Origin of the sequence: Cryobacterium sp. M15 (assembly GCF_002929675.1) — a bacterium.
GTDB classification, from domain to species: domain Bacteria; phylum Actinomycetota; class Actinomycetes; order Actinomycetales; family Microbacteriaceae; genus Cryobacterium; species Cryobacterium lyxosi.
This window is the reverse complement of sequence record NZ_PJJW01000028.1, coordinates 1-57671: the sequence shown is the minus strand read 5'-3', so window position 1 is coordinate 57671 and position 57671 is coordinate 1. Positions and strand designations below refer to the sequence as shown.

General features: G+C 64.1%; 46 protein-coding genes (1 of these 46 running past the window's edge). 28 read left to right on the top strand and 18 right to left on the bottom strand.

The features are described from left to right. Positions 1-11, bottom strand: partial view of an alpha/beta hydrolase gene (locus tag CXY83_RS02660; protein ID WP_104195861.1) — the 5' end (the start) only. It extends 652 nt beyond the left edge of the window; only the first 11 of its 663 coding nucleotides appear in the window; the start codon lies at positions 9-11; its stop codon lies off the left edge, out of view. A gap of 127 nt (positions 12-138) precedes the next feature. Between CXY83_RS02660 and CXY83_RS02655 the strand changes: the two genes are divergently transcribed. Then, complete coding sequence (locus CXY83_RS02655) at positions 139-723, top strand: NUDIX hydrolase family protein (RefSeq protein WP_104193455.1); 585 nt, start codon at positions 139-141, stop codon at positions 721-723. Between the two features lie 27 nt (positions 724-750). On the opposite strand, the gene CXY83_RS02650 is transcribed toward CXY83_RS02655, so the two are convergent. The 5 genes from CXY83_RS02650 to CXY83_RS02630 form a co-directional block, all read right to left on the bottom strand. Then, a complete protein-coding gene (locus CXY83_RS02650) occupies positions 751-1746 on the bottom strand; it encodes a nucleoside hydrolase (protein WP_104195860.1) in 996 nt (331 codons plus the stop codon). Between the two features lie 101 nt (positions 1747-1847). Continuing rightward, the gene (locus CXY83_RS02645) at positions 1848-2339 is read right to left on the bottom strand and encodes a GNAT family N-acetyltransferase (RefSeq protein WP_104195859.1); all 492 of its coding nucleotides are present in this window, start codon (positions 2337-2339) and stop codon (positions 1848-1850) included. Positions 2340-2468: 129 nt separating this feature from the next. After that, positions 2469-4082, bottom strand: a complete 1614-nt coding sequence (locus CXY83_RS02640; RefSeq protein WP_104195896.1) for a DEAD/DEAH box helicase — start codon at positions 4080-4082, stop codon at positions 2469-2471. A 251-nt stretch (positions 4083-4333) separates the two neighbouring features. Further along, positions 4334-4972: a DUF1684 domain-containing protein gene (locus CXY83_RS02635; RefSeq protein WP_104195858.1), complete on the bottom strand. Its 639-nt coding sequence runs from the start codon at positions 4970-4972 to the stop codon at positions 4334-4336. Between the two features lie 45 nt (positions 4973-5017). Then, the gene (locus CXY83_RS02630; RefSeq protein WP_104195857.1) at positions 5018-5623 is read right to left on the bottom strand and encodes a hypothetical protein; all 606 of its coding nucleotides are present in this window, start codon (positions 5621-5623) and stop codon (positions 5018-5020) included. A gap of 58 nt (positions 5624-5681) precedes the next feature. Between CXY83_RS02630 and CXY83_RS02625 the strand changes: the two genes are divergently transcribed. Next, positions 5682-6122 (top strand): EVE domain-containing protein, encoded by a 441-nt coding sequence (locus CXY83_RS02625; RefSeq protein ID WP_233193347.1) that lies wholly within the window; start codon positions 5682-5684, stop codon positions 6120-6122. 37 nt (positions 6123-6159) lie between these two features. Next, on the top strand, positions 6160-7425 hold the full coding sequence (locus tag CXY83_RS02620) for a hypothetical protein (protein WP_104195856.1): 1266 nt from the start codon (positions 6160-6162) through the stop codon (positions 7423-7425). A gap of 101 nt (positions 7426-7526) precedes the next feature. Here the strand turns inward: CXY83_RS02620 and CXY83_RS02615 are convergent, their stop codons facing one another. The 3 genes from CXY83_RS02615 to CXY83_RS18010 all read right to left on the bottom strand — a co-directional run bounded on the left by CXY83_RS02615 (position 7527) and on the right by CXY83_RS18010 (position 9640). After that, a complete protein-coding gene (locus tag CXY83_RS02615; RefSeq protein ID WP_104195855.1) occupies positions 7527-8039 on the bottom strand; it encodes a SprT-like domain-containing protein in 513 nt (170 codons plus the stop codon). A gap of 61 nt (positions 8040-8100) precedes the next feature. Beyond that, complete coding sequence (locus CXY83_RS02610; protein ID WP_174722243.1) at positions 8101-9258, bottom strand: sorbosone dehydrogenase family protein; 1158 nt, start codon at positions 9256-9258, stop codon at positions 8101-8103. 160 nt (positions 9259-9418) lie between these two features. Further along, entirely contained in the window at positions 9419-9640 is a 222-nt protein-coding gene (locus CXY83_RS18010) for a hypothetical protein (RefSeq protein WP_233193346.1), read from the bottom strand. Between the two features lie 18 nt (positions 9641-9658). Between CXY83_RS18010 and CXY83_RS18005 the strand changes: the two genes are divergently transcribed. Beyond that, positions 9659-9970, top strand: coding sequence for a hypothetical protein (locus CXY83_RS18005; RefSeq protein ID WP_233200535.1), 312 nt, complete (start codon positions 9659-9661; stop codon positions 9968-9970). Positions 9971-10047: 77 nt separating this feature from the next. Here CXY83_RS18005 and CXY83_RS02600 read toward each other — a convergent pair whose 3' ends face one another. Next, entirely contained in the window at positions 10048-10932 is an 885-nt protein-coding gene (locus CXY83_RS02600) for a spermidine synthase (RefSeq protein WP_104195854.1), read from the bottom strand. A gap of 353 nt (positions 10933-11285) precedes the next feature. Between CXY83_RS02600 and rpoB the strand changes: the two genes are divergently transcribed. The 23 genes from rpoB (at position 11286) to CXY83_RS02480 (ending at position 49375) form a co-directional block, all read left to right on the top strand. Then, positions 11286-14777 carry a DNA-directed RNA polymerase subunit beta gene (rpoB, locus tag CXY83_RS02595; RefSeq protein WP_104126823.1) on the top strand — a complete coding sequence of 1164 codons (3492 nt, stop codon included), beginning with the start codon at positions 11286-11288 and terminating at the stop codon, positions 14775-14777. Between the two features lie 42 nt (positions 14778-14819). Next, positions 14820-18743 carry a DNA-directed RNA polymerase subunit beta' gene (locus CXY83_RS02590; RefSeq protein WP_104195853.1) on the top strand — a complete coding sequence of 1308 codons (3924 nt, stop codon included), beginning with the start codon at positions 14820-14822 and terminating at the stop codon, positions 18741-18743. A gap of 273 nt (positions 18744-19016) precedes the next feature. Next, positions 19017-20687 carry a GspE/PulE family protein gene (locus CXY83_RS02585; protein WP_104195894.1) on the top strand — a complete coding sequence of 557 codons (1671 nt, stop codon included), beginning with the start codon at positions 19017-19019 and terminating at the stop codon, positions 20685-20687. 18 nt (positions 20688-20705) lie between these two features. Beyond that, the gene (locus CXY83_RS02580) at positions 20706-21938 is read left to right on the top strand and encodes a type IV pilus twitching motility protein PilT (RefSeq protein ID WP_104195852.1); all 1233 of its coding nucleotides are present in this window, start codon (positions 20706-20708) and stop codon (positions 21936-21938) included. Next, the gene (locus tag CXY83_RS02575; RefSeq protein WP_104195851.1) at positions 21935-23164 is read left to right on the top strand and encodes a type II secretion system F family protein; all 1230 of its coding nucleotides are present in this window, start codon (positions 21935-21937) and stop codon (positions 23162-23164) included. Before CXY83_RS02580 ends, CXY83_RS02575 begins: the two co-directional genes overlap by 4 nt. Before the next feature lie 149 nt (positions 23165-23313). Further along, positions 23314-23742 carry a type IV pilin protein gene (locus CXY83_RS18410; RefSeq protein WP_304466214.1) on the top strand — a complete coding sequence of 143 codons (429 nt, stop codon included), beginning with the start codon at positions 23314-23316 and terminating at the stop codon, positions 23740-23742. Between the two features lie 110 nt (positions 23743-23852). After that, positions 23853-24284 (top strand): type II secretion system protein, encoded by a 432-nt coding sequence (locus CXY83_RS02565; RefSeq protein ID WP_104195850.1) that lies wholly within the window; start codon positions 23853-23855, stop codon positions 24282-24284. A gap of 47 nt (positions 24285-24331) precedes the next feature. Continuing rightward, a complete protein-coding gene (locus CXY83_RS02560; protein ID WP_146069831.1) occupies positions 24332-24859 on the top strand; it encodes a hypothetical protein in 528 nt (175 codons plus the stop codon). Further along, positions 24850-26256, top strand: a complete 1407-nt coding sequence (locus tag CXY83_RS02555) for a polymer-forming cytoskeletal protein (RefSeq protein ID WP_146069830.1) — start codon at positions 24850-24852, stop codon at positions 26254-26256. The genes CXY83_RS02560 and CXY83_RS02555 overlap by 10 nt, the downstream gene beginning before the upstream one ends. A gap of 6 nt (positions 26257-26262) precedes the next feature. Continuing rightward, positions 26263-27351 (top strand): type IV pilus assembly protein PilM, encoded by a 1089-nt coding sequence (gene pilM, locus CXY83_RS02550; protein ID WP_104195847.1) that lies wholly within the window; start codon positions 26263-26265, stop codon positions 27349-27351. Continuing rightward, positions 27348-28016, top strand: coding sequence for a hypothetical protein (locus tag CXY83_RS02545; protein WP_104195846.1), 669 nt, complete (start codon positions 27348-27350; stop codon positions 28014-28016). The genes pilM and CXY83_RS02545 overlap by 4 nt, the downstream gene beginning before the upstream one ends. Continuing rightward, the gene (locus CXY83_RS17790; protein ID WP_199184861.1) at positions 28013-28714 is read left to right on the top strand and encodes a hypothetical protein; all 702 of its coding nucleotides are present in this window, start codon (positions 28013-28015) and stop codon (positions 28712-28714) included. The genes CXY83_RS02545 and CXY83_RS17790 overlap by 4 nt, the downstream gene beginning before the upstream one ends. 328 nt (positions 28715-29042) lie before the next feature. Then, entirely contained in the window at positions 29043-30206 is a 1164-nt protein-coding gene (locus CXY83_RS02535; RefSeq protein WP_233200534.1) for a serine/threonine-protein kinase, read from the top strand. A gap of 33 nt (positions 30207-30239) precedes the next feature. Further along, positions 30240-36245, top strand: a complete 6006-nt coding sequence (locus CXY83_RS02530) for an Ig-like domain-containing protein (protein WP_104195845.1) — start codon at positions 30240-30242, stop codon at positions 36243-36245. A gap of 28 nt (positions 36246-36273) precedes the next feature. Beyond that, positions 36274-37239, top strand: coding sequence for a MoxR family ATPase (locus CXY83_RS02525; RefSeq protein WP_104126809.1), 966 nt, complete (start codon positions 36274-36276; stop codon positions 37237-37239). Then, positions 37236-38624 (top strand): DUF58 domain-containing protein, encoded by a 1389-nt coding sequence (locus tag CXY83_RS02520; RefSeq protein ID WP_233200533.1) that lies wholly within the window; start codon positions 37236-37238, stop codon positions 38622-38624. Before CXY83_RS02525 ends, CXY83_RS02520 begins: the two co-directional genes overlap by 4 nt. After that, complete coding sequence (locus CXY83_RS02515; protein ID WP_104195843.1) at positions 38621-41170, top strand: transglutaminase domain-containing protein; 2550 nt, start codon at positions 38621-38623, stop codon at positions 41168-41170. Before CXY83_RS02520 ends, CXY83_RS02515 begins: the two co-directional genes overlap by 4 nt. 21 nt (positions 41171-41191) lie before the next feature. Beyond that, positions 41192-42541: a DUF5684 domain-containing protein gene (locus CXY83_RS02510; RefSeq protein WP_104195842.1), complete on the top strand. Its 1350-nt coding sequence runs from the start codon at positions 41192-41194 to the stop codon at positions 42539-42541. Between the two features lie 3 nt (positions 42542-42544). Beyond that, the gene (locus CXY83_RS02505) at positions 42545-43399 is read left to right on the top strand and encodes a PP2C family serine/threonine-protein phosphatase (RefSeq protein WP_104195841.1); all 855 of its coding nucleotides are present in this window, start codon (positions 42545-42547) and stop codon (positions 43397-43399) included. 76 nt (positions 43400-43475) lie between these two features. Beyond that, the gene (locus tag CXY83_RS02500; RefSeq protein ID WP_233200532.1) at positions 43476-43976 is read left to right on the top strand and encodes a hypothetical protein; all 501 of its coding nucleotides are present in this window, start codon (positions 43476-43478) and stop codon (positions 43974-43976) included. A 72-nt stretch (positions 43977-44048) separates the two neighbouring features. Further along, entirely contained in the window at positions 44049-45635 is a 1587-nt protein-coding gene (locus CXY83_RS02495; RefSeq protein WP_104195839.1) for a hypothetical protein, read from the top strand. Positions 45636-45685: 50 nt separating this feature from the next. Further along, positions 45686-47569 (top strand): hypothetical protein, encoded by a 1884-nt coding sequence (locus CXY83_RS02490; protein ID WP_104195838.1) that lies wholly within the window; start codon positions 45686-45688, stop codon positions 47567-47569. A gap of 402 nt (positions 47570-47971) precedes the next feature. Further along, the gene (locus CXY83_RS02480; RefSeq protein ID WP_104195837.1) at positions 47972-49375 is read left to right on the top strand and encodes a recombinase family protein; all 1404 of its coding nucleotides are present in this window, start codon (positions 47972-47974) and stop codon (positions 49373-49375) included. Between the two features lie 167 nt (positions 49376-49542). On the opposite strand, the gene CXY83_RS02470 is transcribed toward CXY83_RS02480, so the two are convergent. The 3 genes from CXY83_RS02470 to CXY83_RS02460 all read right to left on the bottom strand — a co-directional run bounded on the left by CXY83_RS02470 (position 49543) and on the right by CXY83_RS02460 (position 51791). Then, complete coding sequence (locus CXY83_RS02470; RefSeq protein ID WP_104195835.1) at positions 49543-50310, bottom strand: hypothetical protein; 768 nt, start codon at positions 50308-50310, stop codon at positions 49543-49545. A gap of 129 nt (positions 50311-50439) precedes the next feature. Then, a complete protein-coding gene (locus CXY83_RS02465) occupies positions 50440-51339 on the bottom strand; it encodes an FtsK/SpoIIIE domain-containing protein (protein ID WP_146069827.1) in 900 nt (299 codons plus the stop codon). A gap of 56 nt (positions 51340-51395) precedes the next feature. Then, positions 51396-51791: a hypothetical protein gene (locus CXY83_RS02460; RefSeq protein ID WP_104195833.1), complete on the bottom strand. Its 396-nt coding sequence runs from the start codon at positions 51789-51791 to the stop codon at positions 51396-51398. Positions 51792-51928: 137 nt separating this feature from the next. Here CXY83_RS02460 and CXY83_RS02455 point away from each other — a divergent pair, with 137 nt between their 5' ends. Next, the gene (locus CXY83_RS02455) at positions 51929-52438 is read left to right on the top strand and encodes a hypothetical protein (protein WP_104195832.1); all 510 of its coding nucleotides are present in this window, start codon (positions 51929-51931) and stop codon (positions 52436-52438) included. 144 nt (positions 52439-52582) lie between these two features. Here the strand turns inward: CXY83_RS02455 and CXY83_RS02450 are convergent, their stop codons facing one another. The 5 genes from CXY83_RS02450 to CXY83_RS02430 form a co-directional block, all read right to left on the bottom strand. After that, on the bottom strand, positions 52583-53611 hold the full coding sequence (locus tag CXY83_RS02450) for a hypothetical protein (protein ID WP_104195831.1): 1029 nt from the start codon (positions 53609-53611) through the stop codon (positions 52583-52585). Between the two features lie 205 nt (positions 53612-53816). Further along, positions 53817-54809, bottom strand: a complete 993-nt coding sequence (locus CXY83_RS02445) for an HNH endonuclease signature motif containing protein (protein WP_104195830.1) — start codon at positions 54807-54809, stop codon at positions 53817-53819. Beyond that, entirely contained in the window at positions 54806-55585 is a 780-nt protein-coding gene (locus tag CXY83_RS02440) for a hypothetical protein (protein ID WP_104195829.1), read from the bottom strand. The genes CXY83_RS02445 and CXY83_RS02440 overlap by 4 nt, the downstream gene beginning before the upstream one ends. Next, positions 55582-56391, bottom strand: a complete 810-nt coding sequence (locus tag CXY83_RS02435; RefSeq protein ID WP_104195828.1) for a hypothetical protein — start codon at positions 56389-56391, stop codon at positions 55582-55584. The genes CXY83_RS02440 and CXY83_RS02435 overlap by 4 nt, the downstream gene beginning before the upstream one ends. Before the next feature lie 229 nt (positions 56392-56620). After that, positions 56621-57671 (bottom strand): HNH endonuclease signature motif containing protein (locus CXY83_RS02430; protein WP_146069826.1); only part of this gene is annotated, 1051 nt, incomplete at its 5' end.

The window sequence follows — 57671 nt, the reverse complement described above, 5'->3', positions numbered from 1 at the left end:
CTGGTGGTCATGGGGTCCTCCCCGGTACGCGCGACGCGGGGGCGCCGCGCACCCCATACTTCCATTGCTTGGCGCGCTTCTCGCACCGAGCAGCGCCGCGCGTGCGCGCGCGGTGGCCACGTAAGACAGAATGGCACTATGAGCGTGCGAACCCCTGACCCAGACCCGGACTGGACGCCAAAGCCCCCCGCGGGAGCCCCGAACACGAATCCGGGCTGGCTGAAAGACGTCGAGCTCGCCGAGATTCGCCGGCGGCTGCCGATTCTCTACATCGAGGCCGTGCCCGTTCGGGTGGATGGCCTCGGCCAGGTTGTGGAGGTGGGCGTGCTGTTGCGCGCCCGACCGACCGGCGAAATGACCCGGACCCTGGTCTCCGGCCGCGTGCTGTACGGCGAAACTCTCAGGGACGCACTGTTTCGTCACCTCGAAAAAGACCTCGGTCCGATGGCTTTTCCGCAGCTGCCGACCAGCCCCGTGCCGTTCACCGTCGCCGAATACTTTCCCATGCCTGGCATCACCGCCTACACGGATGACCGCCAGCACGCCGTCTCGCTGGCCTATGTCGTTCCCGTCAGCGGTACCTGCGACCCCCGGCAGGACGCGCTCGAGATCACCTGGATGACGCCGGCCGAGGCCGCATCCCCGGGCGTATCAGCCGAAATGGAGGGCGGCCGCGGCACCCTGCTGCGCGCAGCCCTCGCCTCGGTCGGCCAGCTGTACTGACGCGCTCGGCGTGTCACGGCCCGGCCGCTACCTGGACAGCGCCAGCGCCGAACCGAGGCCGAGCGTGTCGAGGAACAGATGTACGTAGCGGTCGACGTCGACGTCGAGGGCAACTTCAGCGGCTTCCCACTCGCCGACCAGGCCGTGCACGATGTCCTCGCCCGGATGCGTACGCTTGTCCACGATCGTCTGGCCGCGGCCGTAACCGGACAGCTGCACCCGTAAGGGCAGCATCGCCGTCTCCAACGCGCCCGGGTCGACCAGGGCACAGAGGGCGCCGGCATCGCCGATCAGGCCGGAATAGTCGGCGTTGCGGCCCGAACCGAGCGCGATCCGGTTGTCGAGGAGCTGACCGACAACGTGGGCGAGGTCGGAGTCGCTGTGCATGAGTGCAGTGGTGACGTGCTCCGGAATCGCAACCTGGTTGAACACGTCGAGTCCGTACATAAAGGTGGGCACGCCGGAATCAAGCACGATGGCCGCGGCTTCCGGGTCATGCCACACGTTGAATTCAGCGACGGCGGTGGCGTTGCCGACCGTGGTAGATCCGCCCATGAAGACGATGCGCTCGATCTTGCTGACCACATCGGGGTATTGGCGCAGCAACAGCGCCAGGTTGGTTTGCGGGGCCAGTCCAACCAGGGTGACCGGGTGCGGGCTGGCCACAATCAGCTTGCGCATGAGCTCGACCGAACTGATCGGCTCTGCGCGTCGGTCGGTCGGCGGAAGCTGCAGGGTACCGAGGCCACCTTCGCCGTGCACGTGCGCGGCTGATCGGGCTGGCTCGAGCAAAGGACGCCGGGCGCCGGCAGCGACAGGAATATACGGGGCATCCGCGACATCGAGAATACGCAGGGTGTTCTCGACCACGCGCTCGAGCGAGGCATTGCCGGCCACGCAACTAATGCCGAGCACGTTGATGCCCGGGTGAGCGAGCGCGAACAGAATGGCCAGGGCGTCGTCGACCCCGGTGTCAACGTCGAGGATGACGGGGATCGCCCTGGGGGCCGCGGAATTAGTCATCCGCTCACCCTATTACTTTGAATATGCCCCCAAATCACATCAGTGGTTTTTGGGCCGTGATCGAGCGCTGGCGAACGAAGTTCGCACGGGTGAGCGGGCCCCTATCGAACCAGGCGCACCTCGTGCAGTCTCTCGCCGAGCACCTCTTCGTTGCGCTCGAGACCATCCGCGAGGTAGCCATTTCGGGCGTAGAAAGCGTGGGCCCGGGGGTTGTCTGCGGCTACCCACAACGACGACGGACCCGGGTCGACGACGGAATCGAAGAGCTGCTGGCCAACGCCTAAACCGTGATTGGCCTCGAGCAGGTACATGAAGAACAACTCGTTCGGGGTGGGATGGTCACCGTCGCGCGTCGGCCCGCTGCCGGCGAAGCCCACAATCTCGCCATCGACGAGCACGACATGCTGGCGGTACTGCGCACCCTGGGCCGTGAAGCGGCCCCAGAGGGCGGCCAGACGCTGTGGCCGCAGCTGCGACAGGGCGGCCTGGCTGAGCAGGTGATCGTAGGTTTCATGCCAGCAGGCGGCGTGAACGCGGCCCAGGCTTTCGGCATCTGTTTCACTGACGGGTCGAACGACAACTGTGGTGTTCATGCTTCGACACTAACCGTGTTTGGGAGTGTGTCGTGACGCTCGGATACCGCAAACGGGCCGATCTCGAAAAGAGACCGACCCGTTTTCACTGTTGTTTCAAGCGGATGCTGCGGGATGAGCCCGTGAAGACTAGCCCTGCGAGCGACGCGGAGCCGAACGACCGGCCCCACCCGAGCCCGGTCCGCGAACGAGTCCGCCGACCTGGAGGCTGCCGACGCGCGCTCCGCCGGAACGACCAGCGGCCGAACCGGAACGAGGTGCGCTGGCCGCGCCAGCCGGACGGCCGGATCGCTCGCGACGAGCGCCGCCGGCCGAGGCCGTGTCGCCGCCACGGCCACGGCCGCCGTCGGTGCGCTCGGTGCGCTCGGTGCGGGCACCGTCGCGATTTGCCCCGGAGCGGCTGGCACCGGCATCGCGGCCGCCACGGCTGGAATCACCTTCACGGCTGGGGCGAGCACTGCGCTCGCCCTGGGCACGGCCGCCTTGCGAGCGGCCGCCCTGCGAGCGCCCACCCTGCGACTGGCGCTGCTGCTGCGGTGCCTCGACACGGGGAAGCGGCTTGACGTAGGCGGCGACGTCGCCGACGAGGGCGTCAACGGCGGGAGAGGAGGAGTCCACGCGCTGCGGGGTCACCTTGATGGCGGCCTTGCGCAGCAGGGCGTCGGTGTCGCGCTTCTGCTCGGGCAGCACCACGGTAACGACGTCACCGGCGCTGCCGGCACGGGCGGTACGGCCCGAACGGTGCAGGTAGGCCTTGTGCTCGGCCGGCGGGTCAACGTGGATCACGAGTTCGATGTCGTCGACGTGCACGCCGCGAGCGGCGACATCGGTTGCGACGAGAACCTTGACCGTGCCGGCGCTGAACGCGGCGAGGTTGCGGTCACGGGCCACCTGCGAGAGGTTTCCGTGCAGGTCGACGGAGGGAATGCCCGCGTCGGTGAGGCTTTTGGCGAGCTTCTTGGCCTGGTGCTTGGTGCGCATGAAGAGGATGCGACGGCCCGAGCCGCTCGCCAGCTTCTGCACGAGCTCTTTCTTGGCGTCGACGCCGGACACCTCGAACACGTGGTGGGTCATGGCCGAGACGTGGCTCGTCACCTCGTCGACCGAGTGCATCACCGGGTCGTGCAGAAAACGCTTGACGATCTTGTCTACGCCGTTGTCGAGGGTGGCGGAGAACAGCATGCGCTGGCCGGTACCGGGGGTCTTATCGAGGATGCGGGTGACGACGGGCAGAAAGCCGAGGTCGGCCATGTGGTCGGCCTCGTCGAGCACGGTGATCTCGATGGTGTCGAGGTTGACGAAGCCCTGCTTCATGAGGTCTTCGAGCCGGCCGGGGCAGGCTACGACGATATCGACACCGGCCTTGAGAGCGGCGACCTGACGGCCCTGCGAGACGCCACCGAAGATGGTGGTGGTGTTGAGGCCATAGGCCTCAGCAAGGGGGGTGATCGCGTTGGTGATCTGAGTGGCGAGCTCGCGGGTCGGCGCGAGGATCAGGCCGAGCGGGCGGCCCGGGCGACGCTTGCCGCCGGCGAGGTTGCCGCCGAGGCGCGAGACCATCGGGATGGAGAAGGCCAGGGTCTTGCCCGAGCCGGTCTTGCCCCGGCCGAGCACGTCGCGGCCGTTCAAGGTGTCAGGAAGAGTATCGACCTGAATCGGGAAGGCGGTGTCGATTCCCTGGGAAGAGAGAACCTTGACCAGGGGAGCAGGCACGCCGAGCGTGCCAAAGGTTGTAGACAAAATGGTGCCTTTCAGGGCATCAGTCTCCTCGCCCGTTCGCTTTATCGCGCAGCGATAAGCAAACCAGGAGGATTCACATGGCGAAGGTGCCGAAGGGCACATCCGTTCGCCGTAAGAATGTTTCATTCGAAAAATCAGGTCAGCCTTGGTGGGCCGCCGGATAAAGAAGAGGGCGTTCTACGACGCAGCAAGCGCAACTACGCACTCGCAAGTACTCCTACTCTAGCGGATGCTGTCAAATCGGCGGCAGAGCCCTAGAAATGGTCGCCGTGGTAGAGCTCGCCGACAGGCACCTCGACGTCGATAATGTTGCCGCCCTGCGGCAGTGGGCAGGCCCACATCGGGTCGTACGCGCAGGAAGGGTTATAGGCGAAGTTGAAGTCGAGGATGAGGCTGTCGTCGCCCGTGCCCGGACCGAGGTCGGCGCCCTTGATGGTGTCGAGAAGGTAGCGTCCACCGCCATAGGTCCCGTCGCTTTTGCCAGCGAGGGCGTCTTTGAGCGGCAGGAACAAGCCGCCGCCGTAACTCGCCAGTCGCCACACGTCGAGCGAACCGAGGTAGGGCAGTCGCACGGTGCCGACCAGATCGAATGGCACCGTGCCGTCAGTTCCCGTTTCCACGTTCATGCGATGCGGCTGTTCGGCCCGGTGTACCTCTACCTCGAAGCGCCAGTCGGGGTCATAGGCGGCAATCGGCAGTCCGGTGAATGCCGCGCGGGCGTCGCGCAACAACGGTGACGACGGATGCCCGGCGAACAGTTCGTCTCGCCCGGAACGCCACAGTTCGTGCCCGCTCGCCGGGCTGGTCGCGCTCAGCTGACGCACCCCCGCGTACAGTCCGGTCACGAGGCGACGCCAGTCGGCGATCTGTAGGGCAGCGAGGGAAGAGCTCATGTGGCTACGCTACCGCCGAGGGCATGATTCACACGAAGCGATCTGCTACGACTCGGTGTTCTCAGCCTTCTCGGTGTTCTCAGCCTTCTCGGCGTTCTCGGCGTTCTCGGCATCCTCAGTTGGGGTCACCCGTTGCGCCGAAGGCACGAAGTCCGGGTCGTCGATGCCGATGTCGTACTGCCAGTTGGGCGCGAGATGCTTCAGGCGCAGCATCCGCCACTGCCAGAACGCCCAGAAGGTCGGCCAGAGCGCGATCGTCGCCGGGCGTCCGTGAAAAATGAGCTGGTCGCGGTACAGCGTTTTGCCGGTGCCGGCCGGGTCAGGGGCGATCGCCATGCGGTGGTCCCAGAGCGTGACCGCACTCAGTGCGCCCGACACACCACGACCGGTATCGCGCAGAATTCGCACCCCATCGGCACGGTGCGTCGAATTGGCCAGCCGAATGACCTGGGTGCCCATCGGCACCAGACCGAGCATGGAGAATTCGGCGGGGTGTTCGCCCGGCTCCCAGCGGGTGGGAAAACCGTCGGCTTCGAGCGACTCCACCGCCATGAACGGGCTACTCACCTCACGGAAGACGGCCGGGCTGTGGATGGCGTGCCAGGCGGCATCCGGTGGGCAGTCGAGGATCTCTTTGAGCAGTACGCGCATTGACCCAGTTTGGTCTGAGCGTGGCGTGCGGCACAACTAAATGCAGTACAAATGACAGGTGGCAATTCGGTTCTGGCTCGGCGTTGTACACCGCGAGCACGTGCTGCGCGGGGTCGATTTGGGCATCGCCCGCGCCAACCGCGGTGCCGGAGACCTCCTCAAGCAAATGGGGGAAGCCGATGGCATCGTCTACTACTCGCCGAAGACCGCGATCGAGGGCGACCCGCTCAGGGAGTTCACCGCGATCGGCCGCATAGCGGATGCCCACGCCTATCAGGTGGGCGACCCGGGTAACTCGTGGCGACCCTGGCGACGCCGGGCCGACTACGACCTGGATGCCTGGCCCGCGAGCATCCGCCCGCTGCTGTCGGTGCTGCAACTGACCCAGGGCAATCCCAACTGGGGGTTCCAACTGCGGCGCGGCGTGCTTGAAATCTCGCGGCACGACTTCGAGATGATCCGGCAGCAGATGCGGCGGCCCTCTGCCGACGACCGGTAGGGCGTTTGGTCAGTATTTTTTTATTAGACTCAAGCGCATGAATGGCGATCTCTGGTGGGTACCCTCGGTCATCGTTGTCGGCCTCGTGGTAGCCGGGGTCTGGGCGCTGGTGGCAGCCTCGCGCCGGCGCACGCGAACCCGGCTCGGGCAGGTGAACGCGGCCGCCACCGAGCTGGAGCGCAGCGCTTCGAGCAGCCTGGTCCGCGCCGACGACCTTGTGCAGGACGCCAGTGACGAACTCAGTTTCGCCATCGCCCAGTTCGGTGAATCCGCGACGCAGGAGTTTGCGGCGGCGCTCACGACGTCCAAGCGCCAGCTCAGCGACGCCTTCGCGCTGCAGCAGAAGCTCGACGACGCTGTGCCGGATACCGCTCTAGAACGCACCCGCTGGAACCAGCAGATTGTTCAATTCGCCGATGAGGCGACCGCCCGACTGAGTAACCAGGCCCGCAATTTCACCGCCAAACGCGGCGTTGAACGTAATGCCCCGCAGCAGATGGATGAACTGCGCCGACGCCTCGACCGAATGTCCGATCGGGTTGCCGGCGGCGCGAACACCCTGGCCCGACTGGGCTTGAGCTATTCCGCGGCGGCGCTCGCACCGATCAGCGGCAACGTCGGTCGGGCCGGTACCGCTCTCGACGGGGCGCGGGCGAGTGCCGATGCCGCGGTTACCCGCCTCGAAGCAGCGTCGTCCGAACCGGTGGGGGAGCAATTGCAGGCTGCAGAGCACGCCCTATTTCAGGCAACACAACTGCTCGATGCGATCGAAACCGGCGAAGACCAGCTTCATCGCGGCTTCGCCAACCTGCAACAGGCACTGGATGCTGCCAGCTTGGAACTCGCCGAAGCCCGCGCACTGCGCGACAATCACGAGGAATCCGACACGAGCGCGTCACTCAATCACGTCATCACCGACGCCGCAGCGGTCCAGGCATCGCTCCGCGATCCCGTTCGGCTAAGCGACCCGGCCGCAGATCTCTTGACCCTTGAGACGGCGATGAACGGGCTGGACAGCATCCGCTCGGAGGCGCGCAACCGCCAGCTGCGCCTCGACAACGCCCGAACGGCCCTGGCCGGCGCGCTGCTCACGGTGCGCAGCCAGATCACGCTCACCCGAGATTTCGTGGCTGCCAATCGGGGTCGGGTGCAAGCCGCCGGGCGCACCCGCCTCGCCGAAGCCGAGCGGCAGCTCGCGCTCGCCGTGGCCGAGAGCGACCCGGTGACGGCGCTCGATACCGCGCGTCGAGCGATGACGCACGCAACGGACGCCGACGCCCTGGCCCGCTACGACGTGCACTGACCCGCGGTCGCCGAACGTGGGTCAGCGCGAACGTCGGTCAGCGCGAACGTGGGTCAGCACGAACGTCGGTCAGTACGAACGTGGGTCAGCGCGAACGTCGGTTAGCGCGGCGGCGGCAGCCCTGGCCCGGCGGAGGCCGCAGCCCGACGCCGGATGGCCGGTGTGATTTCGCGCCGCAGCCAGCTGATGGCGTGGGCCTGGTCGAAACGGCGCGCGCACAGGCCACAAGCGAGGGGCCGGGTGGGCTGCCGATACCGAAAGTGAGTGTGGCCGGCCGGGCAGGTGCCCACCCACGGGGCGAGCTCATTGGCGATCTCGCCGTCGTGGGTGCGCTTGCCGTCGTAGCCGAGGTCGAGTGCCATTTTCTTCCAGCGGGGTCCGTGCCCGGCGCGCGGCCCGGCCAGGGCATGCGCGACCTCGTGCAACAGGATCTGGTGCACGTCGTCGTCGGCATACCGGGAGGCGAGGTAACGCGAGACAGTGATGTGCTTCGAACTGAAATTGCATAGGCCTGCCCGCTTCTTGGCATTGTCGAAGCCGAAGGTCCAACCGGGGTCGAGGTGCGCCGCGATGAGCGCGTCGGCCCACCGGCGCACCTGCGTGAGATCGGCCATCAGGGTGCCTGCGTTCTCGCGCCGCAAGAGGGCGTTTGGGCGAGATGTGTCGTGTGGATCATCAGGGACCGACCACTACCTGAAAGAGCCGGTCGTCGCCGGCCGCCGGGGAGCCGCGGCCATCCGTGTTATTACTCACAAACCACAGTGTGCCAGCAGGGCCCGACACCACGTCGCGCAACCGGCCATAGTCCTGCACAAACCACTCGGTGGGTTCGGTTGTGGAGGACGGGCCGGTGATGGGGATGCTCCAAAGTCGTTGACCGCGCAGGCTCGCCATGAAGATGGTGTCGTTCACGATGGTGATACCGCTCGGGCTGGCCTGGTCGGTCGACCACTGCTGTTGAGGATCGATATAGGCCTCGTCACCGGCTTGGCCTTCGACCAGCGGCCAGCCGAAGTTGCCGCCGGGAACGATGCGGTTGAGCTCGTCCCAGGTGTTCTGGCCAAACTCGCTCGCCCAGAGCTGCCCGCGTGAGTCCCAGGCGAGCCCCTGCGGATTCCGGTGCCCGAACGAGTACACCACGGTGCTGAAGGGGTTGTCCTCCGGTACGCCGCCGGTCGGTGTCAGGCGCAGAATCTTACCGCCGAGCGAACCCAGGTCCTGGGCGTTGGCCGGGTCTCCGGCGTCTCCGGCGGTCGCGTAGAGCAGGCCGTCCGGCCCGAACGCGATCCGACCACCATTGTGATTTCCGGCCCGCGGGATCGAATCGAGCACGAGGGTGGGCGCCCCGAGGGTGTGGCTGCCCGGCGAGCCGGCCAGCGGCATCCGCTCGATGCGGTTGTCGGTTGCGGTCGAAAAATAGGCGTAGACCCAGCCGGCGCCGCCGGGAGCCGCTTCGTCGGCCAGAAAAGCCAGGCCGAGCAGCCCGCCCTCACCATTGGGCTGTGCGGCTTCGATCGTGCCAGCTACGCGCAGGCTGCCACCGGGAAGTAACTCGCGCACCCGGGTCGTGTCGCGTTCGCTGATGAGGGTGGCGCCGCCGGGCAGTCGCAGAATCGACCACGGAGCCTGAAGCCCCGAGGCGATCACGACCGGTTCTGCGACCGGATGCACCGGCGTCAGGTCCGCGGTCCCGGTCGCGCCGGGCGCGGAGGGGGCTGGTGTCGACGTTCTCGGTGTGGCGCGCGGCGCCTCCGCGCTGCACGCGGCCAGCGCCAGAACCAGCAGGGCAGCCGACACTGTGGCAGCCGCTCGCTGAAACGTATGAAAAGTCACCGTTCACCTCGCCTTCGTGGTGAACACAGCATGCCGTAGAACGCGCCCGACGGCCAGTACCCCGCCACGACGCACCGTAACTCCTGCAATTTGCGGCGCCGCTCCCCGGGCGCCGCAAGATTGTGCGGGTGGTTGAGTTGCAGGCATCGAATTGCAGGAGTTATGCGGGAAGGGAATTGGACCCGCGGGCCGCGATGTGCGACTCCACTACTGCAACGGCGAGCAGTGAGCTGTCGAGTTCGTCGGCGTCTGCGCCGTCTTTCTCGCGCAGAAAAACGGCCGCGGTGAAGTCCGCAAGCGCGCCGTCGAGGTTGCCCTGGTCGAAGTACACCTTGCCGCGGTGCTGCCGGGCGTAGGCGGCCAGCCTGGTCCACTCGTGCACCTCAGAGTCGAGGATGCAATGGGTCAGTTCGCTCGCGGCCTCGTCGAGCTTGCCCTGAAACTGCAAAACCTGGGCACGACGGATGCGACTGGCCACCGCCTGCTCCCGGTTGCCGGTGAAGCGGGACTGGCGCAGCGCCTCGTTCGCAATTTCCCAGGCTTCGTCGAGCCGACCGACCAGACGCAGCAGGGCGACCTTCTCGTTGAGGGCGGCCAGACTCCGCAGGTTGCCGAGCTCGACGAGCCGCTCGCCGGCGGCCAGCAGGTCAACTTTTTCGCGCAGAGTGATGGGGTCGTAACCGATGATGAAACTCAGGGTGTGTTCCTGTAATGACGAGGGCGGCCGGGGCCGCGCGGGATAAACGGGTGCCCCCAGAATACCGCCGCCAATGTGAATCCGGTCGCAGGTCAGTGCCCAATCTGAAACACCGTGCGGCCCGGTAACGGCGACTGCGTCGACGTCTCGTCGGTCGCCACGAGCGACCCGGCCATGAACTGCTTCAGCTCGGTGCCCTCGATCACCTTGGCCGGGTGCGGTCCGTTCGCAAGCAGCCGGGGAATCCAGTTGAGGTCGATCGGGGTGTGCGCGGCGATGAATACGATGTTGCCGAAGCGGCGGCCCTTGAGCACCTGCGTCTCGGCGAATCCGATCACGTGCGGAAACACCGCCGAGAGGGTTGCGGCCTGGCCACGAGCGAACGCGAGGCCGGGGCCATCCGCTACGTTGACGGCGAGCACGCCGCGCGGCGACAACAGCGGAGCGGCGAGAGCGAAGAATTCGCGGCTCGTGACGTGTTTCGGGGTGCGCGCGCCCGAGAAGATATCCACCACGACAAGGTCGACGGCTCCCTGGAGTCCGGCCGGCAGCTTGCCGAGCACCTCGCGGGCATCGCCGTGGCGCACGCGCAGCTGGGCGCGCTTGTCCCACGGCAAAACCTCCCGCACGAGGTCGATCAGGTCGCTCTCGATCTCGACGACCTGCTGGCGGGAGCCCGGCCGGGTCGCCTCCACATAGCGCGGCAGGGTCAGCGCGCCCGCTCCGAGGTGCACGGCGGTGATTGGCTCGTGAGGTTCCCCGAGCAGGTCGATGACGTGCCCGATGCGCTGGATGTACTCGAAGAACAGCTCATCGGGGTGGTCGATGTTCACGTGCGACTGCGGCGTGCCGTCGACCACGAGCTGAAAGCTGCCGGGAGTGAACCGGTCGGGTTCGATCACCGCCGTGTGCCCGCTCAACTTCAAGACGACAGCCGGATGCTCGTCGGATGCCTCACCCTTACGCCCAGTACTCATGGTTCCAGTCTGCGCCCTGGCTGCTCGCGATCTGCGCGCACCATCCGTTCCGGGAGCATAAGACGTGCCGTTTTGCGGCGGCCAAGCGGGCAGTTCGTGCGCTTCCGCGGTGGGTAGAGCGGCGGGTTATACCTGAGAATTTACACATATGCAAGATTCGGGTGGACATGCCGCTAATTGGGGCATATGCTTACTCCTTACGCTCCCAGAAAAACCTTGCCTTCATATTGCGGTCGGCTTTGCGTGTTCAAGCCACCTTGAGGCACATTTCCTACGAGATTCTTTCCTAGGGTCTGCGGAGTCATCACCAATAACAATAACTAGACCTGACGGGGTCCACGGAGGTTATTTCCTTGGCTGCTGCGCGCAACGCAACCACCAACTCACCCAAGAACGGCCGCTCAGCTGAGCGCCTGTCGTTCGCAAAGATCAGCGACCACTTGAACGTTCCGGATCTGCTCGCTTTGCAGACCGAGAGCTTCGACTGGCTTGTCGGCAACGACATCTGGAAGGCTCGCATCGCCGAGGCCCAGAAAGCCGGCCGCCAGGACCTGCCGAATCGCACCGGGCTCGATGAGATCTTCGAGGAGATCTCTCCCATCGAAGACCTCGGCGAAACGATGCAGCTGTCCTTCACCAACCCGGAGCTCGAGCCGGAGAAGTACACCATTGATGAGTGCAAGGAAAAGGGTAAGACCTACTCCGCACCCCTCTACGTGAACGCTGAGTTCATGAACCACCTCACCGGTGAGATCAAAACCCAGACCGTGTTCATGGGTGACTTCCCGTTGATGACCCCCAAGGGCACCTTCGTGATCAACGGCACCGAGCGTGTCGTCGTGTCGCAGCTGGTGCGCTCCCCGGGCGTGTATTTCAACCGCGAGCAGGAGAAGACGTCTGACAAGGACATCTACTCAGCCCGTGTCATTCCGAGCCGTGGTGCCTGGCTCGAATTCGAGATCGACAAGCGCGACCAGGTCGGTGTGCGCATCGACCGCAAGCGCAAGCAGTCCGTCACCGTGTTCCTGAAGGCCCTCGGTCTCACCAGCGAGGAGATCCTCGAGGAGTTCAAGGGTTACGCGTCCATCGAGCTCACCCTCGAGAAGGACAACATCCTCACCAAGGAAGAAGCCCTCAAGGACATCTACCGCAAGCTCCGCCCCGGCGAGCAGGTTGCCGCCGAGGCTGCGCGTGCGCTCCTCGACAACTTCTTCTTCAACTCCAAGCGCTACGACCTGGCCAAGGTTGGTCGTTACAAGATCAACCGCAAGCTCGGCCTCGAAGCGCCGCTGAGTGACTCCGTACTGACGCTGGCGGACATCCTGGCCACCATCAAGTACCTGGTCGCCCTGCACGACAACCAGACCACCCTTCCGGGCCTGCGCGACGGCAAGATGACCGACATCAACATCGACATCGACGACATCGACCACTTCGGTAACCGTCGTATCCGTGCTGTTGGCGAGCTCATCCAGAACCAGGTGCGTACCGGCCTGTCCCGCATGGAACGCGTCGTTCGTGAGCGCATGACCACGCAGGATATCGAAGCGATCACCCCGCAGACCCTGATCAACGTGCGCCCCGTCGTGGCTGCGATCAAGGAGTTCTTCGGTACATCCCAGCTCTCGCAGTTCATGGACCAGAACAACCCGCTCGCCGGATTGACGCACAAGCGTCGCCTCAGCGCGCTGGGCCCGGGTGGTCTGTCCCGCGACCGCGCCGGCGTCGAGGTGCGAGACGTTCACCCCTCGCACTACGGCCGCATGTGCCCCATTGAGACCCCGGAAGGCCCGAACATCGGCCTGATCGGTTCGCTCGCCTCGTTCGCGCAGATCAATGCGTTCGGTTTCATCGAGACGCCGTACCGTCGTGTACTCAACAACAAGGTCACCGAGACGATCGATTACCTCACCGCGAGCGAAGAGGACGACTTCATCGTCGCCCAGGCCAACGCGCCGCTCACCAAGGACTCGCACTTTGCCGAGGCCCGCGTGCTCGCTCGTAAGAAGGGTGGCGAGGTCGACCTCGTTCCCGCTGAAGACATCGGCTACATGGATGTCTCGCCGCGTCAGATGGTGTCGGTCGCGACCAGCCTCATCCCGTTCCTCGAGCACGACGATGCAAACCGCGCACTCATGGGTGCCAACATGCAGCGTCAGGCGGTGCCGCTGCTGCTTTCCGACAGCCCACTCGTCGGAACCGGCATGGAGGTCTACACGGCCATCGACGCCGGTGACGTGCTCACCGCGTCGAAGCCCGGTGTGGTCTCCGAGGTGTCGGCTGACGTCGTCACCATCCAGCTCGATGAGGGCGGCACGCAGGACTACTACCTGCGCAAGTTCTCGCGCTCCAACCAGGGCACGAGCTTCAACCACCGCGTGATCGTCAACGCCGGTGAGCGCATCGAAGCCGGCGAGGTTATCGCCGACGGACCCGCCACCGACCAGGGCGAGCTCGCCCTCGGAAAGAACCTGCTCGTGGCATTCATGCCGTGGGAAGGCTACAACTTCGAGGACGCGATCATCCTGAGCCAGAACCTGGTCAAGGACGACACCCTCTCCTCGATTCACATCGAAGAGTACGAAGTGGATGCCCGCGACACCAAGCTGGGTAAGGAAGAGATTACTCGCGACCTTCCCAACGTGTCCCCGGACTTCCTCGCCGACCTCGACGAGCGTGGCATCATCCGGATCGGAGCCGAGGTTCGCCCCGGCGACATCCTCGTGGGCAAGGTCACGCCGAAGGGCGAGACCGAGCTGTCCGCGGAGGAGCGCCTGCTGCGCGCCATCTTCAACGAGAAGAGCCGCGAAGTTCGCGACACGAGCTTGAAGGTTCCCCACGGTGAGCGCGGCACCATCATCGGTGTCAAGGTGTTCGACTCGCAGGACGGCGACGACGAGCTCGGCTCGGGCGTCAACCAGCGCGTGGTCGTGTTCATCGCCCAGAAGCGCAAGATCACCGAGGGTGACAAGCTCGCCGGCCGTCACGGCAACAAGGGTGTCATCTCCCGCATTCTGCCGATCGAGGACATGCCGTTCCTCGCCGACGGAACCCCGGTCGACATCATCCTCAACCCGCTCGGTATCCCCGGTCGCATGAACTTCGGCCAGGTGCTCGAAACGCACCTCGGCTGGATTGCGAAGCAGGGCTGGAACGTCGAGGGTAAGCCGAAATGGGCTGCTCGTCTTCCGGAGCACGCTTTCAGTGCCGCCCCCGGCACGAAGGTCGCCACCCCGGTATTCGACGGCGCGCTCGAGATCGAGATCGAGGGTCTCCTGGACTCCACGACCCTGACCCGCGACGGCGAACGCCTCATCGGTTCCACCGGAAAGACCCAGCTCTTCGACGGCCGCTCCGGCGAGCCGTTCCCGATGCCGGTGTCCGTTGGATACATGTACATCCTGAAGCTCCACCACCTCGTCGACGACAAGATCCACGCTCGTTCGACCGGCCCGTACTCCATGATCACGCAGCAGCCGCTGGGTGGTAAGGCGCAGTTCGGTGGACAGCGTTTCGGTGAGATGGAGGTGTGGGCGCTCGAAGCATACGGAGCTGCTTATGCCCTGCAGGAACTCCTGACCATCAAGTCTGACGATATCCTCGGCCGCGTCAAGGTGTACGAAGCCATCGTCAAGGGTGAGAACATCCAGGAACCCGGCATTCCCGAGAGCTTCAAGGTTCTGATCAAGGAAATGCAGTCGCTGTGTTTGAACGTCGAGGTGCTCTCGGCCGATGGCACCGCAGTCAGCCTGCGCGACACGGATGACGAGGTGTTCCGTGCTGCGGAAGAGCTCGGCATCAATATTTCCACCCGGTTTGAGTCGTCGTCCATCGACGACATCTAAGCCTGGCCCGAAGAAACTTCGAAAACTTTCCAAGGAGAGAAATTGCTCGACGTAACAACATTTGACGAGCTTCGTATTGGCCTGGCTACCGCTGACGACATCCGTCGTTGGTCGCACGGTGAGGTCAAGAAGCCCGAAACCATCAACTACCGCACGCTCAAGCCGGAAAAAGACGGCCTGTTCGGCGAGCAGATCTTCGGCCCCTCGCGGGACTGGGAATGCTCGTGCGGCAAGTACAAGCGTGTTCGCTTCAAAGGAATCGTCTGCGAGCGTTGCGGTGTAGAGGTCACGAAGTCGTCGGTGCGCCGTGAGCGCATGGGCCACATCGAACTCGCTGCCCCGGTCACGCACATCTGGTACTTCAAGGGTGTGCCCTCGCGTCTCGGCTACCTGCTGGACATGGCTCCGAAGGACCTCGAAAAGGTCATCTACTTCGCCGCATACATGGTCATCACGGTTGACGAAGACGGTCGCCACCAGGACATGCCCGGCCTCGAGAACGAGCTGCGTCTCGAACTCAAGACCATCGAGTCCAGCCGCGACTCGCGCATCGCCGATCGCCTGCAGCGCCTCGAAACCGACCTCGCAGCACTGGAGGCCGAAGGCGCCAAGAGCGACCAGAAGAAGCGCACGAAAGACGCCGCCGAAAAGGAAATGGGCCAGGTTCGTAAGTCCCTGGACGAGCAGATCGCGCACCTCGAGCGCGTGTGGGAAGACTTCCGCACCCTCAAGGTCGGCGACCTGAAGCCGGAAGATTCCGTTTTCCACGAGCTCCAGGACCGTTTCGGTATGTACTTCGAGGCCTTCATGGGTGCCGAAGCCATCAAGAAGCGCCTCGAGGCCTTCGACCTGGTCACCGAGAGCGAAAACCTGCACCTGCAGATCGCCGAGGGCAAGGGTCAGAAGAAGATCCGCGCCATCAAGCGCCTGCGCGTGGTGAACGCGTTCATCATGACCGGCAACTCGCCGGCCGGAATGGTGCTCGACGTCGTTCCCGTGCTCCCGCCGGAACTGCGCCCGATGGTTCAGCTCGACGGTGGACGTTTCGCCACGAGCGACCTGAACGACCTCTACCGTCGTGTGATCAACCGCAACAACCGCCTGCGTCGTCTGCTCGACCTCGGTGCTCCCGAGATCATCGTGAACAACGAAAAGCGCATGCTGCAGGAGGCCGTCGACGCACTGTTCGACAACGGTCGTCGTGGTCGCCCCGTTACCGGTACCGGTAACCGTGCCCTGAAGTCCCTGAGCGACATGCTCAAGGGAAAGCAGGGTCGGTTCCGTCAGAACCTGCTCGGCAAGCGCGTGGACTACTCGGGCCGTTCGGTCATCGTGGTCGGCCCGCAGCTCAAGCTGCACCAGTGTGGTCTGCCCAAGCAGATGGCACTCGAGCTGTTCAAGCCGTTCGTGATCAAGCGCCTGATCGATTTGAGCCACGCTCAGAACATCAAGGCAGCCAAGCGCATGGTCGAACGCTCACGTCCGCAGGTCTGGGACGTGCTCGAGGAGATCATCCGCGAGCGCCCCGTCATGCTCAACCGTGCACCCACCCTGCACCGCCTGGGCATCCAGGCCTTCGAGCCTCAGCTCGTTGAAGGTAAGGCAATCCAGCTGCACCCGCTCGTCTGCGCGGCGTTCAACGCCGACTTCGACGGTGACCAGATGGCTGTCCACCTTCCGCTTTCCGTTGAGGCCCAGGCCGAGGCACGCATCCTGATGCTCGCCTCGAACAACATCCTCAAGCCGTCTGACGGCCGCCCGGTCACCTTGCCCACCCAGGACATGATCATCGGTCTGCACCACCTCACCACGATGAAGGAAGGTGTGGTCGGAGAAGGCCGTGCTTTCTCCAGCGTGTCTGAGGCCATTCTCGCGTTCGACCAGAAGTCGCTCGACCTGAATGCCAAGGTGCGCATCCGCTTGACCGACAAGTACTTCACCGAGGGCACGCAGCCCGACGGTGTCGAACTGGTCAACGGTCAGGCTGTCGGAACCGTTCTGGTCACCACGAGCCTCGGCCGCGCCATCTTCAACGAGGCGCTCCCGGCCGACTACCCGTACTTCGAAGACGTTGCCAACAAGGTCACCATGTCGACCATTGTCAACGACCTCGCGGAGCGGTACGTCAAGGTGGAGGTTGCTGCAACCCTCGACCGGATCAAGGATGCCGGTTTCTACTGGGCAACCCGTTCCGGTGTGACCGTTGCGCTGAGCGACATCCTCACCCCGCCGAACAAGCCGCAGATCGTTGCCGGCTATGAGAAGCAGGCCGCCAAGGTTCAGGCACAGTTCGAGAAGGGTCTCACGACCGACCTCGAGCGTCGCCAGGAGCTCATCCAGATCTGGACCCGTGCCACGGAGGACGTCGCCGCAGCCATGCAGGCGAACTTCCCGGCCGACAACACCATCAACCGCATGGTCACCTCTGGTGCTCGTGGTAACTGGCTGCAGGTGCGCAACATCGCCGGCATGCGAGGCCTCGTGAACAACCCGAAGGGTGAGATCATCCCTCGCCCGATCATCTCGAGCTACCGCGAAGGCCTGTCCGTCGCCGAGTACTTCATTGCTACTCACGGTGCTCGTAAGGGACTGGCTGACACGGCTCTGCGTACCGCTGACTCGGGTTACCTCACCCGTCGTCTGGTGGACGTCTCGCAGGATGTCATCATCCGCGAAGACGACTGCGGAACGACGAAGGGTCTCGAACTGCCCATCGCCGGAACCGATGCCACGACCGGTGCGCTCCTGCGTGACGAAGACGGCGGACTGCTGGTCGACTTCAACGTCGAGAACGCGGTCTACGCTCGCAGCCTGGCCGCAGCCGCGGTCAACGCTGCTGGTGAGGTCATCGCCGACGCCGGAGACGATGTCGGAGACGTGCTCATCGCCAAGCTCATCGCCGGTGGTGTCGAAACCATCAAGGTGCGCTCGGTACTCACCTGTGAGTCGGCTGTCGGTGTGTGTGCGGTCTGCTACGGCCGGTCGCTCGCAACGGGCCAGCTCGTCGACATCGGTGAGGCCGTCGGTATCATCGCCGCACAGTCCATCGGTGAGCCCGGCACCCAGCTGACCATGCGTACCTTCCACACGGGTGGGTCGGCATCCGCTGACGACATCACCCAGGGTCTGCCGCGTGTTCAGGAGCTGTTCGAGGCGCGCACCCCCAAGGGTGCGTCACCCATCGTCGACTCCGCCGGACGCATCACGATCGAGGACTCGGACAAGGGTCGTAAGGTCATCCTGACCCCCGACAACGGCGACGAAGCAATCGCCTACCCGGTGCTGAAGCGTTCAACCCTTCTCGTTGAGGATGGTCAGCACGTCGATCTCGGACAGCAGATCATCATCGGCGCCGTCGACCCGAAGGAAGTTCTTCGCGTCAAGGGTGTTCGCGCGGTGCAGAAGCACCTCGTCTCCGGTGTGCAGGAGGTCTACCGTTCGCAGGGTGTACCGATTCACGACAAGCACATCGAGGTCATCGTTCGTCAGATGCTTCGTAAGGTGACCGTCGTCGAACACGGTGACACCGGACTGCTCCCGGGCGAGCTCGTTGATCGGTTGAAGTACAACGACCTCAACCGCACCGCGCTCACCGAGGGCAAGAAGACGGCATCCGCTCGCCAGGAGGTCATGGGTATCACCAAGGCTTCCCTCGCGACCGAGTCCTGGCTGTCGGCCGCTTCCTTCCAGGAAACCACCCGGGTTCTGACCCAGGCGGCCATGGAAGGCAAGAGCGACCCGCTGATGGGCCTCAAGGAGAACGTGATCATCGGTAAGTTGATCCCGGCCGGCACCGGTCTTCCCCGCTACCGCGACGTTAGCGTCGAGGCGACGGAAGAAGCCAAGGCTGAGCGTTACCCGAACCGCATCTTCACCGAAGATGCCACGTTCGCCGAGGGTGACCTGAGCTTCGTCGATTTCGACAGTTTCTCGTCGGACGACCTGACTCCGGGAACGTATAACTAGTACCCGGCAGCTCTAAACGGATGGCCCCTGCTTCGGCAGGGGCCATTCGTCGTTTAAGTAGACCTTCGACGGACCGGCGAGCGGATGACGTGGGGCGGTGTCGCGCGCTGCCGTCCGTCGCCGGGCCCACCTTGTGAACGCGGGCCCAGTTTATAGACCGGGCCCGCGGACGGGGCCCGGGCCCCGTCCGCACAGGGGACGGTCGGCGAGAGGGCGTGGGGGGACGTATACTCGAGAAGTAGAGTATCTGTGACCAGTTCGGGGGAGAACCGCGTGGCAACCCTGACCGAGATTCTTATTCTGCACGGTCTGCTTCCGATCGAAGCTCTCGACACCCTGCTAGCGGGAGATCCTGCCGACGAGGGCGCCGTTCGGGGGCTTGTCGACAGTGGAGTGATCACCGAGCTGCAGTTCGCGAAGGCGCGGGCAGCCCAGGCCAACCTGCCCTTCGTCGAACTGCTCGAGTATGCGGTCGAGGCGAGTGCCCTCGCCCTCGTGTCGGCGCTGCTCTGTCGACGACACGAAGTGCTGCCAATCGGAATTGAAGGCGGGCGGCTCGTGCTCGCTATGGTCGACCCCGGCAATGTGTTCGCGCTCGACGATGTCGGTGAAGCTTCTCGACTGCGAGTGTCCCCGGTGGTGGCCGAACGCAGCGACCTGATCGCTGCGATCGCGCGCTTCCATCGCGCCGATGACGAACTCAGCAACCTCACCACCGCACTCGAGGAGGAGAACGATTCGAGTACGTCGGCCTCTGAGGTGTCCGATGAGGCGAGCGACGATGCCGCACCCATTGTGCGCTTCGTCAATTTGCTGGTGAGCCAGGCCATTCAGGACAAAGCCAGCGATATACACATCGAACCGGGTGAGGTCAGCCTGCGAGTGCGATACCGTATCGACGGTGTTCTACACGAGATGCCGAGCGCACCGAAGAGTATTCAAAACGGTGTCATCAGCCGCCTGAAAATCATGGCCGACATCGACATCGCCGAGCGCCGCAAACCGCAGGACGGCCGTATGTCGGTCAGCCACGGTGGCCGCAAGATCGACCTGCGCGTGGCCACCCTGCCGACGGTCTGGGGTGAAAAGGTCGTCATGCGTATCCTCGACAACTCGACCACGAGCATGGACCTGCGCGATCTGTCCCTGCTCGACCATAACTATGACGCCTTCAAAACGGCCTACTCGAAGCCTTACGGAATGATCCTGGTGACCGGGCCCACCGGTTCGGGCAAATCAACGACCCTCTACACGACCCTGTATTCGGTGGCTCGCCCGGAGATCAATGTGATCACCGTCGAAGATCCGGTGGAGTATCGCATGGTCGGTATCAACCAGGTGCAGGTGAATCCGAAGGCGGGACTCACCTTCGCGAGTGCCCTGCGCAGCATTCTGCGGTGCGATCCCGATGTCGTTCTGCTCGGCGAGATTCGCGACCACGAGACCGCCCAGATCGCTATCGAGGCAGCGCTTACCGGGCACCTCGTGCTCTCCACCCTGCACACCAATAATGCACCGAGCGCGATCACGCGCCTCACCGAAATGGGCATCGAACCCTTTCTCGTGGGCAGCGCACTCGACTGCGTCGTCGCCCAGCGCCTGGCCCGCCGCTTGTGCGAACGCTGCAAAATTCCTGACCTTCGGAGCCGGGAGCAGCTCGCGCACCTGCGATTTCCGCTCGAGCCGGAGCTGGCACTGCCCGTCATCTACCAAGCGAACGGATGCGCCAGCTGCTCCAATACCGGCTACCGTGGACGGCTTGCCGTGCACGAGGTGATGACGGTGACCGAGGATATCGAACGGCTGTGCGTGGCGCGTGCGTCGAGCGCGGAGATCGCGCACACCGCCCAGGAGCAAGGAATGGTCAGCCTCCGGGACGATGGCTGGGCCAAGGTCGGGCTCGGGTTCACCTCGGTGGACGAAATTCTGCGAGTGGTCGCTTAGGTCGAAAGGACAGTCACGATGAGTCAGGAAATTTACGAGATTCCGGTCACGCCGCCGGGCGTCGCTGCGGAAAGTTGGCGGCTCGACGACCCCGATCTTGACGTCGGGCCGGACCCCGCGCTGGTCGCGGCGCTGCGCGAGGTTGTCGTTCAGAGCGCCTCCGACCTGCACGTGACGGTGGGGGCACCGCCGTGCATCCGCCTCGACGGCGGGCTGCGTCCGATTGCCGGGGCCGCGGTGTGGAAGCGCGACAAGGTCGCAACGGCATTGTTCAGCCTGCTGACCCGCGAGCAGCGGCGCCAGTTCGAAGAGGAACTCGAGCTCGACTTCGCCTACACGACCTCGGGAGCCCGGTTTCGGGTGAATTATTTTCAGCAGCGTGGAAGCGTCGGTGGTGCTTTTCGCCTGATTCCCGGGGAGATCAAACAGCTCGGCGAGCTCGGCGTGCCCGATGCGGTGGCCCAGTTCGCCCAGCTGCCCCGTGGCCTGGTGCTCGTGACCGGTCCCACCGGATCAGGTAAGTCGACGACCCTGGCCGCGCTCATCGATCTGGTCAACCGCACCCGGGCCGACCATATCGTCACCGTGGAAGACCCGATCGAGTTTCTGCACCAACACCAGAAATCCCTGATCAACCAGCGTGAGGTCGGCAACGACACCCATAGTTTCGCATCCGCTCTCAAGCACGTGCTGCGGCAGGACCCCGATGTGATTCTTATCGGCGAATTGCGCGACCTCGAGACGGTCTCGGTAGCCCTGACCGCGGCCGAGACCGGCCACCTCGTGTTCGCGACCCTGCATACCCAGGACGCCGCTCAGACCATCGACCGGGTCATCGACGTGTTTCCGCCGTACCAGCAGGGGCAGGTGCGGGCCCAGCTGGCCGCGACCCTGCAAGGCGTCGTCTGCCAGGCATTGGTGAAGAAGGTCGGCGGCGGCCGGGCCGTCGCGACCGAAATTCTCATCGTCACGCCAGCCGTCGCCAACCTCATTCGCGAGGGCAAGACCTACCAGATCGCCTCCGCCATGCAGGCCGGACGAGCCCTGGGTATGCACACTATGGACCAGCACCTCGCCGAACTCGTCAACGCCGGGTCGATCACCCGCAAGGCCGCCGAAGACAAGGCGCAGGACCAGGAAAGCCTCGCCCAACTGATTCGCAAAACGGACAGCAGTGACCTCACCGCCGGGCCGTCGGGGTTTGACGGCATCGACTTCGGTGACTCGTACTCCAACCGGGAACAGCGATGACCGCCAGCGGTGTTTTCGCCTACAAGGGCCGCACCGCGGTCGGCAAGATCGTCACCGGGCGACTGGATGCCGCCTCCGAGAACGCCGCAATGCAGCGCCTGCGCGGCATGGGGCTCGCGCCGATCTCGGTGGCCGAGGTCAACGTGGGTACCGGACTGAAACGAGAAGTGCGCATACCCGGTTTCAGCAAGGGCATCGGGCTGAAGGACCTCGCCGTCATGAGTCGACAGATGGCGACCATGACGAGTGCCGGGCTGTCCCTGCTGCGCACCCTGAACATCCTTTCGGAGCAGACCGAGAACGCGCAACTCGCCCGCATTCTGGCGACCATTCGCACCGAGGTGGAGACCGGGTCGTCGCTCTCCGAGGCGATGATGAAACACGCCGCAGTGTTCCCTCCGATCATGATCAACCTTGTGCGGGCCGGAGAGACCGGCGGTTTTCTTGAAAGCTCGCTCACCTCGGTGGCCGCCAACTTCGAGTCGGAGGTGAAGCTGCGCGACACGATCAAGTCCGCGCTCGCTTATCCGGTCGTAGTGCTCATCATGGCCGTGCTTGCCGTAATCGGCATGCTGATCTTCATCGTGCCGGTGTTCGAGAAGATGTTCGCGGGCCTCGGCGGGGAGTTGCCGCTGCCGACCCAGTTTCTCGTGGTGCTGTCGAAAATGATGGTCTGGCTGGGGCCGCTGCTGCTCGTGCTCGGCGCCGCCTTCGCCGTCTGGTGGCGCACCAACAAGAACACCGAAGCGGTTCGTCGCCGGGTCGACCCGTTCAAGCTCAAGTTGCCGGTGTTCGGGCCCTTGCTCATGAAGCTCGCCATTGCGCGGTTCAGCCGAAACTTCTCGACCATGATCGCCGCCGGCGTACCCATCTTGCAGTCGCTGGCCATTGTCGGCGAGACGAGCGGAAACTGGGTGATTGAATCCGCGCTGCGCAAGGTGGCCGAGTCGGTGCGCCAAGGCGGGTCGATCGCCGGGCCGCTGGCGCAGGCGCCGATCTTCCCCCCTATGGTCGTGCAGATGATCGCCGTCGGCGAAGACGCCGGAGCCCTCGAGCAGATGCTCGCCAAGGTTGCTGACTTCTACGACCAGGAGGTGCAGGCCACCACGGAACAACTCACGGCACTCATCGAGCCGCTCATGATCGCGTTCATCGGAGTGGTGATCGGCGGCATGATCGTCGCCCTCTATCTGCCCATGTTCAGCATCTTTGAATACGTGAAATAGCCGGTCTGAAATTGCTGGAATAAGTTTTCGCAATACCCCCAATTAAGGGGTATGAAACCGTAAGATCAGAACAAGTGAGAATGTCACATTTCCCACATTCCCACTTTTCCCAGCCCGCAGCAGTTCCACAGCATAAGGAAACCACGCTCATGATCCGATCCATGATCCACCGCACCCTGCACGCACTGTCCCGCACCCGCACGGCGATTCGAGAACGGCAACAGGGCTTCACCCTGATCGAGCTGCTCGTGGTCGTGCTCATTATCGGTGTGCTTGCCGCTGTGGCGATTCCGATCTTTCTCAACCAGCAGGAGGGCGCCAAAGACAGCGCCGTCAAAGCCCAGATCACCCAGGCGAAGACCGCCGTAGTCGCCGAGATCGTCACAAAGGGTTTCCCCACAAGTCTCGCTGCTGCGAGCGCGTACACCCCGAGTGATGAGGTCACCGTCTTGCTGACCGGCTCAGCGACAGCGTTCTGCATCTCGGGCCAGTTCGATGGCTCTGCCCGTATCTTCGCGATCGATGACAACGGTGCTGCCCTGCAAGGGACCTGCGTCTCAGGCGTCGCGACCCCGTAGTCGGTGCCGGGTGGGGTGTCAGAAGTGGCTCCCCACCTGCGTTCGTCTTGTGAACCCGCCGAATTCATCCATTCTCAGTGCAACGCTATGATCCGCCGAAGGGGGCGAGCATGCCCGTTTCGCCGCGTCGCTCGAATTCGTGCAACGAAGGCGGATTCGGAGTGGTCGAAATTGTCGTCGCCATGTTCCTCATCGGGCTCTTAGCCGTTGCCTTTCTGCCGATTCTCGTGCAGAGTGTGCGCGTCTCCGACACGAACGTGACCATCGCCGAGGCGACTCAGGTCGTAGCCCAGCAACTGGAGCGGGTCGGGGCCGCCGGGTCGAGTTGCTCGGCGGTCAAGGCCGTCACCGAGAGTGTTCCGGCTGCGGTGGAAACGAAACGTGGTTTCCTGCAACCGCACTTGAGGCTCAACCTGCCATCTACCGACGTCTGCGCCGAGCCGTACCTGCGCGTCGTGCAGATGAGGGTGTGGGCATCGGCCGTCGGGTCGAACGACGAGCTGGCCGCCGCGGAAACCCTCATTCTGTTGGATGCGCCATGACTTGCCACGCGACGTCAGCTTCGCGCCCTCTGGACTCGGGATACACCTTGATCGAACTTCTTGTCTACATGAGTTTCGCCGTGCTGGTACTCACGATCATCGGCGGCATGCTGATCAGCTCGGTGGGAACAGAACGGGACGTGCGCAGCACGAACGAGGCGACCAACCTCGGACAGCTGATCAGTCGGTCAGTGCAATCAGGGGTGAGAAACGCCTCGCAGGTCTCGCTGCAGAGCATCGACGACACCCAGTTTCTAGTGGCGCGAACCGCGGACGGTGCCGCCTCCGTGGTCTGGTCGTGCCAGGCATGGTTCTATGCTCCGGCTAACGGTGGCTCGCTGTACACGAAGCGCACTTCACCGGCGAGTCTCATCACCGCACCCGTCTCTGGTGATCTGGGTAGCTGGATCAAATTGGGCGACGGCGTCAGCACGACCGGTACGGCGGTCTTCGGCGGGGTAAACGATCGCATCACCGTTGCCCTCACCCTCGATGCCGGCGCGCAAAAACCCGTGGTTGTCAACACGACGGTGACTCCGCGCACACTCGCAACGATTGGTGAACCATGCTTGTGAAACGCGACGGTGCAAGCGCTGAGGACGGCAGCGCACTCATGGCGGTGATCGGTGTCATGGGCGTGATGATCGTGATCACTCTCACGCTGACCGCGGCCACTCTAAACGCGCTTGATTTCACGGAAAGCACCCGCGCCTCGGTGCAATCGGTGGCGGCCGCCGAAAGCGGAGTGAGCGCCGCCCAGCTCAGTCTGACCCAGGGCATCTGCCGGTCCAGCTACTCTCGCTCCTCGCCGCAATTCACAGCCGAGGTGGCGTATTCCCTGAGCTCGACCGACAACGTATGGGTGGCGGGCTGTCCGGCCGCCGGCGTCGCGGCTGTGCGCTTGCGCGTTGAGTCAACCGGAAGCTCGCTGACCGGGTCGGCGTCGGATAGGACTCGAGTCGAGGCGATCTTCGAGTACGAGTCAGCCGTCCCCCCGGGCGTGCAGCCGAGCGGCGCGGCTATGTACCTCTATGGCGGTGTCGTGTTCATGAACAATGCCGACCTGCTCGTGGCCGAGTCGGGTCGGGCGGCCATCCAGGTAAAGAACGGAAACGTATCGTGCTCCAATAACACGGTGATCGAGGGGGATGTAGTCGTTTCGGCCGGCAGCCTCAATATCGGCGGATGCTCCATCGAGGGTAACGCGTGGGCCACCGGTGCCGCGACGCTCGGTGCCGTAACGGGCAACCTCACCGCGGCGAGCGTGAACCTGACCGCGGCCCAACGGGCCAGCAGGATCGGCGGCGTCTACACGCGCTATACCGTCGGAACACCGATTCCCACGGTGCCGCCCTGGGTCGATCTTGACTACACACCGAGCGACTGGATCGACGCAAGCGGAGTGCCTTACAAGGTCGCGTCAATCGGGGCTGGCTGCACCATCGACGCGACTACCCTGTCTGCGGCGGCGAACGGTGGCAGACCCGTCATCATCAACGCCCTGGCTGCGTGCCCTTCTGGTGTCACCGCCGCCGGTACGGTAAGGCTCAGCTCCGATGTCGTGATTTTTGCCGACAAATTCACCTTCGTCAACAACGTGCATTTTCAGTCTTCGTCGACATCTCGACACAAAGTCTGGTTCATCACTCCCGACCGAGTGGCCGACCACCTGCCCACCTGTGGCGCGTCGCAAGGCGACTTTTTGATGAAGAACAGTTTCACGGTAGCGCCCACACTCGATGCCATGACCTACACACCCTGCCGGTTCAACGCCATGAATAATTTCGAGTGGCGCGGCCAGCTCTATGCGAACGGGGCCAACGACTTCAAGAACAACACCCGGTTCGAATCGGCGCCGCTCGGCCTGCCGGGAATCGACCTCGACACGGGCACGGTGACCGGAGGCGGCTCGGCTGGCGCTGTTTCCCGGCTAGGAAATATGACGTCAATGAGGGACCTGAGTGATGGATAGAACACTATGACGCGCCACGTCGTCGGCATCGACATTGGCCGGGCCTCGCTGCGGGCGGTCGAACTGGCCGATGCTGACCGGGAGCAGCCGACCATTGTGCGATTCCATGAGGAGGCGTTGCCCGACGGCGCCGTGGGACGCGGCGAGGTACTAGAACCCAACACGGTCGCCTCGCAGCTGAAACGGTTGTGGGTGGGCGGCAAATTCACCAGCAGGAATGTCGTCATCGGCATGGGGAATCATCGGGTGGTTGCTCGAGACCTGACCGTTCCGGCGCAGTCGATACGGAGCATCCGTGAGGCGTTACCGTTTCAAGTGCAGGATCTGCTTTCCGTTCCGGTGTCTGAGGCCCTGCTTGACTTCTACCCGATCAAGGCCGTGCCCGGCGATGGCCAGTCGGGGCCGCAGCTCAATGGACTGCTGATCGCCGCGGTCAAGGAAGTGGTTTTGCGAAACGTGCGGGCGGTGCAGTTGGCCGGGCTCAACCCGGTCGCGGTCGATTTGATTCCGTTCGCCCTCAGCCGTGCCATTCGTCGTGGCCGCCCTACCGACGATGTGGTTGCGCAGATCGACGTCGGAGCCGGGACAACGAGCATCGTGATCACCGCGTGCGGAGTGCCCCAGTTCGTGCGGCTCATTCCGGCCGGCGGTGACGACCTCACCCAGGCGCTCACGGCGCGGCTCGACCTGCCCGTCGATCAAGCCGAGGCCCTTAAACGCGCCTCCAGCATCGGCTCAAGTGGGCCGCTCCCGGGCAGGTCAGCGGATGCCGCTGAGCCGACCGATATCGCGGCGACTGCCGCGCTCGTCATTCACGAGGGCGTGAGTGAACTGCTCGCCAGCCTGCGTAACACCGTGAACTACTTCATCCACACCCGGAGTGACCTGCCCGTGACCCGTATTGTCCTCACCGGGGGTGGAGCACGGCTGGGCGGGTTCGCCGCGCAACTCGCCGAACTCACCCGACTGCCGGTCGCACCGCCGAACCCGACCGGCGGCCTCGCCGTTGGTCGGGGAGTCGACGCCGAGCGGCTGGCGAATTCGGGCGGCGACTATCTCGTCGCCCTCGGCCTCGCACTGGGACGCACACCATGAGTGCGCCGAAGACAGTTCACGACCCGGTCATCGGCGGTGACCCCCGGGTCGACCTGCTGCCGCCCGAAATCACGGCGGAACAAAAAGGGCGCAGGCTGCGGCGCGGCCTCGCCGTCGCGGTCGTCGCGGTCGTGCTCGTCACGGGCGCCGGCATCGCGGCCGCCACCTGGGAAGCCGAGCGCAGCCAGGCCAACCTCGCCACCGTGCAGGCGCGCACGACCGAACTCCTGGCGGCGCAGGGCGAATACATCGAGGTGCGCCGGGCGCAGGAGGAGCTCGACGCGACCGTCGCGGCCCGCCGGCTGGCGGCATCCGTTGATATCGACTGGACCGATTATCTGCAGCAGATTCGCGCTCGACTGCCCGGCGACGTCGTGATCGGCGCCGTGGTACTGGACGCGGGTTCGCCGTGGGTGCCGTACGTGCAGGCGACCGCGCCCTTGCAGCCGAGTCGCGTGGCGACCATCAGTCTCACCCTGACCAGCCCGACCCTGCCGAGTGTTCCCGATTGGCTCGACGCGATGGCGACCCTGCCCGGGTACGCCGACAGCGCACCGACCCGGGTGGCGTTGCTCGACACCGGTGCGTACGAGGTGAGTCTCACGCTGCACGTCAACGCCGAGGCGTTCTCCAACCGATTTGCAGAAGCCGAGGTGAGCCAGTGACGACGACGAAGTGGTGGTTGGTGGGGGCGATGCTCGTGATCGCGCTCGTCGTGCTGGCCGGGTTCACCCTGGGGATCTCGCCCAAGCTGGAGGAGGTGGGCGTGACCCGTGCGACTCGAACCGCAGCCCTCGCCCAGAACGAGGCCTACGAGCTGCAGCTCGCGGCCCTGCAGCGTGAATTCGACGGCCTTGAAACGGTGCAGGACGAACTTGCGGTATTGCGGGCGGCGATCCCGGAGGGTGCGGCGCTGCCCGCTTTTATCGGTCAGCTTGATGCCATTGCCGGTCGCACGTCGGTTACTGTGACGGAGTTCTCGTCGGCCGACGCGATGCCGTATGTGCCGGTCGTGCCCGCGCCCGACGCGACGGCGCCCGACACGACGGCGCCCGACACGACGGCGCCCGACACGACCGCGCCCGACGCGACCGTGCCCGACACGACCGCGCCCGACACCGACGGTGCTGGTTCAGCGGCGCCGAGTCCGCTGGTGACCGCGGAGAATTTTATCGCCGTGCCGGTCACGATCTCGGTCACTGGAAGTTTCGACGCCGTTCTGGACTTTCTTGAAGGTCTGCAGAACGGGCAGCGTCTGATGACGGTGACCTCGTTCAGCTCGGGTACGCCCAGTGCCGACGTTCCCGACCGGGTAACGGGCCAGATCGCCGGGATTGTCTATGTGCTGCTCGACGCCAGCTGAGGTCTGTGCTGAATGAGGTGCGTGCGTGCTGGCCGGACGAACGGTTTCGTATTCGTCGGTCGGATAGTCGGCTGGGACGTGCGCCCACATGCGCGGGTCGGCCTGCAGGGTGATTCTCGTGCCGGCAATCAGGAGAAGGTGCTGACGATGGCGTCAGCCGATGCATGCATTTCCCCCAGGCAAGCGGACACGACCAGAGCTCGATACCCCCATTGTGGGGGGTGTACCATTTCCCCGAGTGGGAGACAGGGTCGAGTGCCGTCGTTAAGATTGAACCTGAGACCAGCTGCGTCTTTGCGAGCCCACACAGAGACGCACCACAGGAACAATGCAGGTCGGGGGAACGATGGGTAGGCGGCTTCCTTCTGCTCCGCCTGTTCTGTCGGGCTACACCTACGTACGCCCCCTCGGCACCGGTGGATTTGCCGACGTTTTTCTCTTCGAACAGAACATGCCCCGCCGTTCCGTTGCGGTCAAAGTGCTACTGCAGGACATCGTCGACGACGACGTGCTGCGCTCGTTCAACGCCGAAGCGGACGTCATGGCGCGGCTCAGCTCGCATCCGTCTATTCTCACCGTGTACAACGCCAGCATCTCTGCCGATGGCCGCCCGTACCTGGTCATGGAATTCTGCCCCGGTTCCTATTCCTCGCGCGAACGCGCGGAAGCGCTGCCGGTAGCAACCGTTCTGAGCGTTGCCGTGCGCATCGCCTGTGCCCTCGAAACGGCGCATCGCTCCAAGGTACTGCACCGCGACATCAAGCCATCCAACATTCTCACGACCACATTCGGCGGCCCGGTGCTCGGTGACTTCGGCATCGCCGCATCCCTGGCCGGCGGCGCTCGCGACGAGTTGTTCGCTATGTCGCTGCCCTGGAGCGCACCGGAGGTCGTCGACGAACGCACCAGCGGCACGGTAGCGACCGAGGTCTGGTCATTCGGCGCCACCATCTACTCGCTGCTGGCCGACAGGGCACCGTTCGAACTGCCCGCAGGGTCCAACGGGTCGCGCGCGCAACTGAAACAGCGCATTGGCCGAGCGAAATACACCAACATCGGTCGAGCGGATGTTCCCGCCTCCCTCGAGAGTGCCCTCGCCCGCATGATGAGTCGCGACCCCGCAGCGCGCCAGGCGAGCATGCTCGAATGTGCCTACGACCTGCAGCGCGTGGAGCGGGACCGCGGACTGCCCCTCACCGCGCTGGAGGTAGCCGATGAAGCCTGGGCATCCGCTGGTGCACTGGTGGATTTCGACAACCACGAATCGCGCGGCGCTGTCATCTCCGATGTCATTATTCCCACCCTGCGCCCCGGCCCCCGGCGCAGCATGCGCCTTCCGGCGTTCGAGACCCGCGAGGGCACCCTGCTCGGCGATCACGACACCGGGCGCACGCGATTTACGCCGCTCACGCTGAGTCTGCTGCTGTCTGGCGCTGTGGTCGCCGGCATCGGCGGCACCATCGGTGCCCTCGTGATCGCCGGTGTGATCTGATGGCCGGTGTGATCTGATGGCCGGAGTGTTCTGATGGCCGGCAAACGGGCCCGTCGTCGCCGGCCCGGGCTCTCGAAGGCTCGCCTGGGTGTGATTCGCATTGCCGCGGTCGCCGCGATCGGTGCGTTGCTGGCCACGGTGGCGATCGTCGCTGATGGTTTCGATGTGAAGCAGACGCCGGTGAACGCGAGTTCGATCTGGGCATTGCAGAGCGGCGACGGCAACCGGTATGCCCGCGTCAACACCGACCTGGGCGAACTGGACACCGTGAAAACAGTGCCAGCACCCAGCGAACTGGTGCAAACCGATTCCACCGTGCTGCTCTTCGCCCAGAACAACGAAAAAGTGGTCGACGTGAGCCTCGCGGCACCGATCAACCTGGGCGACGACGCGGGCGATTACGACAACACGCCGGACGGAACCCGCACCATCGCGTCGTCGAGTTCCTGGGTCGGCTACCTCACGACCGCGGGAGCGGTCTTGGCTGGGGCAGTCGGCGCTGGGGAAGAGCCCCGCGCAGTGAACCCCTACGCCGACGACGAGGTCACCGCGGGCGAGGCGCCACGCGCCTACCGATCCGACGCCATCGCGATCACGCCTGACGGGGTGCTCTACAGCTACTCCAGCGAGGCAGAAAGTATGCTGCGCTATTCCATCGTCCACGACAAAATTCTCGGCGAGGACGCTGTCACCGACGGTCCGGCCGAACCCGGAAGTCAGCTGAGCGTCGTCGGTGATAGCTGGGCGTTGCTCAGCGTGGCCGGTGACGAACTGTGGCTGGCCGGCCAGAACGCACCGGTCGCGACTGACCTGAGCGAACTGGCCGTGCTGCAACGCCCGAGCGCCGCCGCCGATGACGTGCTTATCGCCGACCAGACCGGCCTGGTCGCCTTTGCTCTGACCGACGGTGCCCGTACCGAACTGGTCGGCAATTCCGAAGCGGTACTCGGGGCTCCCGCCGCGCCGACCCATTTTAAAGGAGAGCGCTACGCCGCCTGGCTGCCCGCTTCCGGTGCCGGCGGCACCCTGTTTAGCGAGAACGGCGGGGAATCCGTTCTCAGCTACGGCGCGGTCACTCCGAACGGCGACGCCGCGCCCGCGTTTCGCACCAACGAGTCACTCCTGATTCTCAACGACACCCAGAGCGGATGGGTGTGGACCGTTCCTGACGGCGCATTGGTCGCGAGTTCCCAGGACTGGACCCTGGCCGCCGCGGAAGAGCCCCAGCGCCAGGACAACGTGGAAGAAGCCTCCGAAGTCGTCGAACCGAAGGCCCCCGTGGCCGTGCCGGATTCTTTCGGCGTGCGCGTCGACCAGCTCGTTTCGCTGCCGGCGTTGCTCAACGACCACGACGCCAACGACGACGTGCTCAGCGTCGTGCCGGCCTCGGTCACCGGCCTCGACCCCGATTTCGGCACCGTCACCGTCACGGATCAGAACCAGGCACTCGCCGTGCAGGTAGCCCCCGGCGCCAGCGGCTCGGCAACTTTCAACTACGCCATCACCGACGGCTCCCGTACCGGCGGCCTCGATTCGCCGTCGACCACGGTTACGCTCACCGTGCACGGCGACGACGTGAACGCGGCGCCGGTCTGGTGCGGTACCGACGGTTGCCTGCAGGACTGGCCGAGCCCGGAGGTGCAACCGGGCGGAACAGTGACCGTGCCGGTGCTGCCCGGCTGGGTCGATCCCGACGGTGATCCCATTTTCGTCGCATCCGCTGTCAACACCGCAGACATCGGCTCGGTCAGTGTGACGCCGGCCGGCGTGCTCGTCTACAAGCACCCGAATGCGGCCGAACAGTCCGCGCAGTCGGCCACGATTCTGGTGCGCGTCTCCGACATTCACGGCGCTTCGACCGAGAAGGTACTCACCATCGTGGTCACACCGACGCCGCGGCTCACGGTCGAACCCTTCGCGCTGCTCGCGTCGGTGAACGAGCGACTGACGGTGAACCCGGCCGAGCACATCTCGGGAGCCGCCGGCCTGTACCGCATCACGTCGGCGACGACCCCGTCGAGCGCCGAGGGGTCGACCGTGAGCATTACCGCGAACGGCACCGCCATCGACTTCGTTGCGACCGCGATCGGCAACTACACGGTGAGCCTCACGATCGCCGACGACATAGCCGAGGTCGTATCGCTCGTGCGCATTTCGGTGGTGTCAGCGGATGCTCAGGCCCTCACCACGTCACCGGTGACGGTTTTCGTGCGGCCCAAGGCCGACACCAGCGTCGACGTCTTCACCGCCGTCTCCAACCCGGCCGGACGCGTGCTGTTGCTCGGCGAAGCCATTCCCGAGACCGCACTCGGTGCCTCGCTCAGCGTCGACGTCGTCGGGCAGAACATTTTGCGGGTGCGCGGCTCCACTGCCGACGAACGGCCGGGCAAGCTCGGCACCGTGCGCTACACAGTGTCGGACGGCACCAAAAATCCGCTCTATACCGTGCGCGGCGAGGCCACCGTCTACCTGCTCGAGGCATCCGTTCCGCAGGCTCCGATCGCCAGAAACGACAGCGTCTCAGTGCGGGTCGGTGCCCAGATCGACATTCCGGTGCTCAACAACGATGTGGCACCCGACGGCAACATCGTGATGCTCAACGCCGAGTCCGTGCAAAACCGCAGCGACCAGGGCCTCGCCTTCGCAGCTGGAGCCGAACTGCGCTACCTCGCCCCCGACGAACCGGGCAGCTACGAGCTCGCCTATAGCGTCTACACCGCTGGCGCTCCCGAACTCATCGACTCGGCCGTAGTCTCGGTGGAGGTGCTCGCCAACGGAGAGAACACGGCTCCGCAGCCGCACACCCTCTACGGTCGGGTGCTGTCGGGCGAGACGATTGAGATTCCTTTCAACAGCTTCGGCACCGATCCCGACGGCGATACCGTCGTGCTCGATCGAGTGCTGACCCAGCCGGCGCGCGGCACGGCCTCGCTCAATGCCACCGGGGATGCCATCGTCTTCTCCAGCCCGCTCGACTATCACGGCGCCATCGAATTTCAGTATCGCGTGCGCGACACCGCCGGGTCCGCCGGCGTCGCTCTCGTGCGCATCGGCGTGCTCGACCAGCGTTCCAACCCGAGCCCGATCACCTTCAGCGACTACGTCGAGGTGCAGGCAGGGCCGGGCAACCAGGTCGTCGTTTTTCCTGCCGCCAACGACATCGAACCCGGCGGCGGCAGACTGACCCTGAGTGCCGTCACCCCCGACGCGGCGGTCAGCACCGATGAGTATGACGCCCTGGCGCAGCGCATCGACTCCGTCACCGATGAGCGAGTGGTGTTCACGGCCGGCGACGAGCCTGGCCTGCTCACCTTCGTCTACTCGGTGACCAACGCCAACGATGATGTCGGCCAGGGCCTCATCGTGGTCAAGGTTGTGCGCACCTCGGTGCCCGACTATCCGGTCGTGATCGATACGACCCTGACCCTTGACGAACGAGACGGGTTCCCGAAGGGCATCGACGTGGTCACCGACAAGGTGTCCTGGAACTCTGGAGATGTTTCTGACCTCACCCTGACCCTGTGGGGTGACCACCCGGGCCTCGACGTGTCCGGCTGGAAGATCAGCGGCGACGTTCCCGACGAGGGACTGCTTGCACCGTTCGCCGTGACCGGACCGAATTTTCAGGGTGTCGTAGTGACCACCTATGGGTTCCTCCGCATTCCGGCGAAGGATGCGATCATCATCGCGCTCAAAAAAGGAAACGTCGACCAAAACGTGCGGGAAGACGCTGCCGTCAGCTTTGATCTGACGAGCCTCGTATCGATTCCCGCTGATTCCACGCTGGAACTGCAACGCACCGGCATCCGTTCGTCGGGGGAGCGGGGCAACGCGACGTGTACGTTCGACTCCGGCACGACCGTCACCTACACGGCTGGTTCCGATGCACCGTGGACCGACTCCTGCACGGTGCCTGCCCGTATCGACGGGCAGGAGGACTACACGCAGCTGGTTGTGCCGATCGTGGTCCAGCCGCTCGATCCTCAGCCGGAACTGCGGCCGGCGGCGCTCACTGCAAGCCCCGGCTCGGAAGCTATTCGTTACGACCTCAGCCACATGGTCGAGTGGCAGGGCAAGGGCGACGTGCCAGCACTGACCTTTGCGATCGACTACTCGTCTGACCAGTTCACCGTGACGCAGGACGGCTCCATTCTCACGATCGGTGTCGCTGACAACGCCGTGGCCGGCCGCGAGGCAGCGGTCACGGTGAGCCTGTCGAGTCACCGCGAGGCGATTGCGGCGGCACTCGTACTCAAGGTGGGCCCGGCGCCGAGCGAACTGCCCAAGGGCGGCACCGTGGCGACGACCTGCACCCAATCGTCGGGATCGAGCTGCTCGATTGCGGTCGTCGGCACCGCTGGCGAGGTCAACCTCTACCGTGGCACCCCACTTGAACTGGTCTCCGTCACCGCCCCGAGTACCTGCGTGGGAGTGTCGTTCGCGGTCGAGAATTTGCGAAACGTGCGGGCCACCTGGTCTGGTGACACCGCCGGCGGGGTCTGCGAGGCGAGCTTTGTGGTGCGCGACGCCCAGGGCAAGCTCAGCGCCGGAAGCCGCAACGGGGTGGTCACGGTTGACCTGCGGGGCTACCCGAAGGCGCCGAACGCGGTGGCCCAGATCGCCTACGCTGACCAGGCCATCACACTCTCAGTTAGCCCGGGCGGTGCCAATGCAGCCTACCCAGCCCTGGAAGGATTCACTCTCTACCGCAACGGTGCCTCGGTGGCCCGCTGTGACACGTCGGGTGACTGCGGGGTGATTCGAACCGCCAAAAACGGTGAGAAGGCGCTCTACGAGGCTAAAGCCGTCAACTCGGTCGGTGAATCCCGCAGCGCCGTCAGCGTCACGGCCTGGTCGTATGACACCCCGGGCATGGGCGAACTCACGGCCGAGCCGGTCTTCGACGAAGGGACGACGACGGCGCAGGGCGTTGTTACCGTGAAGATCAGAAACGACGACCCATCAACCAACCGGTACAGCGTCAACGGCACGGAAGAAGCCGTTGCAACTCCCGGTGTAGGAACGACGGAATTCAGTCGCGTGCTGCCCGTCGGCGAGCAGACGATCACCGTCACACCGTTGAGTAAGTACGACCAGCCGGCCGGCAGCGGACCCACCGACCTGTCGTTCAACCAGCCGGTGACCGTGGCCGGATCTCCCTCGGTCGCTGCGGGCACCTTGGACTCCGCGAACACCTCGATCACGGTGTCGGGCACCTCGCCAAACAAGAACTTCAGCGCTGAGGCCGAACATATTCTCTTTGTGGCATCGACCGCACCAGGTGCCGTCTGCACGCTCACTCCGGCGGGATTTACCTCGGCGGGAAACCGCACTTCGAAGGATTCCACGATCGGTGGCCTAACCAAGCACACCAACTACTACGTGACGGTCTGCTATTCCAATGGATATGGGGAGGCAGCTGACAGCGTCGGCCCCATCACGACCTGGGTCCAGCCCTCCGCTCCGGGCGACGGCTCGTACACCTACGGTATGGCGACGCCGGCCAGCGGCCAGAGCACTGGTCAATACCTGATCACGACGCCCACATCGTCGGCCACCGTTCCCGCTGACTTCGTGGTCGACTGGGCCAACTACGACGAGACCACCGGCTCGACCGTGTTCGGCGCTGATCCCGGTATCACCGTGCGGTACTGCATCGAGGACGATACCGCTCACTGTAGCGACTGGTCGACGGTGACAGCAGCCGATACCGGTAAAGCCTGGCAAGTCACGTACGGGGTCACCACTCTCACCACGCAGGGTTGCGTTGTCAGCAGCACGATCGCCGTCGCTGTCACGGCGACCGACAGCGGCCTTGCCAAGGGCGCTGTTGACGCAGCACAGTACGACGTGCCGGGCGAGAACAACACACGTGTCTGGGTGAATGGCGACGAGAACGTACCCGCCAACGCACAGCAGACCCAACAGATTATGTGGACGATCACCTGGACAGCTCCGGGAACCAAAGACCTCCCTTCCGTCTCCGGCACCTTGGCCGGTCCCATGAACTGTGTCGCAGCGAACGCGCCCACCACCTAAATCTCGCCCCACTGAAAGAGCTACACACATGACAATCACCCCGGAACAGGCAGACTGGTTCACCGCGACCTTCACGATGATGGTCGACAACGTGGAGCAGGTCGTGCTCGGAAAGCGCCACGTGATCGAACTCGCCTTCACCGCTATGGTCAGCGAGGGCCACCTGCTGCTCGAGGACTACCCGGGCACCGGCAAAACCTCGCTCGCCCGCGCCATGTCGCAGACCGTGCAGGGTGTCTCGACCCGTATTCAGTTCACCCCCGACCTGTTGCCCGGAGACGTGACCGGAATCACCGTCTACGACCAGAAGACCGGCGAGTTCGAGTTTCACAGCGGACCCATCTTCGCCAACGTCGTACTCGCCGACGAGATCAACCGGGCCAGCCCGAAGACCCAGTCGGCGCTGCTTGAAGCGATGGAAGAGGGCAACGTCACCATCGACGGCGTCACCCGCTCCACCGGGGTGCCGTTCCTCGTCATCGCCACCCAGAACCCGATCGAGCAGGCCGGTACCTACCGGCTGCCAGAAGCCCAGCTCGACCGGTTCATGATGAAGGCCTCGCTCGGCTATCCCGACCTCGCCTCGACCATTCGCATTCTCGAGGGCACCGCTGACGTGCGCCACGAACTTGCCCCCGTCATCACCCCGCAGGCGCTCGTGAGCATGAGCGACATTGCGCGCTCAGTGTTCGTGAACCCGCTCGTCTATGACTACATCGGCCGCCTGGTCGAGGCCACCCGCGACGCCCGCCAGGTGCGCATGGGCGTCAGTGTGCGCGGCGCCCGCGCCCTCACCAAGGCCGCCAAAACCTGGGCGGTCGCCCACGGGCGCACCTTCGTCACCCCCGACGACGTCAAGGCCCTCGCCGACCAGGTGTTGGCGCACCGCTGCGTGCTCGACCCCGAGGCCGAGTTCGATGGCGTCACCGCGAGCGCCGTCATCGGCCAGATTCTGCTCGACGTCGTTCCGCCCAGTCGGAGCGACCTGGCGTGAGCTTTCACACCGAATCGCGTCGCGCACGTACATCGACGCTGACGCGCACTTCCACCCAGAGCAGGTATGCCACGCATACCCGGTATAGCACCACGCGCACGAACACGTCGACGACGTTGACCCTCGTGGATGCTGTCGTGCTCTGGATGCGCGTGTCGCGAACGGTGCGAAACGGTGTGAAGGCATCCGTCGAATGGGTCGGTGAAACGGTTACACCGGCCGGCTGGGTGGTGGTCGCCACCGCCATCGTGCTGTTGCCGCTCGGCCTGGTCTTCGGCTGGACCGAGCTGATCGTCACGGGCTGTGTGGCGGTGGCCCTCATTCTCATCTCGCTGCCCTTTCTGGCCGGCGGCCGCGCCTATAGCGTGGATTTCGTCCTGCCGGTCGATCGGGTCGTGGCCGGTTCCGAGGTAATCGGCACCCTCACCGTTACCAACGTCTCCAAACGGCTCGAGCTGCCGGGGCGCGTCGACGTTCCCATCGGCAAGGGGCTGGCGGATGTCTATGTGCCGCTGCTGCGCGCCGGCCAGGTTCACGAAGAGTATGTTCGCGTGCCGGCCTACCGCCGCGGGGTCATCGACGTGGGCCCGGTCACGACCGTGCGCAGTGACCCACTCGGTGTGCTCGGCCGCTCACGGCCCTGGGCCGACGTCGACCGATTGTTCGTGCACCCGGTGACCGTGTCGATTCCGAGTACGAGCGCCGGTTTCGTGCGCGACCTCGAGGGCAACCCCACGAGCGATATCGTCGACTCCGACATCTCTTTTCACGCCATTCGCGAGTATGCGCCTGGTGACGGGCAGCGGCACATCCACTGGAAGTCCACCGCGAAGACCGGCAAACTCATGGTTCGACAGTTCGAAGAGAGCCGACGCTCACGCCTGGCCATCGTGCTGAGCCTCAACGCCGCCGAATACGCCTCCGAGGATGAGTTCGAGATGGCCGTCAGTGCCGCTGGCTCGCTCGGCGTACGTGCGATTCGTGATGGACGGGACCTGGCCGTCGTGGCGAGCGAGGAGATCCCCGATATCGTGCGCAGCAGCATCCGTTCTGTGCGCAGCCTGAGTGTCGTGTCGACGCGTACCCTGCTCGATGACCTCACCGCGATCGAAACCAGTCCACACGCGATGCACGTCGAAGATGTCTGCGTGCTCGCCGCGCAGGTGGTGCCCGATATTTCCATCGCGTTCGTGGTCTGCGGTTCCGCCATGACCGCGCGGCGATTGCAAGCCCTCACCCTCAAATTCGCCGGCAACGTGCAGGTCGTCGCTGTGCTGTGCAACCCCAACGAACAGCCGAGTTTTCGTGACCTGGCCGGCACGAGCGTGCTGACCATCGGCGTGCTCGACGACTTTCGTTCCCTGCTGAGCCGAAGAGCCGCATGAGTACGCCCGTACAACACCGTGTCCACGTGATCAACGCCCTGTTCATCGTGGCCATGATGCTCGTTGCCGTCTGGGCGGCCTGGCCGATCTACCAGGCCACCAGCTACCTGATCATGGCGGCCGGAGCGGTTCTGACCGGGGTGGCCCTCGCCTGGCTCGGGGAGCGCCGTGGCTGGTCGTGGTTCACCATGCTGCTCACCGTGCTGGGCGCCTACCTCGTGCTCGGAGTCCCGCTCGCGGTGCCGACCGCCCTCACCGGTATTGACGGCGTGCTCGGTGGGCTGCTCGACCTGGTGACGGCCACGGTGTTCAGCTGGAAAGAGCTCGTCACCATTCAACTGCCGGTCGGCTCGTATCAATCACTGCTCGCCCCGGCCTTTCTCCTGTTTCTCGGCGGCACCACGGCCGCGCTTACTCTGGCCTGGCGCGGCGGCCGGCTCGTGGCCCTCGCCGTGCCGCTGGTCTTTGGCGTGCAACTGTTCGGCCTGGTCTTCGGCTCGAGCGCCGTGAGCGTTCCGTTGACCGTGGTCGGGGTGAGCGTGCCGGCTCCGCGTGAAAGCCTGATCGGCCTGGCCGCTCTGCTGCTCGCCTTCGGCTTTCTGGCCTGGCGCACCCATCTGTCCCGAACCGCGGCGCTCGACCTCGCTGCCCATACGACCGGGGTACGGCGCACTCCTGGCGCTCTCGGTGGTCGCATCCGTCGGGCCATTCTGGCCTTCGGGGTACTCGTGCTCGCCATCGGCATCACCCTCGGCGCACTCTCGGCCGTCGCGGCCACGCCGACCCGTGAGGTGCTGCGCAGCAGTATCGACCCGGCCGTCGAACTGCGCGAGTACGTCAGTCCGCTCAGCCAATACCGCAGCTTTTTCAGCGCCGAGCAGTACGACGCCGAGCTGTTCACGGTAACCGGCACCGCGGTCGACGACGGCACCGCCTCTCGCGTGCGCCTGGCCGTGCTCAGCTATTACGACGGTGAAGTCTTTCGGGTCGTGAACCCGGCCGGCGGCGTGAGCGACCAGACCACCGCCTTTGCTCGGGTGCCGCACGCGCGCGGCGTAAGCGCCGACAGCGACGCGGCCCGCTTCGACATTGCCGGGTACTCCGGCGTCTGGATGCCGGGGGCCGGCGCGCTGTCGAGCATCCGCTTCGCCGGTGATCGCGCTGCTGACCTGAGCGACGGATTCTTCTACAACGCAAATACGGCATCCGGAATTCAACTCAAAGCCCTGACCAACGGTGACCGCTACACGATCGTCTTCGAGCGGCAAGCGGATGCGACGAACCTCGCCGCTCTCGCCGGCCCGGCCAGCAGCTCGATCGATGACACGCTGATTCCGCAGAGCCTGATCGACTGGGTCGACGCCCAGGCAATCACGCGTGATGGCGCCGGTTTGGCCGAGCTGGTCACCCGCCTGCGCGAGCGCGGCTACCTCAGCCACGCTCTGACCGTGCCTGCGGCGACTTCCTGGACCGCCGACCTCGGCGACTACCAATTCTCGCCGAGCCTGTCCGGGCATTCGGTCGCCCGCATTGACGCGCTCTTCACTGCGCTGCTCGAAAAGCAGAACAGCACGACCGCCACCGAGAATTCCCAGCTCGTGGCTGGAGTCGGTGATGACGAACAGTTTGCCGTGGCTGCCGCTCTGCTCGCCCGTCATCTCGGATTCGAGTCTCGGGTGGTGCTGGGATTCACCCTCGGAGCGGCCGAGGCTGCTGATTCGGGCGTACCGGGCGATTGCCTCGCGGGCGTCTGTTCGGGGCAGAACCTCGCGGCCTGGGTGGAGGTCGGCAGCGGCGATGGCACCTGGGTCACTGTTGACGCGACCCCGCAATTTCAGAACCCGCTCTCACCCATCGACGACACGAGGCGCGACCCGCAGCACAACACCGAGGTCATCGCCGAGGGAGCCACCGAGCAGCGCGCGCCAGAGGCCAACCCCACCAGCGGCGAAGATCAGCAGGAACAGGATCCGGTCACCGGCTCCGACCTCGCTTGGCTGTTCGCGGCCCTCAAGATTGGCGGCATCAGCCTGGCCACATTGCTCGCGATCAGCACGCCGTTCCTGGTCATTGTCGGTGCCAAACTCACACGCCGCCGTGACCGGGCGCGGGCCACCGACGTGTCGGCGCGGTTCGCCGGCGGCTGGGACGAATACATCGACGCCGCCGTCGACCGTGGCCTGGCCGACCAGGGGAGCATGACCCGGGTCGAGACCGCCGCGCACTACCGATCGGTCGGTGGAGCACAGCTCGCGACCCTGGCTGACCGGGCCGTTTTCGGCGAAGCATCGCCGCGAGCCGCCGATAGCGACGCCTTCTGGGCACTCGTCACGGCCGAACGAGCGAGCATCGCCGCGAGCGGGACGAGGCGCCAACGCTTGCGCGCTGCCATCTCGCTGCGCTCCTTTTCTCGGCTAGCCGATGCCGGCCGACTCTTCACTTTTCGACCCAGCGCATCTCGACGCGACGTCACCACAGTGCGCCCGAACCGGCGCGACACCAGCAGAATGGGGGAGCGGCCGCCCGTCAGCGGCCGCAAAGCATAAATGGATGAATCATCTGGAGCTATGATCACGATAATCGCGGTCGCTGTGCTGGTCAGTCTCGGCGTGTACGTCTTCTCGTCGATCGGTCTCGGTAAAGTTTTTGTGAAGCTCGGAGAACAGGCCTGGAAGGGCTGGGTGCCGATCGTCAACAGCATCACCCTGTATGAACTCGGCCGCTATTCAGCCCTGTGGGTGGTGGGCCTCTTTATCCCCGTCGCGAACGTGGTGGCCCTCGTCGTGCTCGTGCTGGCGGTCAACAACGTCAACCGGCGTCTCGGCCGCGGCGGCGGCTTCACCCTGCTCTACCTGGTCAGCAGTCCCATCTGGGCCTGCGTGCTCGGGTTCGGGAAGTCCGTCGACACCGGCTGGCTGCCCGGGATCCCCGCGACCGGGTACGTTCCGTTCGCCCCGGTGACGTCGCTATCGATGCCGCCGGCACCGCCGACGGCTCCCGCATCGGCCGGCCACCACGTGCTGACACCGATGCCGCCCGCACCGCCCGCACCGCCCGCACCGCCCGCGTCGCCCGCGTCGCCAAACGTGCCTGCTCAGCTTGCCGTTGCGCTACTTCCCCCGGCCCCGCCAGCAGCCTTTCCGGCGACCACAGCGGCCGCCCCGCTCGCGCCTCCGGTTCCGCACGGCCTGCCCAGCGGTCCGCCGCCGTTCTACGTGAGCGTGCCTCCGGCCCCAGCTCCAGCCCCTGCCTCGCCGGTGTTGTCGGCCTCGGCCGTTCTTCCTGCGCCGCCGGTCGTCGCCGCACCGGTTGCGCCTTCGGTCGTCGCCGCGCCGCCCGCGCCGCCGGCGCTTTCGGTCGTCTCTGCACCGGTCGCCGCGCCGGTGAATCCATGGGCTCCGCCGGCGCCGATCGTTCAGGCAAGCACGGCACCGGTCCCGGCACCGATCCGCACAGTGTTTCCGGTCGAGGTTGCCGCGCAGGTTTCTGCGGTCATACCCTTCGCAGCGCGCGCAGCACACGCTAGTGACGTAGCTGAAGACGAATCCGAGGACGACGACGAGACCATGATCGTCGTGCGTCGTATGAAGCCGTGGACGCTCGAAACCGAACACGGGCTGAAAGTCTCGCTCACCAAACCGGTAGTGCTGCTTGGCCGCAACCCCGCGCGAGGCGGGGCACACTTAGACGCACAGTTAGTTCCACTGCATGACCCGGGCAAGACGGTGTCGAAGACCCACGCCCGCCTGGATTTTGTCGATGGAGCGTGGGGTATCAGCGACTTGCACTCGACCAACGGTGTCGTGCTCATCGATGGCGGAGGCTTTGAAAATGAGCTCGATGCGGGTGCGAGTGCGCCCCTGACCGATCGGTTCCTTCTCGGGGAACTCGCGGCGCGCATCTACCTGGAGGCCTGAGCCATGGCATACCTCCCTGACCCTCGAGCGAGCAGTGCCGGAGTGTCGCTGCAGTGCGGCTCCCGCACAGATGTCGGCCGCAAACGACATGACAATGAAGACTCGCTGCTAGCGTCCCAACCAGTGTTCATCGTCGCCGACGGCATGGGCGGGCTCGAAGCCGGCCAGCGAGCCAGCTCGGCCGTGATCGCCGAATTTCAGGCCTGCGTCGGCCGCGTCGATGTTGCGGCCGACGACGTAGTGGCTGCGGTTCTGCGCGCACACACCGCAGTTCGCGCCGTGTCGGATTCGACCGGGCGCGGCGCGGGCAGCACCCTCACCGGTCTGGTGCTCATCGACCACGAAGATTTCCCGCAATGGCTCATCGTGAACGTCGGCGACTCGCGCGTCTACCGCCTGCACGGTGGCGAGTTTCAGCAGCTCACCGTCGACCATTCCCTGGCTCAGGAACTCATCGACGAGGGTTCACTTCTGAAAGCGGATGTCGCCACCTTCGCGCGAAAAAATGTCATCACTCGCGCGATGGGCGCCGACAACAGCAATGCCGACTATTGGCTGCGCCCGGTCGTGACCGGCGAACGCCTGCTGGTGTGTTCCGACGGGCTCAGCGGCGAGCTTTCCGACGAGGCTATCAAGGCCGGATTGACCCTCGGCGGTGGCACCCAGCAGACGGCGGATGCGCTGCTCGCCGGCGCCCTCGAACACGGCGGACGCGATAACGTTTCCGTGATCGTGATCGATGTCATCGCCGGCGGGGTCAGCTCGTGGCACGGCGTCCCGGTCGGCGACGACCAGCCCGACACCCGCACCGAAGACACCCGACCGGTGCAACGAGTGGCTCGCAATGCGGCCCGCTGAACCGACAGGGGTCGCTGGGCCGGACATTGATGACACCGTCATCGTTGGGCGAACTGCAGATGAACATACGCGTATTGTGCGGCGCGCGAATGACGATCACACCCGCCGCGTGGTGCGGCAGCCTCCCACCGAGGCCGGGGATTCTGCGACCACGCCGCACGAGGATGACGCGACTGCCGACCAGGCCGACGAGGCTACCGTACAGTCCTCCAGGGGCAGCACGGCCACCGACACGCTGTTGAGCCAGCGGCGGGCGACCGCCCCCGTGCACACTCCGGTCGTTGATTCCCTGCAACGCCGATACCAGCCGCCGCAGGTGCAGAGCGGTGCGAGTGTGCGCTACGCGGCGCGGCCAACTCCGACGATTATTTCGCCGCAGGCCCCGGTGCCAAGACCCGACGTGCTGCCCGACCTGGCCCGGCTCCGTCTGGCTGACGCGGCCGCCGAGATTCGCGAGCGTGCCGAAGTCATAAAACGTCGCCGTCGCCGATTCACGCTGATGGCGATCATCTCGAGCACCGTTCTGGTCGTGCTCGCAGCCGCTGCCTACACCGTTTTCACGATTTTCACGTGGTGATCGCGCCTCGTCTGATCGCCACCCCATGCTGTGCCCGTAAGCACGCACCGACACGCTAGGAGCTTTACTCTCGTGACAGATTCCACCTTGCCCCTGCACCTGGAAGCCGCCGACCCGGCGACCCCGCAAATCCGGCTCGCGGAAATTGCCGCCGCCCACCACGAGTTGCACCCGGTCATCGCCGGGAACCCGTCGTGCTACCCGGCCCTGATTGAGTGGATGCTTCAGCTCGGCACTATCACTCCCGTGATGCCTGCGCCCGCCGAAGTCACACCCACCGCAGCGGTCCCCTGTGTCGCTGCTCCGTTCGAGGCCGCCGGCGCGACCCCGAGGCAGGCAGCAGACGCGGCGGCATCCGCTCTGGCAAACCCGTATGCCAGGCCAGACCAGTCCTCCAAGCGACCGCCCAAGAAACTGTTGATCTGGGGATCAATCGGGGTCATCGTGTTACTCGTCGGCGGTGGCGGTGTGTGGGCCTACGGGGCCATCTTCTCGAAGCTGGGCGGGGCATCCTCTCCAACGGCCGCGGTCGAGAAACTGCTCGCCGGCACGGCTGATCGGGACCTGATCAGCGTGTACGGCTCGTTGTCTCCCGCTGAAGTTGAATCGTTCAAGGTTCCGATCGATCAGCTCGGCGCCATCGCCATGGACGACGAGAACGGCGACCCGGTCGATATGCCGGAGCTCATCAATACGGTCGTCGACAGCTTGAATATCACCCTGACCGGGATTGAACTCGAGGCAGAAGACGTTGAAGACGGTATCGCGGTCGTCACCATCACGGCGGGTGAGCTGACCATGAACGGTGATGCCGAAACGATCGCGGACGCCTACCTCGAGGTCGTGGGGCCGCAGCTGCGTCTCCAGCAGGAGTCGTGGGGCTCCGATGACAGAAACACCGACTCGATGATCGCCGACCTGCGCGAGTCGTCGATTGAGGAGCTCAACGACATGCTGCCGTTTACACAGACCGCCGCCGACCTCGCCGACACGCTCGGACACGATGCGACCATCGTCACCGTTCGTGAGGGTGGCTCCTGGTATGTCAGCCCGCTGCTCACGACCGGTGAGAACATTCTGCAGAGCGGATCGCACGATTCCACGCGAGGCAACCTGGTCGCCGCCGACGACGCGGCCACGTTCGACACCGCGGCCGCTGCTGCCGAAGGATTCGCCGAGGCCGTGATCGCATTCGGCGAGAACGGCGACTACGGCGACCTCGCCGCCGTGATGCCCGAGTCGGAACGTCGTTTTCTCAGTCTGTACGGTGACGCGCTCATGCCCACCGATGGTGACGGTGACTTCGACAACCTGCAGGTCACCGACTTTTCGGTGACCCCAGAGGTCAACGGCGACACCGCTCACCTCGACCTCGACAGCATCGTGATCGAGGGCGACGGCTACAACTGGCCGTACCGCAGCGAATTCTCCGGGGTCTGTGTAGCTACGGATTCCGGTTACTCGTCGTTCGAGGGATGCCTCGACGATGCTTCCTGGATGAAGGAACTCGGTGCCGACAGCTGGCAGGTTCTCGCCGTGGAGGAGAAGAGCGGATGGTTCGTCAGCCCCATGCGCACCGTGGCCGACGTGGCCGGCATCGCTGTGGGGAACCTGGTACGACTCAGCCAGGACGGCAAGCTCGACCGGCTCTACCAGTGACAACCTCGCGAGACAGTGACAAGAATCCAGAACGAACACAGAGGACTCAAATGACCTTCGACCCGAACGCCCCCCAGCAGCCGCCAGCGACGCCGCAGCCCGCGCCTCCGCAGTATGTCGCGCCGCCGGTCGCCCCGCAGTATGTCGCACCGCAGTATGTCGCCCCGCAGCATGGCGCCCCGCAGTACGCTGCACCCGTCGCGCCGGCACGGTACGCGCCCGCCCGACCGAATCCGTTCGCCGGTATCCCGTCGTCCGACTGGGCGCGAGACGGCGGAGCTCTGCTGTTACTCCTGAGCTCCCTGGCCCTACCGTGGATGTTCAGCACTGACTTCGGAATGAGCGAAACGATCGGAGCGACTGGCCATATCGAGGTCATCCTGATCACACTGCTGTCGCTGTTCTCGCTCAGCCTCACCTACCTGCTGCGCGCCGGAGTCTTCAGTCCCGGCATCGGGCTGGCCCAGATCTGGTTGATCCGACTGCTGGTCAACGTTCCCTACGCGCTTCTCGTTCTGGGATTCATGCTCGTCGACGCTTTCTCGAAGGATGAAACGCCCGGGCTCGGCTACGCGGCCGCGTTCGGACTGGCCGGGGCATTCCTCGCTAGCCAGCCGCGCTCTGCAGAACTGGTCGGAATCGTCGGTTACCACCCGGTCGCCCGCCTCTGGCACCGCATCGTCATCGGCTATGGCGCGGTCGTGACCCTGACCGTGCTGGGGGCGATCATTCTCGGAGTCGTAGGGTCACCCGTTCAATTTGGCGCTCTGGTGCTGCTCTCCGCGGTCGTGGCCTTGCTCGCCGGTGCGGCCGGCGTGCTGCTGCCCATCTACGGAATTCTCCGCGGCAACGCGATCTGGCTCACCGTCGGGCGCACGCTCGGCGGCATCGCAATCGGAGTCATCACGATCGACGCGCTCACCGATTTTGGTCTGTCCTTTGGCGGGGTCGAATCGCTCAGCTGGGGCGGCTATCCGCTCATTCTGCTCGCCGGGCTGTTCGGCTTGACGTCGGCGCCGGCGCTGCGCCTGGCGATGGTTCCGCTTGAGCCGATTGTGAAATGGTTCGGCGTCGCTTCGCTCACGTTCGTGCTCATCATCGGCACCGCCGGGCTGAGCGTGCTGCTGGTCATCGCGAACCTCATCGGCAGCGGTGCCAGTACCGGTGCTACCGGGTTGAACATCGGCGCCACGATCGTGCTCTCGATCATCATCGTTGTGGCCATTATCGCCCGCACCACCCTGCGGTCAAACCCGGCCGGCAGCCAGTGGCTGGTACTCGGCCTCACCGGCCTCATCACCGTGCTCGGCATCGTTTTCGTCGTGCTGCGCGGGCAAACCATCACCGACGGCAATCTGAGCACGCTCTATTCCTGGCTGTTCGAGGGCGCAGAATACGCTTCCTTCTCCCTGGTCATCCTGAGTACCGCGGCCATGCTGAGCCTCGCCCTGGCCTTCGGACTGCCCGCGCTGGTGTTCTATGCACTGACCATGCCGGCATCCGTTCGTAGCTACTTCACGCAGTACGGCCCGGTTCGGGCCCAGGCACCGGCGGCCTACACCGGCTATGCCGCAGCACCGGTTGCAGCGCCGATCACTCCAACGGATGCCGCGGCGCCCGTCGTTCCCGCCACCGCGCCCCAAAGGCCAGTCGCCGTTCCCGTTTCGCCGCCACCGCCCCGAACGGCGCCGCCAGCTCCTCCGGCGCCTGTCCCCGTGCCAGTTGCAGTAATCATCGCAGCGCCCAGCGCGGCCAGCCTGGCGGCCGATGACCCGAACACTTCGGCCGCCGAGTTTTACGACCTGGCGCAGAACCACCCGGAGGTTTGGCCGCAACTCGCGGGCAATCCGAGTGCTTACCCCGACCTGCTCGCCTGGTTGGCGCAGTCGCCCGATCCTCTCGTACAGCAGGCGCTGCGCGCCCGCGGGCTCTAGCCCCACGGGCTGCCTGCCGAGTACCAGCCCCGCGCTCCAGCGGGTGCTGGGCGGGGCGGGGCTGGGCTGGGCTGGGCTGGCCAGTCGACCGTTGCGCGCACGCGGAATCTATCGCGCCGAAATCTCGTCGCCTAGAAGCTTCGCTATTTTCAGATAGCGGAACCGGATCGCCCCGATAGCAGGGCGGCAGGGCTTAGTTGCGCCAGTACGGTTCGGGGCTGGGGGTGTTGGCGCGGTGGCTGTGGGCGGGGCGCCAGGTTTGGGTGGGGTCCCAGAGGAGTGGGCCGCGTACTTGGGGTCTGCCATTGATCATGCGGATTGTCCACCCGTTGGTGTCGATGGTGTGGTGGTGGAACCAGCAGAGGAGGACGCCGTTGTCGGTCCAACGCTAATCTGACCTCTATGAAGATAGTGACGGCTGCGGCTGTGTACGCACGCATTTCCTCCGACCAAACAGGCGAAGGTCTCGGAGTCAAACGTCAACTCGAGGACTGTCGGAAGCTGGCCGCTGAGCGCGGCTGGACGATCGCCGAAGAGTACATCGACAACGATGTTTCAGCGTATCGAGGCAAGGCGCGCCCGGAATACGTGCGGATGCTTGCTGACATCGCGGAGGGCCGTCGCGACGCCGTGATTGCCTACCACCAGGACCGATTGACCCGCCGCCCGATGGAGTGGGAACAGTTCGTCGATCTCTGCGACAAGGCGGGCGTCGAGCAGCTGGCCACGGTCACATCGGATATCAACTTCGGCAACGACAACGGCATGCTGATCGCCCGAATCACGGCCGCAGTCGCCGCGAACGAGTCAGCGCGTAAGTCCGCACGGATCAACCGAAAGATCCAGCAGAACGTGGAGCAGGGGAAACCCAACGGCGGCGCACAACGCCCGTTCGGATACGACGAGGACAAACTGACGATCCGAGAATCCGAGGCTGAAGTCGTGCGTGAGGTTGTGGATCGCTTTCTTGCCGGTGAGTCGGTCCGGTCTTTGGCGGCGTGGATGAACGACGAGCAGATCCCCACCACGTCGGGCGGCAGGAACTGGCGCACCACAACCCTCCGCGGAATCCTTCGTTCCGGACGCATTGCCGGCCTGCGGGATCATCACGGCGAGGCGGTGGGGCCAGCTGCGTGGCCATCCCTCGTCAGCGAAGCCAAGCACCACCAGATTCTCGCAATGTTCGAGACGAAGAAGAACACGGGGAGGCGTGCACCGCGCCGGTATCTGTTGTCCGGAATGCTTCGCTGTGGAAAATGCGGTGCCCCGCTCTACAGCGCGGCCCGCGCGGACCGACGCCGATACGTGTGCTTGTCAGGCCCGGATCACCGTGGCTGCGGGCGGCTCACCGTGGTTGCGCAGCCGGTGGAGGAGTTGATTGCGACGGCTGTGCTGATGCGCCTGGACACATCTGTCATGGGCGACACACTGTCCGGACGGGCAGCAGCCGACGAACGCCAATCAACGCTCTTGGCCGAGTTGCAGACCGCGCAGTCGAAGATGACTGAGCTGTCCGAGATGTGGGCCGCGGGTGAAATCTCCCGGCCCGAATGGAGGGCGGCTCGGACTCCACTCGAAGCGAGAGTCGAGAACGCCCAACGACAACTCGATCAGATCATTGGCACACATGCGCTCGATGGGTTGGTCGGCCACGGTGAGGAACTGGCGGCAGGTTGGGACGGTCTGAACCTCGACCGACAGGTCGCGATCGTCCGGGCCGTCCTCGACTACGCGACCATCCTTCCCGGCCTCCTAGGCACACGGACGGTCGACCCGTCGCGTGTCGTTCCCAGCTGGCAGCTGTGAGGGACGGCGCGCCGCGTCCTGGCTGCCCCGCTCGTCCCGCTGCACCCCACTTCTCAACAGCACGCCAACCAGGGCGACGACAGCAGGATTCGTTACCCCCACAGGCACACCTTGAGCCGCACAGGAGGCCTCGAGCCACGCCTGAACGGCAACACGATCGATGCCCATCATCGACCCCACTGGGCCCACACAGCTGGCGGCCCTTGCCAGTTTTCATTCTCCGCCGACGACCACTGATGCACGGGACCCGACGAAAACAGTTCCGAGGCCTGCGAGAGCACATCGCTGGCGGAGGACCCGCACAGTGACATGACTTCAGGCTTGAATCCCTGCGCCACATCGTACCGGTGAAGGCCGAGCACTCGAGCGTCCAAGTCGGTGAACGTCTTTGCGACGTACTTCGAGAGATAACCGGCAGCGCGTCGCGCCTCCGAGAGCGGACCGGAGCCGACCGGAAGGTCTCCTAGCAACTTGATGTGCACGAACCCGTGGCCCCAGGCAGATTCGATCAGTGACCGCTTGATGTACCGGCCAGCCGCGAAGTGCGCGTGCAGACCATGACCGGACGTGTGCCACTCTGGAACCCAGATATACGGCAGTGGCTTGCCGCCCAGTAACAAGCGCAGTGACCGAAAGAACTCCCCTAAGTGCACACGCAGCAGGGCAGGGTCGTGGCAGCCTTCACCAGCGAATGTCAGCGTGCCGAGCCGGTTCAGGCGGTTCGCCGCGCAGTACCGTCGTAGGGTCGCTTGTGCACGCCGCCCTGCCTCGGACGCTGCGCGTTCAGGATCAGCAGCGAAGCCGCGCGAGACATACGCTGGGACCCTGGGTGCCGAAGAGTGAAAGGTGCCGCCCCCTTCACCTGCGTCGGGGTAGAGGCTAAAACGCCAGCCGGCATCAGGCCGCACGAGCTGCCGGATCGTATGTAACGGCATGGATTCACTCACTTTGACCTCTCGAAATGAAGGGTTCGCTCGGAGCTCGTCGGAGCGAAAGACTCGTTTGTTGATTGGCTGGTGACTGGTTGCGGGCAGCTGAGAAGCCGTCCGCAACCGGCGTCCCCACTACTCGGCGCGCGAGATGGTCACGCGGTGGAACTTGCCGCGTCTGAGGACCACCGCCTGGCCTTTGCGTAGGCGGGTCGCATCAAACCTCGAATGAGTTGGCGAGGCACCGAGGATCGAGCGAGCTTGCTCGACTGACGTGCATCCAAGAGCGAGCCGAGAGGGGAAACCCTGACGGATGACGGACGGGAGGACATCCGTCGTCGGCTGTTGTGTGGCTGCGACGACGACGATGCCCGCAGCGCGGCCGCGATTCACCAGCCATTCAAAGGACGCCTCAAGCTTCTTGTCGCGAAGGAGCTCCGCGACTTCGTCCACGACCAACAGCGTGAGCCCACCTTCAGGTGTCTGCAGCCAATCCCTGGATCCCATGCCCACGAGCGAGTCCAGTCGCCGCTCTCCCTCTGCCCTCAGCCGCTCGAGAACGGTTCGGCCCTCCATGATGGTGGTGGCGACCGCCTCCACCTTCGAATGACCGCGGAACTCTGAAAAATCGACGCCTTGCTTCAAATCAACGAGGAATATTGCGGAGCAGGACGACTCGCTGGCACGTTTGACGAAGGTGCGCAGGAGATTACTCTTGCCGAACCCAGTGACGCCGCCCACGAGGCAATTGCCGTCCGAGAGTGAAATCGCGAACGGCAGGCCCAGAGCGTTCTCACCGATCGGCAATGCATGCCCCGGCCGGGCCCGATACTCGGGCACAGTTGTGCACGTCACCCAAGCGTTATGCCACTGACCCAGCCTTACGAACTGGGCTGCCAAGCGGCAACGCTTCGGGTACTGGAGCGCGACCGCTGTCGCACATGCAAGGAGACCGATGGTGCACGCAACGGCTCCGGGGACATCGCGCAGCCCCGCCACTAAAACACAAAGGATGCCCACGATCAGGGGAATCATGCGAACGAGGCGGGGAAGAGCGACAGGCCAGTCAATGGTTTTTGTCTCAGCCACGACTACTCAACTTCTCCGAGAATGCTGTCTAGGCCGAGTGGAGCCGCGTGGACAGCATCGGCGACGAAATACGGGACGAACTCCGCCCGGTTCGGAGTGCGTCCGTACCTGAAGTTGACCATTTCGACTTCCTCGTCTGCGGCACAGGCCGGACGCAACTCGGAAGCGATTCGGACGCGGATCTCCTTGTCACCGAAAAGCCCGCCCGTGACAGTGACACGCCACAGCGGAACGCCGCGCGAATCAAGCAGCTGTCGATCAGTCGGTGCGTTCTGCTGGTATTCAAGGCGCGGCTCTGATGAAACGAAAGTCACCGGAGCCGTCAGCGGATAGGGCGTTAGGTCTTCTCGGGCAACTTGCTGGGGGCGCGACATCCATGCGCTGAGATCGTCAGTCATTTTTCCCTTTCTGCGGGCCGGATTTGGCCCTACATAGGGAAGCTTGAAGCAAAGAAACTAACTCTGAACGGGCAATTCATCGACGGGAATTGAGCCTCGAAAAGATTGCGAATTGGATCGAAGGCTAGGGTCTAGACATGACGAAAACCAGCAAGCATTACGAAGAATCTAATGCTGTGAACTTGCTGCGAAGATTCCGTCTTGAACCAAAATCTCTTTTCAGCGACATTGCTCCTCTGGTTCGGGACCGCCAGGAGTCCGTGGTCTCTGTCATGTCCGACTTGCCTCGACTCGTCGAGGATCCGATGGCACACCTCCTGAGCCTCGTAGACGAAGGTGCATCTGCAATCCGGAGAGGGATCGACGAGGCGCCGCTGACGAGAAAGCAGCGAGCTGAACAGAAGGAGTTCGAGCGACGTCTCGCTGTTGAGGTCTTGGCCGAAGTCACGGTTCTGAAGGAAACCTTCATGTCGTTGCAGAGACTGGTTCTTGACGTTGCGACCAAGGAGGGCGGACCGCTGAGCGGGGTTGACGCAGCAGCAATCGCGGGGATTACTGAGGGCACAGTTCGGAACTACAAGAAGAAGCCGCAACGTCAAAACGAAAATTTCTTTGAGTGGCGTCGTCACTCAGAATCATCTAACTGAGTTTCCGCGGAGCGGATCGGCGAACCCGACGACCGTGATCGATGGCATTGGAGCCGAAGCGATGGAAGCCCGAGTTATGTTGCTAATTCAAGTAAAGTCTGCCGCAGCTGCGCTGCAGCAGGCCTTCAAGCCTCCCGTTCCGACTTACCTGAGAAGCTTCACTGTGTAGGGTTCAGTCTCGTCGGTGTACTGCTCGACGGTCATGGGATGCGGCTCCATCAAGCTTGCCGCCCAAGGGTCTTTCTTGCTCTCAAGTGCCAAGAGTTCGTTCGAAGTCAGGGTAAGACCGCACCATGAGCAAGCGAACGCTACTCCCCACAGGCCCACGCCCTCATCATCAGCCTCCTCGATCATCGCTACTGGACTTGGAGTGTGCTCATCGAACGAAATGCCCTCTGCCCAGCAGAGGGCAACGCCTTGGTGCCCGCAACGAGTACACAAGAATGCCCTAGTAGTCGGAAACTCCCCGCTCCATAGATGCATGTCGAGGCCGAAGAGTTGTTCGGCCTGAAGATCTAAGAACTCCCTTTGACGCGCGATGAACTTCTCGTTATCTTGCCCAGAAGCGGACGCAGGCTTCGACGATCTGCTTATTACGGGTTGTGTTTTCTCTTGCGCAGCTTGGTATCGAACTTGCATTCGTCGTGCAGAGTAGGCGATCATTTGTTCGCGTTCCGGAGCGGGGAATGCGGCTGCAGGCTGTTTCCTGGCTGCGTAGTTGAACGCCAGAATCATTGTGCAGAGGTTGTCCTCCAACTCCTCTTGCGCGGGGAAGATTGCCAAGTGAATCGCAGCATTGCGCGCCTTGGTGACTGCCTGCAACTCCGATAACCGCAAGAGTTTCACCCCAACGATTTCCTGCACCATTAGGAACGCATCTTCGACGCTGCAGGATTTCACGTCCGCTAAGTGCGCACCATACGCGTTGCGCGAGAGCGCAATGCGCGATTGAACCGCTGACTTGACACTGGGAGGCCTTACTTCTGCAACCAGAAGAGGCGACTCAGACACCAGAAGGAACTTCAAGAGATACTCGATGGCGCTCCCCGCATGCACCGCAGACTGCATCTGAGGGTGAAAGTCCGTCAAGTCCTTGGTTCCGAAGGCTGCCCTCGCGCTCTCGTGTGCTGCATGAAGCAGAGCGGCCGCAAGTGTTGCTGGTTTGTCCTTCAATTCATTCCCCCTTGGTCTGTCATCCGTCAATCAAAGCGTGGGACGTCATCTATTAAAATCGCAATCCGTGCTTGGAGCCGCGCACGCAAAACCTGGACAAATGCCGCTCTGGACGAGAAGCCGCGGCGAGCAAAAGCGATTCATCGTGTTGCTCGGCTTTTCAAACTGATCGGGCATGAACCAAACTTAGAGCCCTCACGTTGCCCTACGGGTGGGCGATAGGTTCCAGGACCACATGGTCCTTCCAATGACTCTTGAGCCAATCGCGCTGGCCAGACGACAGATCGACGTTCAGGCTTTGTCCGGCCAATTCAGCGTAGCCAGCGAAGGAGGCCAGAGCGGGACTTACCCAAATCGTCCAGGTGCTTGGGTTTACTGCAAGAAATCCCAGGTCGAAGAGTCGATGTATGTCCCTCCTCAAGAGCAGGCCGCCATCAGTGTGGTGCACAGCCTCCCTCGCGTAGCTATATAGGTGGCCCGCCTCGAGGGCCTCGAGGGGTGTCGCACCAACGAATGCACAAGTTTCACCGTGTTTGTTGACGAGAGCTTTGCGAAACCTAGGTTGGCCGATCCGCACCCGGACGGTCCTGAGATTGTGACCCCCGCCTATTCGCTTCGCCGAGGAATTAATTGCGTCGAGACTGTGTGCCACCCCATCTACCTTCAAGGCGCGGACGAATGCTCCCCATTTGAATGGACGCATGCTCTGTTGGGAACCAGGATCCTCGCACATGAGTCGCAGGTCCTTCCCGGCGACGACTCCAGGCAGGTCCACCCAGCCGACGTCATGCCTACTCAGGTAGGTCGTCACAAGCTTCCACTGGATCGTTGGCTCATCAAAGGTCGTGCCACATTTGTAACACTTGTACGCCGGCTGCATGGCAGCGCGCCTCTTGATACCTGCCTTGCCACAGCTAGGGCACTTCTTCAGTAGCTTGGTCGCGGTGCCGACCTTTATTTCCTCAATGATGGAGGCGCCTAAGGACGAATTCTTGTCCCAGAAAATGACGGCATCACCCGGCTTAATGTCAGCGTGATGCGGGACCGTTGAATCCCACCTGTAACCGACCCCGAGCTCATCCGCATAGCCGTCATTCCCACCGTGTTGTCTACGATCGCCGACCGTGAGTAGCAGCCACGCGGCTTGCTCGTCAAGGATGCCGGGCTCACCATGGACAGGTCCACCCGCGACCGTCAACTCGGACGACCTTCCAAATAGTGCGTGGTGAACTTGTTCGAGGAAAGGAACATCTTGACTGTGGATTCATTGTTGCTCGTGAAGTCGACGCCCTCCTTCGGGTCCGCGCTTTGCGGCCTGTCCCAGATCGGACTGGTAACCCATCGCTTGGCGATCTCTCGGATGGCGGCCTTCAGCTCAGAAGTCCACTCCGGGCTATGGCACGCACCGTTCTTAGGGCGTTCGTCAAGGTTCAGCCGGCGGTAGACCTCTTCCCCGACCGCTTCGCTAAAGACCCGATGACATTCTTTCCACCACTTCGACTTATAGCTCACCGAAAGGCGCGTCGGTCCGCTCATCGCCGGACTACTAAGAACTTCCTCGTCGAGGATTTTCACAAGATCGAGAAGATTTTCCATCTCAGTGTTGCGAAAATAGCCGTCGCTGTGGAAGGGTGCAAGATCGGCCTTCATCATGCAGTATTCGTCCAGGAAGACTTTCCACGACCCCTCCGCGAGTCCGGCGTCCATCCACTTCTCGCGATAGCCTTCTTGATCGATAAACGCGGTTAGACCTCCCGCGATCCTCCCCGCAATGTCGGCCGGCTTCTCCCCAGCCCACACTGTGCGTTCGGATGCATCAGGGTTGTTCTTGAGGGCGGCCTCGATCTCCGAGTCGCGAATAATGCCCCACTTGAGGACCTTCGCACTGTAGGGATATCTAATCTGCCTAACGTCATCATGCAGGCGGACAAGTACCTCGTAGAGTCTGGTCGTATTCGGTGTTGAGGCGGTCATCGGTTATCCCCTTCAGTGTTAACTGCCTCTGCATGTTCACGCAAGGCGCAGACCGTTCCAGGTGCGATGTCCCAGATCATTACCGGCATGGGCACAGCCACGCCGAACGCGAGGGAGTGGGCAGTTGCTCGATGATTTCCGTCGAATAAGACAATGTGCCCACAGACGTCGATGCGTGCGTTCACGGGCGCAAACATCGGGAAACCCTCCACCAAGAAGGTATAGAGCATCTTCATGAGACTCTTCTTCGCGGCTGGTCGGACCTGCGAGGTATTGTCCGTGAAGACTTGGTCGGGACGCAACGTCACGAGAAATCTCCGCCATCTTTCACCGTTACGCTCCTCGGAGACAATCGGATAGGTCTTCCCGACGAACTCGACCTCGTGCTCTTTCCAGTTTGCGGACATCAGGTACTTACGATCCTTGGCGCTTCGCTTCGCGTTCTCATAGACGTCGTCGACGAAGCTCGCTGTTCGCGCCTGAAGGCGCGCGCGGAGAACAGCCACGTACCCAGCCCGCGAAGAGTAGTCATTACTCCGCAGGCGGTGACAATTGCGCGCAGTCGAAGTCTCGAAGTCTGCATCGTCCGGAATCGAGCCGCCAGTCGCGGAGTGAATTGGGAGAACGTCGGTGTCCTCGCCCCCGTTTCCAAAGGCCACCTGGTAGTGGTCTAGGTCGATGTCCTTGAGGTCGTAGCCCTCAAACCCGGCGTGATCCAGTCCCAAGTCCTCGCACACGTAGCACTTGGTGCTGGAAACAAGGACCTCTTTCTCCTTCGCGGTCATCCTCTTGCGAACCTCGGCCATTAGCTCTCCTCGTTGGTCATACTGAACCATACTGGTCCAGCTGGACAAATGTCCAGAAAAAGAAGGAGAAATCTCCAGTTGGCATTTTCTCCAGCTGGCAGAATCCGGCGAAGGCTCTCGGCGTTGAGGCGCCGGGCCGTGAGAATGGATTTTGAACCGCGGTCGGAGTCGCATGTCGGCTGCGCAGATCGCCGCGTCGCTGTCGCCACAATCCCACCATGGATACTCATCAGAATGAACACTCTTTACGCTGTTCCCAGCGGGTGGCATGCCTCGACCTCTTTCTGCCGGCAGTCGCCCGAGGGCTACGAGGAGTGTTCCCGGCTCGAGACGACCGCGGGATATCAGACGCCTCCTGCGCGAGAAATATCCAGGCCGGATCTCGGATCCTCGGGTCATACCCACACATCTTTAGCAAAGGGGTCGCATTCACAACTTGTNTGTGCCAGGGGATGACGTGGTGGATTTCGCTCCAGCGGGCGGGGATGGTGCAGCCGGGGATGATGCAGCTTTCGTCGCGGGCGGCGATCGCGGTGCGTTGTTTGGTGGTGAAGCAGCGGACGGTGTCGCCGAGGTAGAGGATGTTGCCGGTGGTGCCGAAGATGACGTGTTGGGCGCCGCCGGCGCAGATGGCTTCGTTCACCCGGCGCATGCTGATGGGGGCGTCGACGCCGTCGATCCAGCCGACACCGCGTTCGTGGTTGAGGTCGGTGGCGTTGATGTGGATCATGACGGTGGGGGCGGCGCCGCCCATGGTGGGGGTCTTCGGATCGCGCGCGGCCGCTTCGAACACACAGCGGAGGATGTCGGCGCGTTTCTCGCCGGCAGTGCGGGAGTCGCCGTCGTAGCGGGAATCGCCGGTGAACGGGTCGGCACTGAACCGCTCACCGTCTGTGTTCGGGTCGGCAACGTCGACACCGTCCAGCACGCTAGGGTCGTCGCCGGATTCGGTGGGTTCGAACCGTGGCGTGCGGGACCGGGCTGACAGGTAGGTGTCGAAGAGGGTGTCCATGATGCCGCGCAGTTCGGGGGTGACGTCGGCGCGCAGCGGGTATAAGCCGTGGCGCAGCAGCCCGAACGTCAGCGTGCTTTTCGCTTCGACGGTGTCGTCGTTGGGGGCGGTACCGTCGGGATCGAGCCGGCCCTGCCACTCCACGGCCTGCGCCCGCAGCAGGTCGGGCGTGAAGCGGATGCCGGCTCCGGGCAGTCCGGCAGTTTCCGGGGTGATCGCCCCGGTCGCGGAGGCGACCAGGGCACGTTCCACACGGTCGAGGTCGTCC

Coding starts and splice junctions, on each gene's coding strand:
- CXY83_RS18410 (WP_304466214.1), top strand. CDS start 23,314: ATGATCCGATCCATGATCCACCGCACCCTGCACGCACTGTCCCGCACC.
- CXY83_RS02620 (WP_104195856.1), top strand. CDS start 6,160: ATGAATGGCGATCTCTGGTGGGTACCCTCGGTCATCGTTGTCGGCCTC.
- CXY83_RS02435 (WP_104195828.1), bottom strand. CDS start 56,391: ATGGCCGAGGTTCGCAAGAGGATGACCGCGAAGGAGAAAGAGGTCCTT.
- CXY83_RS02490 (WP_104195838.1), top strand. CDS start 45,686: ATGACCTTCGACCCGAACGCCCCCCAGCAGCCGCCAGCGACGCCGCAG.
- CXY83_RS02645 (WP_104195859.1), bottom strand. CDS start 2,339: ATGAACACCACAGTTGTCGTTCGACCCGTCAGTGAAACAGATGCCGAA.
- CXY83_RS02530 (WP_104195845.1), top strand. CDS start 30,240: ATGGCCGGCAAACGGGCCCGTCGTCGCCGGCCCGGGCTCTCGAAGGCT.
- CXY83_RS02470 (WP_104195835.1), bottom strand. CDS start 50,310: ATGCCGTTACATACGATCCGGCAGCTCGTGCGGCCTGATGCCGGCTGG.
- CXY83_RS02615 (WP_104195855.1), bottom strand. CDS start 8,039: ATGGCCGATCTCACGCAGGTGCGCCGGTGGGCCGACGCGCTCATCGCG.
- CXY83_RS02565 (WP_104195850.1), top strand. CDS start 23,853: ATGCCCGTTTCGCCGCGTCGCTCGAATTCGTGCAACGAAGGCGGATTC.
- CXY83_RS18005 (WP_233200535.1), top strand. CDS start 9,659: ATGGGTCAGTTCGCTCGCGGCCTCGTCGAGCTTGCCCTGAAACTGCAA.
- CXY83_RS02630 (WP_104195857.1), bottom strand. CDS start 5,623: ATGCGCGTACTGCTCAAAGAGATCCTCGACTGCCCACCGGATGCCGCC.
- CXY83_RS02460 (WP_104195833.1), bottom strand. CDS start 51,791: ATGACTGACGATCTCAGCGCATGGATGTCGCGCCCCCAGCAAGTTGCC.
- CXY83_RS02545 (WP_104195846.1), top strand. CDS start 27,348: ATGAGTGCGCCGAAGACAGTTCACGACCCGGTCATCGGCGGTGACCCC.
- CXY83_RS02455 (WP_104195832.1), top strand. CDS start 51,929: ATGACGAAAACCAGCAAGCATTACGAAGAATCTAATGCTGTGAACTTG.
- CXY83_RS02510 (WP_104195842.1), top strand. CDS start 41,192: ATGATCACGATAATCGCGGTCGCTGTGCTGGTCAGTCTCGGCGTGTAC.
- CXY83_RS02635 (WP_104195858.1), bottom strand. CDS start 4,972: ATGAGCTCTTCCCTCGCTGCCCTACAGATCGCCGACTGGCGTCGCCTC.
- CXY83_RS02575 (WP_104195851.1), top strand. CDS start 21,935: ATGACCGCCAGCGGTGTTTTCGCCTACAAGGGCCGCACCGCGGTCGGC.
- CXY83_RS02535 (WP_233200534.1), top strand. CDS start 29,043: ATGCAGGTCGGGGGAACGATGGGTAGGCGGCTTCCTTCTGCTCCGCCT.
- CXY83_RS02650 (WP_104195860.1), bottom strand. CDS start 1,746: ATGACTAATTCCGCGGCCCCCAGGGCGATCCCCGTCATCCTCGACGTT.
- CXY83_RS02480 (WP_104195837.1), top strand. CDS start 47,972: ATGAAGATAGTGACGGCTGCGGCTGTGTACGCACGCATTTCCTCCGAC.
- CXY83_RS02440 (WP_104195829.1), bottom strand. CDS start 55,585: ATGACCGCCTCAACACCGAATACGACCAGACTCTACGAGGTACTTGTC.
- CXY83_RS02655 (WP_104193455.1), top strand. CDS start 139: ATGAGCGTGCGAACCCCTGACCCAGACCCGGACTGGACGCCAAAGCCC.
- pilM (WP_104195847.1), top strand. CDS start 26,263: ATGACGCGCCACGTCGTCGGCATCGACATTGGCCGGGCCTCGCTGCGG.
- CXY83_RS02580 (WP_104195852.1), top strand. CDS start 20,706: ATGAGTCAGGAAATTTACGAGATTCCGGTCACGCCGCCGGGCGTCGCT.
- CXY83_RS02600 (WP_104195854.1), bottom strand. CDS start 10,932: ATGAGTACTGGGCGTAAGGGTGAGGCATCCGACGAGCATCCGGCTGTC.
- CXY83_RS02525 (WP_104126809.1), top strand. CDS start 36,274: ATGACAATCACCCCGGAACAGGCAGACTGGTTCACCGCGACCTTCACG.
- CXY83_RS02465 (WP_146069827.1), bottom strand. CDS start 51,339: ATGATTCCCCTGATCGTGGGCATCCTTTGTGTTTTAGTGGCGGGGCTG.
- CXY83_RS02515 (WP_104195843.1), top strand. CDS start 38,621: ATGAGTACGCCCGTACAACACCGTGTCCACGTGATCAACGCCCTGTTC.
- CXY83_RS02555 (WP_146069830.1), top strand. CDS start 24,850: ATGCTTGTGAAACGCGACGGTGCAAGCGCTGAGGACGGCAGCGCACTC.
- CXY83_RS02505 (WP_104195841.1), top strand. CDS start 42,545: ATGGCATACCTCCCTGACCCTCGAGCGAGCAGTGCCGGAGTGTCGCTG.